Origin of the sequence: Pseudomonas sp. Irchel 3E13 (genome assembly GCF_900187455.1) — a bacterium.
In the GTDB taxonomy this organism is placed as follows: Bacteria; Pseudomonadota; Gammaproteobacteria; order Pseudomonadales; family Pseudomonadaceae; genus Aquipseudomonas.
In genome coordinates this window covers 1-57,671 of sequence record NZ_FYDX01000011.1, presented here as the reverse complement: position 1 = coordinate 57,671, position 57,671 = coordinate 1, and the positions used below count along the sequence as shown (strand labels likewise).

The following is a 57,671-nucleotide window of genomic DNA, read 5'->3' as shown; positions in this document are numbered from 1 at the left end:
GGGCGCGCTCATCTGCGCGCCTTCGGTGCTCAGCACCAGCGTGGACGGGAACAGCATGCTCGCCGCCACCGCGACCACCGCCGCGGCGAAGGTGCCGAACAGGTACAGCACGAGGATGGGCCGGATATGGGTCTGCTGGCCGTGCTTGTGGTTGGCGATGGACGCCATGACCAGGATGAACACCAGGATCGGCGCCACGGCCTTCAGCGCACTGACGAACACTTTGCCGATAAAGGCGAGGTTGCCCGCCACCTGCGGCGCGAGCAGCGCCAGGGCGATGCCGGCCACCAGACCGATGAGGATTTGCAGCACCAGGCTGGTGCGGTTGAGCAGGTTGAGAACAGGCAACATAACGAATCTGACTCGATCGTGTTCAGGGCCCGGGGATCGCCCGGGTACGGAATGCCTCGACGCGGCGGGTGGCGCCGGTCGAAAAAAGGGCGGAACTCTATCACAGAGCTCGCGACCTCACCCATTTCCCCCGGTCCGACGGTAGGTCGCCATGCCGGTGACTGTTACCATGCGCGACCTTTTTGAGCCGATGCGCTCATCGCTGGAGTCTGGATGTTCCTGCCAATCCTGTTGCTGGCCGCCGCCGGCTTCACCGTGTTGACCACTGAATTCCTCATTATCGGCCTGCTGCCGGGAATCGCTCGGGACCTGCACGTCAGCGTTTCCCAGGCCGGCCTGCTGGTGACCCTGTTCGCGTTCACTGTGGCCTGCTGCGGACCTTTTCTCACCGCCTGGTGCGCGCGTTTCGAGCGCAAGCGGCTGTTTGTCGGCGTGCTGTTACTGTTTGCCGCCTCCAACGGGCTGGCGGCGCTGGCCACCGACTACTACGTGATGGCCGTGGCGCGGCTGGTGCCGGCGCTGGGCCTGCCGGTGTTCTGGGCGCTGGCCAGCGAAACGGCGGTGGATATCGTCGGCCCGGCCTACGCCGGACGGGCGATCAGCAAGATCAGCTTTGGCGTGGTCTGCGCCACGGTTTTCGGCATTCCCCTCGGCACCTTGCTCGGCGATGCACTGGGCTGGCGGGTGGCCTTTGCCGCGCTGGCGCTGTTATCGCTGGCCAAGGCGCTGCTGCTGTGGCGCTACCTGCCGCACACCCCACGGCAGAGCGAAACCACCTCGCTGCGCGGGCAGTTCCGGGTGCTGCGCAGCCCGCTGCTGCAGGGGCATGTGCTGTTGTCGGTGCTGGTGTTCAGCGGCATGTTCACGGCCTACACCTACCTGGCGGACCTGCTGGAGCGCCTGGCCGGCTTCGACGGCGACCGGGTTGGCTGGTACCTGATGGGTTTCGGCGCGGTGGGTTTGATCGGCAACAGCCTGGGTGGGCGCGCGGTGGACCGTCATCCGCTGCTGGCTTCGGCGGGCTTCTGCGCCTTGCTGGTGGTGGGCTTGCTGGCGGTGGTGCCGGCGATCCAGTCCAGCGTCGGGCTGGTGCTGGCCCTGGCGTTCTGGGGCCTGGCCCAGGCGGCGCTGTTCCTGGTCAGCCATGTCCGGGTGATCAAGGCCGCGCCCGAAGCGCCGGCCTTCGGCGCCTCGCTGAATATCGCCGGAGGTAACCTGGGCATCGGCCTTGGGGCGCTGATCGGCGGCGCGGTGATCGACCGCCTGGGTCTGGCGGATGTCGGCTATGTCGCCGCGATACTGATTGCCCTCGCGTTGGCCCTGGCCCTGTGGCTGACGCGCTTCAAGCCAGTGGCCAGTTGAACAGCTCGCGGCGCGCGCCCTCGGTGATGGCGACGATGCCGGGGTGTTTGACCTTGCGCTCCACCGAAATGGCATAGAACGACTCGGTGACCGCGTCGGTCTGGCCGATCAGTTCGACGTCGTACTGCCGGCAGACCTCCTCGGCGATCACGCTGGGGGCAATGAAAATCCCGCTACCGGACTTGCCGAAAGCCTGCATCAACGCGCTGTCGTCGAACTCGCCGACGATCCGCGGCTGCAACTGCTGCTCGGCGAACCAGCGCAGCAAGCGGTTGCGCACCATGGTTTCCTGGCCGGGGATCAACAACGGCGCGTGTTGCAGGCAGGCGGGGAAGGGCAGCGGCAGACGCGCTGCCAGCTCCGGCGTGGCGAGGAAACTGATACCGCACTCACCGAGCTTCTGGCTGTAGCCCTTGATATCCAGGTGGCTGGGCATCGGGCTGTCGGAGATCACCAGGTCCAGGCGCTGGATCGCCAGGTCGGCCAGCAGTCGCTCCAGTTTGTCTTCACGGCAACTGATGCGCAGCGGCTCGGTCAGCTCCATGGTCGGCGCGATCAGCCGGTAGACGATCGACTTGGGCACCACATCCGCCACCCCAACCCGAAACAGCACCTGCTGCTCGTTGGGCTGCGCCCGCAGCATGGCTTCCAGCTCGCCGCCGATCTGGAACATCGGCTCGGCGTAGGACAGGGCCTGGCGACCGGTTTCGGTCAACTCCAACTGGCGCCCGACCCGCCGGAACAACTCGATGCCGTAGGTCTGTTCCAGCAGGCTGATCTGCCCGCTGATGGTCTGCGGGGTCAGGTTCAATTGTTCGCAGGCACGCACGATGCTGCCGGTCTTGGCCACGACCCAGAAGTAATGCAGTTGCCGGTAATTGAGCATGACAATCCCCGATTCGGAAAAACCGAAGTATAACCGTTGAAAATACGAATTTTCCTGATGTATCAAGATATTTAGAATCCCCTGCCATTGCGGTGCCATCTGTTGTGGCAGCGAAAACACTTCGGAGAAGACCCCATGCTTGACCTCAAATCCATCGGTACGCCCCTGGTCCTTGTAATGGCCCTGTTCGCCATGACCGGCTGCGAACAGGCCGAAAAGTCCGCCCAGCAGATGCTCAACCAGGCTGCCGAGTCGGCCAAACAGGCCATTGACGACACCAACAAGGCCGCCCAGCAGGCGCTTAACGACGCCACCGGTACACAGCCGGAAAAGAAAGAAGACACCAAGGACACTGACGGTCAGGAAATCTGATCTACCTTTTCTCAACAACGATTCAGGATCTGATCCATGGAATACCTGCTGGAACTCGCCGCAAGCCCGACCGCCTGGGTTGCCCTGGCCACTTTGGTGGCCATGGAAATCGTCCTCGGCATCGACAACCTGATCTTCATCTCGATCCTGACCAACAAGCTGCCTGAGGAATTCCGCTCCAAGGCGCGGCGTATCGGTATCAGCATGGCGTTGGTGATGCGCCTGGCGCTGCTCAGCACCGTGGCCTGGATCGTCCAGTTGACCGAGCCGGTCATCGACATCCTCGGCAAGAGCTTCTCGTGGAAGGACATGATCCTGATCGCCGGTGGTCTGTTCCTGCTCTGGAAAGCCACCAAGGAAATCCACGAAAGCGTTGATCCACGGGCCCAGGAAGAATCCAAGGCGTCGTCTACCATTACCCTGGGTTTTGCAGCGGCCATTGGCCAGATCCTGGTGCTGGACATCGTCTTCTCCGTGGACAGCATCATCACCGCCGTGGGCATGACCGAGCACTTGCCGATCATGATCATTGCCGTGGTCAGCGCCGTGATCGTGATGTTGGTAGCGGCCGATCCACTGGCCAAGTTCATCAATGACAACCCGACCGTGGTGATGCTGGCCCTGGGCTTCCTCATCATGATCGGCATGACCCTGATCGCCGAAGGCTTCGGCGCCCACGTTCCGAAAGGCTACGTGTATGCGGCGATGGCGTTCTCTACTGCGATCGAGGTGCTGAACATTCTCTCGCGCAAGGCTCGCCAGCGGCGTGAGGCCAGCGAGGGCTGATTTAACGAATCTGTTGCGTGCTGTAGTTGGGGCTCCTTTTCAGGGGCCCCTTTTTTATGGTTCTGGTTCTGGCTTGGCTTTGGCTTTGCGGACTTATCCGTTCGATGCGGCGAGGCTGCCGGCCCCTTTCGCCTCTACGGCGAGTCTATTTTGCCAAGACAAAATGGACTCGCCGTAGAGGCGAAAGGGGCCGGCAGCCTCGCCAAAAAGAATGGATAAGCTCAGAGCACTCAAGCCTAAAGCCCCCCAGTATTCCGTGAAGAACCTTTTTTATGCTCAGACGAGCGCGAGCAGCAGATTCAGTGGGCGCCAACGTGACGACGAGCCACTCGACGAGGTGCCGGCGCTGGTGCATTCACGGGCGGCTCGGGATTCTGATGGTGCAGGTGATGACGACGGGCAATACGCAACACGCCCCACAACATGGCAGCCGCGACACTCAGCCAGGCTGCGATCAACATGAAAATAACCATGGTCAGGCTCATGGGTGCCTCCTTCTTCAGTACAGGCAGGACCAGTAACTCAGACACCTCATTAGTCTAGACGCTCACTTATTTCAGGCTATTGACCGATGGTCTGAGGCCTTGGGCAGCTTTGTTCTAAGGCGGACGCGGGCTATACCGATGCCGCCTGTCGGCCTATGATCGCCGCTCAAGCCCGGGCGTTGCCTGCCTGGCATCCGCTCAAGCGAGGACCCATGCCGATCCTTTCCACAACGCCACGCCGTCTTTTTGCCGCCTGTCTGCTGGCCGCGACCCTGGCCGGCTGCGCCAGCCAGCCGTCTTCCGAACTCAAGCAACTGCCGCAACGGGTCGAACTCGGCACGGTGCCGTTTTTCCGCGGCAACGCCAACCAGAGCGCGCCGATGGCATTGGCGGCGATCCTCTCGCAGCAAGGCGTACGCATCACGCCGGGGCTGCTGGAAGATGCGCTGAAACTGCCCCAGGATCAGGCACGCCTGCAGGCGTCGATGCAGACCGTAGCCCGGCAATACGGGATGGTGGTTTATCCGCTGGACAGCAGGCTGCCGGCGCTGCTCACGCAGGTGGCGGCGGGCAATCCGGTGCTGTTGCGCTATCAGGAAGGCTCGGCGTTCTGGAGTGAGCCGCGTTACGCCCTATTGGTCGGCTACGACCGCTACAAGGAGCGTGTGCTGCTGCGGGCGGGGAATAGTCGGCGGATGCTGATGGACTTTGATTCGTTCGAATCGGCGTGGAAGAAGGAAGGGGGCTGGGCGGTGCTGGTGCAGCAACCGAAGCAACTGCCGGCCCAGGTGGACCGGCAACGCTGGCTCAAGGCGGCGAATGACCTGGCCCAGGCAGGCCAGGAGCAGGCCGCGCGGCAGGCCGTCAACGCCCTCGGGCGCTGACGGCCGCCAGGCTTATACGCCCAGGCGGTCGCGCAGCGTGTAATACCAGGCGCCGATGGCGCTGAACGGTACGCGCATCAGGTGACCGCCCGGGAACGGGTAGTGCGGCAGTTCGGCGAAGGCGTCGAAACGCTCGGCCTGGCCGCGCAGCGCCTCGGCCAGTACCTTGCCGGCGAGGTGGGTGTAGGTCACGCCGTGACCGCTGCAGCCCTGGGAGTAGTAGATGTTGTCGCCCAGACGACCCACTTGCGGCAGGCGCGAGAGGGTCAGCAGGAAGTTGCCGGTCCAGGCGTAGTCGATCTTCACGTCTTTCAGTTGTGGGAACGCCTTGAGCATCTTCGGACGGATGATCGCCTCGATGTTCGCCGGGTCACGGGCGCCGTAGACCACGCCGCCGCCGAAGATCAGGCGCTTGTCGCTGGTCAGGCGGTAGTAGTCGAGCAGGTAGTTGCAGTCTTCGACGCAGTAGTCCTGCGGCAGCAGGGTGCGGGCCAGTTCATCGCTCAGCGGTTCGGTGGTGATCACCTGGGTGCCGCACGGCATCGACTTGGCTTGCAGTTCCGGCACCAGGCCGCCGAGGTAGGCGTTACCGGCAACGATGATGAACTTGGCGCGAACGCGGCCGTTCGGGGTGTGCACCACCGGGTTGGCGCCACGGTCGATGCGGATGGCCGGGGACTGTTCGTAAATCTTGCCACCCAGGGATTCCACGGCAGCGGCTTCGCCCAGTGCCAGGTTCAGCGGGTGGATATGACCGCCGCTCATGTCGAGCATGCCGCCGACATAGCTGTCGCAGGCGACCACTTCGCGCAGGCGGTTCTTGTCCATCAGTTCCAGCTGGGTGTGGCCGAAGCGCTCCCAGAGGCGCTTCTGCGATTCCAGGTGGCCCATCTGCTTGTTGGTCACGGCGGCAAACACGCCACCGTCTTTCAGGTCGCACTGGATGTTGTACTTGGCCACGCGCTCGCGAATGATGCGGCCGCCTTCGAAGGCCATTTGCCCGAGCAGTTGTGCCTGGCGCGGGCCGACGGTGCGCTCGATGACATCGATGTCGCGGCTATAGCTGTTGACGATCTGGCCGCCGTTACGGCCCGACGCGCCGAAACCGACCTTGGCGGCTTCCAGCACGGTGACTTTGAAACCATTTTCCAGCAGGAACAGCGCGCTGGACAGACCGGTGTAACCGGCGCCGATCACGCAGACATCGGTCTCGACTTCTTCCTGCAGGGCAGGGCGCTGTGGCACGGGGTTGGCCGAAGCGGCGTAATAGGACTGTGGATAAGGAGTGGCGGCCATGGGGCGGTACCTCGAATCTGTGTGACTTTGTAGTTGTGTGTTTTGTATTTTTTACGAATGTGCAGATCCTATCAATAATAATAAACACCCGCCAGCCGGACGGTCGAAAACAGCGAAAACCGGGTTTATGCGTAAATAATTTTATTATTCAGTGGTTTAGCTTAAAAAAGCTGTTGACACACTTTGCCGAATGCGTAGAATGCCGCCTCACAGCAGGCACATAGCTCAGTTGGTTAGAGCACCACCTTGACATGGTGGGGGTCGTTGGTTCGAGTCCAATTGTGCCTACCAAACATCACCGCTCCTGTTGGCGGTCACGAGAGAGGCGATCCGAGAGGGTCGCCTTTTTCGTTTTCAGCGTTTATTGGCGGGGGATTAAAAGTCGCTGATTTTTTTGCAGATTTCCCGTAACCCGGTGTTGACACACTCTACCGTTTGCGTAGAATGCCGCCCCACAGCAGGCACATAGCTCAGTTGGTTAGAGCACCACCTTGACATGGTGGGGGTCGTTGGTTCGAGTCCAATTGTGCCTACCAAACATTACCGCTCCTGTTGGCGGTTAAACGAAAAGGGCGATCCGCGAGGGTCGCCCTTTTTGTTTGCGCCCGGAAAAACCGGGCGGTCAATAATGCTGCAACGGCCCGGACTTCCAGGCCGTATCCCGTGATGTCAAGGAATCCGGATAATCTCCACGCCGCTCTGCACCAGTTCGAAACGGTCCTCACCCAGATGATTGACCCGATCACCGATGGCGAGGCGGTACGTGGTAATCGGCAATGAGGCGGCATTTCCATCGGCCTGGAGAGTAGCTTCCTGAAACTCATGCACGGGATAGATGCGTCCTTCAGCGTCCCGTGCATGAAATTGCCCGACCAGTACTGCTGTCATTTTGCTTGCGACCTCTGAAAAAAATGATCTCTGTGGGCCATAGACCATGGCGCGCAGGGGGAAGTTTTGTGCGCCAGGAAAAAAACCTCACAGGCAGGGCTCATCATCTATAACTACCAATTCCCTTTATTCGTACAGGTGGAAGTGGTCATGAGCCAGGTTTATACGGTTGCTGTGCTGGTTGGCAGTCTGCGCAAGGCGTCTCTGAATCGCAAGGTCGCCCAGGCGCTTGGTGAACTGGCGCCGTCGAACCTTACGTTGAGAATCGTCGAAATCGGCGATCTGCCGCTCTACAACGAAGACATCGACACCGATCCACCCGCAGCCTACAAGGCGTTCCGCGAGCAGATCAAGAACAGCAATGCACTGCTGTTCGTCACCCCGGAGTACAACCGTTCGGTACCGGGTGCGTTGAAAAATGCCATTGACGTGGGGTCGCGTCCTTACGGACAGAGCGCCTTCAGCGGCAAGCCGGGCGCGGTGGTCAGTGTTTCGCCGGGGGCGGTGGGGGGCTTTGGCGCCAACCATCATCTGCGCCAGTCGCTAGTGTTCCTCGATGTACCGTGCATGCAGCAGCCAGAGGCGTATATCGGCGGCGCGGCGACCCTGTTCGATGAGCAGGGCAAGTTGTCGGAGAAGGCGCGGCCGTTTTTGCAGGGCTTTATCGACAGTTTCGCCAAGTGGGTGGCGCGGCATCAGGGTTGATGTCAGGGGCCGCAACGCGGCCCCGAATTGCATTGGCTTAAACCGACTGCGGCATTTCCCCCGCCGCCAGCCGGCGGTTGATATCCGCCACCACCGCCGGCAACTCGTTGAGGGTGTCGATCAGGTAATGCGGGCGTGAGCCCTCGAACAGTGCATTGATCCGCTGGCGCTCGCTGGCCAGCGTTTCCGCGTCCAGCGCCTTGTAACCCTCATAGGTCAGGCCCAGGGCGTTGCCCGAACACACCAGCGCCACGGTCCACATCCCGGCACGGCGACCTTCGAGAATGCCCGGTACGGTGTCGTCCACCTTCACGCACGCCGCGACATCATCGATACCCAGCGCGATCACGTTGGCCAGCGCCTGTGCCGGCCATGGGCGGCCATTGGGCGTTTCGTCGGTGGCCACGACGTGGTCGGCGACGTAGCCATTCTGCGCCGCAAGTTCCACCACCTTGTCCATCACCACTTTCGGGTAGCCCGAGCAGGAGCCGATCTTCAGCCCGTCGGCGCGCAATTGGCTGATGGTGTCCAGGGCGCCGGGGATCAGCGCCGAGTGCACGCCGATCTTTTCGATCTGTAGTGGCATGAAGCGGTTGTAGAGGGCAGTCACATCGTCGTCGCTCGGCGCGCGACCAAACACCTTGCGGTAACGCTCGGCGATCTGCGGCTGGTCGCACAAGGTGCGGATGTGGTCCCACTTGCCCATGCCCATCGGCCCGCGGGCCTCTTCGATGGAGACTTCGACGTCGAATTCGGCGAAGGCCTCGACAAAGATCTGCGTCGGCGCGAAGGAGCCGAAGTCCACCACGGTGCCGGCCCAGTCGAGGATCGCGGCTTGCAGGCGTTGCGGGTTGCTGTAGTTCATGTGAGTGAGTCCTTGATCGTTCAAACGGCAAATTTGGCGAGGGGATGAATCAGATATCCACGACTTCCATTTCCCGCAGCGCTGCGGCCACGGCGTTCACGGCGGCGCGCATGCCGTCCGGTCCGACGCAGCCGATGCAGCCGACGCGGAAGGTCTCGACCTCGGTCAGTTTGCCGGGGTAGAGGATGAAGCCCTTGGCCTTGACCCGTTCGTAGAAGTCCTTGAACTGGTAGCGGCTGTCGCGTGGAGCATGGAAGGTGACGATGATCGGCGCCTGGATCGCTGGCGGCAGGAAGCTGCGCAGGCCCAGCGTCGCCATGCCGTCGAGCAACGCGGCGCAATTGTCGGCGTAGCGCTGGTGACGGGCGGGCAGACCGCCTTCCTCGTGGTATTGCCGCAGCGCTTCGTGCAGCGCGGCGACCACATGGGTCGGCGGGGTGAAGCGCCATTGGCCGGTCTTGCTCAGGTAGGCGTGCTGGTCATGCAGGTCCATCGCCAGGGAAGGGCTGTTGCCTTCGGCGGCGGCCAGGGCGTTTTTCTCGGCGAAGACGAAGCCCATGCCCGGCACGCCTTCCAGGCATTTGCCCGAGGCGGCGATCAGGGCGGTGAACGGCACCTGCGCGGCGTCGATCGGCAGCGCGCCGAAGGAACTCATGGCGTCGATGATCAACTGCTTGCCGTGGCGGGCGACGACCTGGGCGATCTCCGCCAGCGGATTGAGGATGCCGGTACTGGTCTCGCAATGGATCAGCGCGACGTGGCTGATGCTGGCGTCTTCGCGCAGCAGGCGGTCGACGTCGGTGGCGGTGGTCGGTTGGTCTTCGGCTGTCTGGAAGGTGCTATACGCGCGGCCCAGCACTTTGCAGATCTTCGCCAGGCGCTGGCCGTAGGCGCCGTTGATCAGCACCAGCACCTTGCCGTCGCGAGGCACCAGGGTGCCGATCGCCGCTTCCACGGCAAACGTGCCGGAGCCTTGCAGCGGCACGCAATGGTGGCTGGCGTGGCCGTTGAGGATGCCCAGTAGCTGCTCGCAGAGGCTGGCGGTCAACTGGTTGAAATCGCGGTCCCAGGAACCCCAGTCCATCAGCATGGCCTGGCGGGTGCGGGCCGAGGTGGTCAGGGGGCCGGGGGTCAGCAGGACAGGGGCGTCGGACATGGGGGTTCTCGCTGGCGGTGGGCAGAATCTATGGGCGCTACGTTGCAATCCGGCGCGCCATCAATCAAATTGTTTGTCGTTATGCCAGCCATAAGTCAGGCCGATAGATATGAACCTGTTCCAGCTCCGCGCCTTCGATGCCGTCGCCCGCGAAGGCAGTTTTACCCGCGCCGCCAGCCGCCTGTTCATCAGCCAGCCGGCGGTCACCGGCCACGTCAAGGCGCTGGAGGAGCACTACCAGATCACCCTGTTGCGCCGCACCGCGCGGCGGGTCGAACTGACCGAGGAGGGCATCCGCCTGGCGGCGATCACCCGCGCCCTGTTCAGCCTCGCCGAGGAAGCCCAGGCCATGCTCGAAGCCAACCGACAGTTGCTCACCGGGCGCCTGGAAGTGGCTGCCGACGGTCCGCACCGGGTCATGCCGATGCTGGCGCTGCTGCGCGAGCGTTATCCGGGCATCACCGTCAATCTGCGCCTGGGCAATGCTCAGGAAACCCTCGCCGCGCTGCTGTCGGAACACGCCGATGTGGCGGTGCTGACCGAGGTCGAGCCCCGCAAGGGGGTCTACCTGCAAAGCCTCTCGGCGTCGCGAATCTGTGCCTTGCTGCCGGCCACCCACCCGTTGGCCGAAAGCGAACACGAACTGCCCCTGGCCGAGCTGGACCGGCAGATCATGGTGCTGCGCGAACCCAGCTCGATTACCCGGCGCACCTTCGACCAGGCGTGCGCCGCTGCCAGCGTGCAGCCGCGGGTGCTGCTGGAACTGGACAGCCGTGAGGCGGTGACCGAGGCGGTGGCGGCGCACCTGGGCATCGGCATCGTTTCCTCGGCGGAGCTGAGCCACGACCCACGGGTGGTGGCGCGCCCGATCGAGGGCGCCGGGCTGGTCAACCAGCACATGCTCGGTTGCCTGGAGCGGCGTCGGGAGTTGCGTCTGATCCGGGCGTTTCTCGAACTGGCCGGCCAGGACTGAACACTGGTTTTTTCCGCGTGCCGGCCTAAGATGCCGGTCAAACACGACTCAAGGCGAAACAGCGTTGAAAACGGAGAAAGACACCATCTCCATGCAACTGGTGCGCGAAGCGCTGTTGCAGAGTTGCCCCCCCGGCGCGGCCACCGTGGAAGTGCTGGGCCGTGTCGGGATCGATCCGGCGCGCCTGGCGTTGCCCGACGCCCGCGTGCCGTCCAGCGCCTATGCACGGCTTTGGCGGTTGCTGGCGCGGCGCTGCAACGACGAGTTCTTTTGCATGGACCCGCGCGGCCTGCGCAGCGGCAGCCTGGCCTTTCTCTGCCGCTCGTCCATGGCCCAGCCCACGGTGGGCACGGCGCTGGCCTCGGCGCTGGAATTCCTCACGCTGATGTTCGAACACCTGCACCCGGCGCTGGTGCGCCAGCAGAGCCTCGCTGAGATCGTCATCGGCGAGCCGCACCAGGACCCGCGCCGACCCTTCACCTATTTCACCTTCTGGATGATCGTCCACGGCGTGGCCTGCTGGCTCGCCGGGCGGCGGATCCCCATCCTCGCCATCGAGTTGCGCTGCGCCGAGCCGGATTTCTGCGACGACTACCGGGTGATGTTTTCCCAGAACCTGCAATTCGATCGCCCGCGCACGCGGATGATTTTCGCCGCCGATTGCCTGGACCTGCCGGTACGGCGCAGCGCCGAGGAATTGCAGCGCTTTCTTGCCGAGGCGCCGGGCAACATCCTGGTCAAGTACCGCGACCCGGCGAGCCTGGCGCGGCGGATCAAGGACGACCTGCGCCGGCTGCCCGCTGCCGAGTGGCCGGAAACCGAAGCCCTGGCGCAGCGCCTGTGCATCTCCGCCTCGACCCTGCGCCGGCGCTTGGCGGACGAAGGCCAGACTTACCAGGCGCTCAAGGACAGCGTGCGCAAGGAGCTGGCGATCGGCTGGTTGGCCCAGGCCGATATCAGCTTCGCCGAGATCGCCGAGCGCCTCGGTTTTGCCGACACCAGTTCGTTCTACAAGGCTTTTCGCAAATGGTCGGGGAGCAATCCGGGGCACTACCGCAGTCTGGTGTTGGCCAGCGGCTGAGGTGTTTGCCTGGGAGGACGCGCTGCACCGCCGTGCGCTGTTTCCCGCTGATGGCGGGCGGAAGGGATTCATAGGCTGCCGGCTCTCATCGAGGAGCCGGACCCCATGTCACCTTCATCCACGCGTTCCCCCGATTCATCTGCCGACGTGGCACTGGACGACAACTCGGCGATTGACCGTTTCATCGCCTCCCAAGCCCCGCAGTGGCTCAAGTCCGCCTCCGTTGACCGGCTCGATCAGTTGCAGGCCAGCCTTGCTGCCCACCAGGCGTTGCAGGGGCGGGTGGCGCGGCTGCTGGAGTCGATCCGGCCGGTCGAGGATTTCGTCATCCCCTTGCTCCAGAACGCGCTGGCCCAGGAGGGTGAGGTTGCCCTGGATATCCGTGAGGCGCTGTGGCGCGATGTCCGGTTGCGGGTCACGCGCCCGTTGTTTCCGATCACTGACGTCGACCTGCCCACGTTCAAGCTCTATTCCCGCGACAGCAGCCTGTTCCATCGCGTGCTGCAAAATTTTACCGGAGCGCAGGCCAAGGCCAGCAATTACTACCCGGGCGCCGGCATCGTCCAGGCGGGCAAGATGCTGGACCTGCCACCGGAGCGCCTGGCCGAAATCTGTCGCCGCCTGGACCTCGGCAGCCAATACCAGCAGCACCTGGAAACGCTTCTGCAACCGGCCGACACCCAGGCGCTGCAACAGGTGTTGCACGTGCTGGCCGAAGACATGCGCTGCGCGCTGGCCGCGCATGCCCACAGCGCCAGCCTGAGGGGCCAGATCGATGATCAGGCCCTGCAGGGTTTGCTGAAACTGGCCACGGCCGATGCCCATGCGAACCCGGGCCAGTTGCCCGTCTGCTGCCGCTTCCTGGAAGTGTTGGGTTTTGCCGTGCCGGGCGTGTTGATCTTCGAGGCGCGCGACAAGGGCCTGCCGGGCGCCGTTCGCGAGCAGGCCGGCGCAGCGCCGCGGCAACTGGTTTTCTATTGGCCCAATGATCCCCGCCAGCCGTTGCGCCAATATTCGTCGTGGTACGCACTCGCCACCGACCTGGGCAATGACCTCAAGAACAGCACCTACCGCGACCGCTTCACCCACCTGCTCGCCCAGGATGATCGGCTGGGTTTCGTCATCAAGCTCGCGTCGCGGCTGGAAGCCCCTCGTCCGGACCTGGAGGTGGTCGGGCTGACGGCTCAGGACGTCGAGTTCTCTCGCCTGGTGCAGCATCGGATCAGCCGGCTCAAGGCCGATGCCGCCGCCTTGGTCGTGCCGACCTCGGCGGCTGACCTGGAGGTGTACCAACAGCGCATCGCCGCGCTGGAGTCGGCGGGGGTATCGGTGCTTATGTTGACCGCGTCGTTCTTGCCGGTGGTCGGCGAATTGATGCTGGTGAACCTGGTCTGGGAAATGCTCGGCGAGGTGTATGAGGGGGTGCAGGAGTGGCGCCGGGGCCAGCACGAAGAAGCGCTCGACCACATGTTGGGAGTGGTGCGCGACCTGGCGCTGACCACGATCGGCTCGGTGGCCGCGATCACGGTAGTGCGGACCTTGCAACGCAGTGAGTTCATTGGCCGCCTGCTACCGGTGCTGCGTGCCGACGGAACCCTGCGCCTGTGGCTCGCGGACCTGTCCGCCTATGCCTTGCCGCTGCTGTCGTTGCCGTTCCCGCACCGGCTCGACGCCGACGGTCTGATCCGCAAGCAAGGCCGTCAGTGGTGGCGGCAGGGCGACCGGGTATTCGAAGTCCGGCAGGATCCGCGCAGTGGTCGCTGGCTGATTCTTCATCCGACCCGCGCGGAGGGCTACACACCGATATTGAGCGGAAATGGTCGCGGTGCCTGGTGGCTGCCCGGCGAGCACCCTCTGCAATGGCAGGGCACGGCCAATCTGTTGCGCCGCCTGCTACCCGGTAGTGAAGACGTGAGCGACCTCGCGTGTGAACGGGCGGTCGCCGTGGCCGGGGGCGACGAGGCGATGTTGCGCGGCCTGTTGGTGGAGCGGCGCGCGGTGCCGGCAACCTTGCGCCATACGCTGGCGCAGTTTGCCCTGGATGCGCGGATCGATCGTTTCTTCGAGCAACTGCAACAGGGGCAGCCGATGAGTGCGCTGGACCCCGAGTTGGCCGGCTACACCAAGGCGTTGCTCAACCGTCCGCACGCCTTGCCGGTGGACGAGCGGGCCACTTGGCAATCGGGTTCGCCGTCGCTTCGGGCGTTGCTGTTCGACAACACCGCGGCCCGGCAGTCGTCGAAGCTTGATAGCCGGGGCGCCTTGCTGCGGCGTGATTTCCCCGGCTTGCCCGCCGTGCATATCCGCGCCTTGATTGACGAGGCGGGGGAGGCCGCGCTTCGCTCCATCGACGAGCGCGGGCGAATTCCCCTGGCCATGGCCGAGCAGGCGCGCCTGGCGTTGAGCGAGGTGCGCGTCAGCCAGGCGCTGCAGGGCCTGTGTTTGCACAACGTGTGCCCCGACCTCAGCGTGCGCCTGGCCTTCGGCTTGTTGCGTCATCTGCCCGAGTGGCCCGAGGGCTTCAGTTTCGAGTTGCGCGACGGATCGGTGCACGGCCGGGTGATCGAGCGCCTGTTGCCGCTCTCCGACACACGGCAGGTGCGGATCCTGCTGCGCGCCGGCGCGCAGTTCGACGTGTTCGGTGAGCTGGACCCGGTGGGCAACCAGGCGGAACCAGGCAATCTGTTCCACGCCATCCTGGAGGGGCTTGGCCCGGTCAACGCTCAAGCCTTGGGTCTGGAGGGCGAGCAGGCTGATGAACAATTGCGACAACTGCTGCTCGATCGCGCCATCGCCGACCGCCAGCGCGTGCCGGTGCTGATCGGCATGGCCAGCCGGCCGGGCGTGTTCAATCCCTTGCGGCGTACCGCCGAGGGTCGTCCGGGCTATCCGCTGAGTGGGCGCGGGGCCACGGGGCGAACCTCGTTGACCAGCATGGTCAGGTCATTGTTTCCGGGGTTCGATGACCAGGAAGTGAGCCGCTTTCTCGAGGGCATCAGCGCTGCGCACGATGACCCGATGAGCGAGCTGTTGCGCTACCAGCGATCACTTCATCATCTCGAGGAAACCCTGTACCGCTGGCAACTCCAGGCCACCACGCAACAGGCCAATGGTCGCCGCCGGGTGGTCGAGGAAATACGTCGTTGCTGGTGTCGCCTGACCGCGCCGATGCACGGCACTGACGGCGCCTTGCTGGGCTATCGCTTGAACCTCGGCTATGTAGCGACAGGGGATTTCCCGGAATTGTCGGCGGACATCGATTTTTCCCACGTGGTCGAGTTGACCTTGCCTGACGCGCAGCAGTCGCAGCGCATCAGCGGGTTCCTGCAAAGCTTCACTCGCCTGCGCTGGCTCGATATGAGCGGCAACGCCCTCACCGACATTCCACAGGCCGTTGGCAATATGCGGGAGCTGCGCCACCTGGTGCTGGAGAGCAACCTGATCCGCATCAGCACCATGGGCCAGCAGATCCTGTCGTCGTTGAGCCGTCTGGAGATACTTTCCCTCGATCACAACCCGTTGGATGTGGCGCCGGACGTCAGCCGCTTGCCGCGCCTGCAACGCCTGGGCCTGCGCCAGACACGCTTGCGCAGCCTCCCGCCGGGCGTGCTGAGCCTGCCGTTCGTGGAGTTCGCCGATTTGCGGGGCAACCAATTGGCGACCTTGCCGGACGGCTTTTTCGAATCGCCCCAGCACGTCCGCAGTGCCTTGTTGTTGCAGGGCAATCCGCTCTCGCCGGCGGTCCGCGCGCGGCTCTGGGACATGACCGAGGACGTGCCGATATCGAGCGAGTTGTTGCGTGAACGCTGGCTCGACGATGCCCAGGGCGAGGTGCTGGTCGAGCGCGGTGAACGGTGGGATCGCCTGCATGCCGAGCCCAATTCCGGCGACTTCTTCGCGTTGCTGGGGCGCTTGCTGACGACGGCCGAGTTCCGCCTGGCGGGGGTCGATCTGCGGGTGCGGGTATGGCGCATGCTGAACGGCTGCGTGGAGAGCACCGAGCTGCGGGAAACCTTGTTCGACCTCGCGGCGGGACCGACGACCTGCGCCGACAGTGTGGAATCCAACTTCAGTGTGCTGGAGGTCCGTTTCCTGCTCCACCAGGCCCGCCGACAAGCCAATTGGGGGCTGTCGCATAGCGTGCTGCTGCGGTTTTGCCGACGGCTGTTCCGCCTGGAGCGGCTTGAACTGCACGTTCGCCAGGTGATCACCGAGCGTTACGCCCAAGGGCGTGGCGTGGATGAGGTGGAAGTCAGCCTGGCCTATCGCACGGGGCTGGCGCGTGAGCTGGAGTTGCCGGGGCAGCCGAGCCATATGGATTTCAGCCAGATCGCCGGCGTGACGCCGCAGGACCTGCGCGAGGCGGTGCGTGTCGTGCGTGCCGACGAGCAGGGCAATGAACTGCCGCGGTTCATTGCCAGCCGCGATTACTGGGTGGAATACCTGCGCGAACAGCACCCGGCCGCGTTCGCTGAACTTGAAGACCGGTTCTGGCACCGTCTGGACGAACTCGGCGCGCAGCACGCCAGCCTGCCCGAGGGCGAATACCTCGCGCGCATGAACAGCCTCGCCGCTGAGCGTAGCGCGGCCTTTCAGGACCTGGCGCTGCGCCTGACCGGCGAGGCGATGAGGCAAGACCCGCCGGTTTGAGCGGCCCGCCGTGGGGCGACGCGGGTCGTCCCATGGCCAAACCAGTCATCCAGATTGACAGCTTTGACCATTGCCCCAAGTCGGCCCCAGCGCGACTATCTCCGGACCTTTCGTTATTCCAACAATAAAAACGAGGAGTTCGGCGATGCGTGATTACAGCGCGGCGGCACGTACCTTCAATTACCCGCAAGCGGCCGGGGCGGCGCTGGCCGGCAGTCTCGAGGCGCTCAACGCCTGTGTCGAATGCTGCGACCGACACGCTGCGGACGACCGCATCGCCCTTCACTGGGAAGGCCGCGACGGACAAAGCGCCAGTTACCGTTTCAGCGAGCTGCAGGCCCGCGCCGCGCGCTTTGCCAATGTGCTCAAGGCCCAGGGCGTCGCCCCCGGCGACCGGGTCGCCGGCCTGCTGCCGCGTACCGTAGAGCTGCTGGTGACGGTCCTCGCCACCTGGCGCCTTGGCGCGGTCTATCAACCGTTGTTCACTGCGTTCGGACCGAAAGCCATCGAGCACCGGCTGCACGCTTCGGGTGCCAAGGTGGTGGTCACCGACCCGAACAACCGCGGCAAGCTCGACGATGTCGAAGACTGCCCGACGATCATCTGCGTCAAGGCCGACGCCGCCCGTGGCGACCTGGATTTCCAGGGCGAACTCGAGGCCGCCGACCCGTACTGCGAGCCGGTCCTGCTGTCGGGCGAGGCGCCGTTCCTGCTGATGTTCACCTCCGGCACCACCGGCCCCGCCAAACCCCTGGAAGTCCCGCTGCGCGCGATCGTCGCGTTCCAGGGCTACATGCGTGACGCCATCGACCTGCGCCCCGAAGACAACTTCTGGAACCTCGCCGATCCGGGCTGGGCCTACGGCCTCTATTACGCGGTCACCGGGCCTTTGTCCCTGGGCCACGCGACGACCTTTTTCGACGGCCCGTTCAGCGTCGAGAGCACCTGCCGGATCATCGACAAATTTGCCATCACCAACCTGGCCGGCTCGCCGACCGCCTACCGTATGCTGATTGCCGCCGGCGATGCGTTCTCGGCGCCGATCAAGGGCCGCCTGCGGGTGGTGAGCAGCGCCGGCGAGCCGCTCAACCCGGAAGTGATCCGCTGGTTCCGCGATCAACTGGACGTGACCATCCACGACCACTACGGCCAGACCGAACTGGGCATGGTGCTGTGCAACCATCACGGCCTTGAGCACCCGGTGCACCTGGGTTCCGCCGGCTACGCCATTCCCGGCCACCGCATCGTCGTGCTCGACGAGCACCACCAGGAACTGCCGGCCGGACAGCCGGGCATCCTCGCCGTCGACCGCGAACAATCGCCGCTGTGCTGGTTCGGCGGCTACCACGGCTTGCCGACCAAAGCCTTCGTCGGCAAGTACTACCTCAGCGGCGATACCGTCGAGCTGAACCCGGACGGCAGCATCAGCTTCGTCGGCCGCAGCGACGACGTGATCACCACCTCCGGCTACCGCGTCGGCCCGTTCGACGTGGAAAGCGCGCTGATCGAGCACCCGGCGGTGATCGAGGCGGCGGTGATCGGCAAGCCCGACCCGGAGCGCACCGAACTGATCAAAGCCTTCGTCGTGCTCGGCAGCGGCCACGCGGCCAACGATGAGCTGGCCGAAACCCTGCGCCAGCACGTACGCCAGCGCTTGTACGCCCACGCCTATCCCCGTGAAATCGAATTCGTCAGCGAGCTGCCCAAGACCCCGAGCGGCAAGCTGCAGCGTTTCATCCTGCGCAATCAGGAAATCGCCCTTCAACAAGCAGCGCAGGCCCACAAGGCCAGCGCGTGAGGACAGCACCATGCAAATAGCCAACAAGAACTTCATCGTCAGCGGCGCGGCCTCGGGCCTCGGCGCCGCGACCGCGGAAATGCTCATCCAGGCCGGTGCCCGGGTGATGCTGGTCGACCTCAATGCCGAAGCGGTCGCCGCCAAGGCCGCAGCGCTGGGCGAGAACGCCCGCCATGCCGTCGCCGACATCAGCCAGGAGGCCGCCGCCAAGGCCGCGGTCGATGCCGCCGTGGAGGCGTTCGGCAGCCTGCACGGGCTGGTCAACTGCGCCGGTATCGTCGGCGCCGAGAAAGTCCTGGGCAGAAATGGCCCGCACGGTCTGGACAGCTTCAGCCGGGTGATCAACGTCAACCTGATCGGCAGCTTCAACCTGCTGCGCCTGGTCGCCGCGGCCATGGCCGAAGGCGAGGCCGGTGCCGATGGCGAGCGCGGGGTGATCATCAACACCGCCTCGATCGCCGCCTATGACGGCCAGATCGGCCAGGCCGCCTACGCCGCGTCGAAAGGCGCCATCGCCAGCCTGACCTTGCCCGCCGCCCGCGAACTGGCGCGCTTCGGCATCCGCGTGATGACCATCGCCCCCGGCATTTTCGAAACCCCGATGATGGCCGGCATGACCCAGGACGTGCGTGACTCGCTGGCCGCCGGCGTGCCGTTCCCGCCGCGCCTGGGCCGCCCGGTGGAATACGCCGCGCTGGCTCGCCACATCATTGAAAACAGCATGCTCAACGGCGAGGTGATCCGTCTCGACGGCGCCTTGCGCATGGCTGCCAAATAATCGCAGGAGAACACCATGACCCTCGCCAATGACCCAATCGTAATCGTCAGCGCCGTGCGCACCCCCATGGGTGGCCTGCAAGGCGACCTCAAGAGCCTGACCGCGCCGCAACTGGGCGCCGCCGCCATCCGTGGCGCGGTGGAGCGCGCCGGCATCGCCGCCGACAGCGTCGAGCAAGTGCTGTTCGGCTGCGTGCTGCCCGCCGGCCTCGGCCAGGCCCCGGCCCGGCAGGCCGCGCTGGGTGCCGGCCTGGACAAAGGCACCACCTGCACCACCCTGAACAAGATGTGCGGTTCCGGCATGCAGGCCGCGATCATGGCCCATGACCTGCTGCTGGCCGGCAGCGCCGAAGTGGTGGTCGCCGGTGGCATGGAAAGCATGTCCAACGCGCCATACCTGCTGGACAAGGCCCGCAGCGGTTATCGCATGGGCCACGGCAAGATCATCGACCACATGTTCTTCGACGGCCTGGAAGACGCCTACGACAAGGGCCGCCTGATGGGCACCTTCGCCGAAGACTGCGCCGAGGCCAACGGCTTCAGCCGCCAGGCCCAGGACGATTTCGCCATTGCCTCGCTGACCCGCGCGCAGCAGGCGATCAAGGACGGCAGTTTCGCCGCCGAGATCGTTCCGGTGGAGGTCACCGTGGGCAAGGAGAAGGTGCTCATCAGTGATGACGAACAACCGCCGAAGGCCCGTCTCGACAAGATCCCGCAACTCAAGCCGGCCTTCCGCGACGGCGGCACGGTGACCGCGGCCAACTCCAGTTCGATCTCCGACGGCGCCGCCGCGCTGGTGCTGATGCGCCGCTCCCGCGCCGAACGCCTGGGGCTCAAGCCACTGGCGGTGATCCACGGCCACTCGGCGTTCGCCGACGCGCCGGCGCTGTTCCCCACCGCGCCAATCGGCGCCATCGAAAAACTCATGCAGCGCACCGGCTGGACCCTGGCCGATGTCGACCTGTTCGAGATCAACGAAGCCTTCGCCGTGGTTACCCTGGCGGCGATGCATTCGCTGGACCTGTCCCACGACAAGGTCAACATCCATGGCGGCGCCTGCGCCCTGGGCCACCCGATCGGTGCGTCCGGCGCGCGCATCCTGGTCACGCTGCTGTCGGCCCTTCGCCAGAAAGGCCTGCGCCGTGGCGTGGCGGCAATCTGCATTGGCGGCGGCGAAGCCACGGCCATGGCCGTCGAGATCCTGAACTGAGGTGCACCATGCTGGTTAACGACGAGCAACAACAGATCGCCGACGCGGCGCGGCAGTTCTCCCAGGAACGCCTGCGGCCGTTCGCCGAAGAATGGAGTCGCGAGCACCGCTTCCCGAAAGAGGCGATGGCGGAAATGGCCGACATGGGCTTCTTCGGCATGCTGGTGCCGGAGCAGTGGGGCGGGTGCGACACCGGCTACCTGGCCTACGCCATGGCCCTGGAAGAAGTCGCCGCCGGCGACGGCGCCTGCTCCACCATCATGAGCGTGCACAACTCGGTGGGTTGCGTGCCCATCCTCAAGTTTGGCAACGACGACCAGAAGCAGCGCTTCCTCACTCCGCTGGCCAGCGGCGCCATGCTCGGCGCCTTCGCCCTGACCGAGCCGCAGGCCGGCTCCGACGCCAGCAGCCTGAAGACCCGGGCCCGCCGCGACGGTGATCACTACGTCCTGAACGGTTGCAAGCAGTTCATCACTTCCGGCCGCAATGCCGGGGTGGTGATCGTCTTTGCCGTGACCGATCCGGCGGCGGGCAAGCGCGGCATCAGCGCCTTTATCGTGCCCACCGACAGCCCCGGTTATCAGGTAGCGCGGGTCGAGGACAAACTCGGCCAGCACGCCTCCGACACCTGCCAGATCGTTTTCGAAGACGTGCGCGTGCCGGTGGCCAACCGCCTGGGCGAGGAGGGCGAGGGCTACAAGATCGCCCTGGCCAACCTCGAAGGCGGGCGTATCGGTATCGCCGCGCAATCGGTGGGCATGGCCCGTGCCGCGTTCGAAGTGGCCCGCGACTATGCGCGCGAGCGCGAGAGCTTCGGCAAGCCGCTGATCGAGCACCAGGCCGTTGCGTTCCGCCTCGCCGACATGGCCACGCGCATCGCCGTGGCCCGGCAGATGGTGCATCATGCCGCGGCCCTGCGTGACGCCGGGCGGGCGGCGCTGGTGGAAGCCTCGATGGCCAAGCTTTTCGCCTCGGAAATGGCCGAAAAGGTCTGTTCGGATGCCTTGCAGACCCTCGGCGGTTATGGCTATCTGAGCGACTTCCCGCTGGAGCGGATCTACCGCGACGTGCGGGTCTGCCAGATCTACGAAGGCACCAGCGACATTCAGCGCATGGTCATTGCGCGCAATCTTTGAAGGGAGCAGCTCATGACATTCGAAACCATCCTCGTCGAAACCCGCGGCAAGGTCGGCCTGATCACCCTCAACCGGCCGCAGGCGCTCAATGCCCTGAACCGCCAGATCATCGGCGAGCTGAACCAGGCGCTGGACGCCTATGAAGCCGACGCCAACATCGGCTGCATCGTGCTCACCGGCTCCGCCAAGGCCTTCGCCGCCGGCGCCGACATCAAGGAAATGGCCGAGCTGAGCTACCCGCAGATCTACGTCGATGACCTGTTCAGCGACTGCGACCGCGTCGCCAACCGGCGCAAGCCGATCATCGCCGCGGTGTCCGGCTTCGCCCTCGGCGGTGGCTGCGAGCTGGCGCTGATGTGCGACTTCATCCTCGCCGCCGACAACGCCAAGTTCGGCCAGCCGGAAATCAACCTCGGCGTGCTGCCGGGCATGGGCGGCACCCAGCGCCTGACCCGCGCGGTGGGCAAGGCCAAGGCCATGGAACTGTGCCTGACCGGCCGCCTGATGGGCGCCGAGGAAGCCGAGCGTGCCGGCGTGGTGGCGCGCATCGTGCCCCAGGCCGAACTGCTCGACGAAGCGCTGAAAGTGGCGGCGGTGATCGCCAGCAAGTCGATCCCGATTTCGATGATGGTCAAGGAGTCGGTCAACCGCGCCTTCGAAGTCACCCTGTCCGAAGGCGTGCGCTTCGAACGTCGGGTGTTCCACGCGGCGTTCGCCACCGAAGACCAGAAAGAAGGCATGGCGGCGTTCATCGCCAAGCGCGAGGCGCAGTTCAAGGATCGCTGATCCCAGCTAGATATACCGCCAGGGCCTGCGGGGCCGGGGTTGAAATGCTGCTTCCATCCAGAACAAGGAAGCTTGAGCATGACCCCGACCCTGTCGCCCTACGGGCAACTGGCCCTGAACGCAACGCTTTGCGGCCCGATTGCCCGGTACTTCGCCTCGCGTCCCTCCTTCCGCGAGGTGGCCCACCAGATCATCGAGCAACAATGGCGGCAACGCCGGATTGCCGGTCCTGGCCCAGCGCTGCTCAGGCTCTATCGCTGGGTGGAGGGTTACGGTTACTACGTCGATACATTGGCCGATGCGCTGATCGAGCGCTTTTGCAAGGGCGAGCCCATCTGGCTTGTCGAAGGCCAGGACTTTCTCAGCCGCTACCCCGGCGCCGAGTTTCCCCAAGCGTCCATGACGGACTTGCAGGCGGTGCAGGTCCTGCTCAACGAGTGCGGGCCGTTCCTGCTGGAAGAATACAAACGGCAGTTGGTGGCCTACTGGGTGCGCGGACCGCAAGGCGGGCCGAGCCCTTGGAGCTGGCTGGCGAACTACCTGCAGGAACAGTGCAGAACCGCTGTCGGCTTCGAGCGCAGCAACGGAACGCTCGACGCGCAGGAAGCCGCTACCGCGATGCTCCTGGCCCTGTACCCGGACCCCAGCCAGCGTGCCGCGTTCGGGAACCTCGACAACACCGAGGCAGGGCTGTTGAGCCTGGACGTCAACCCCCGGCGCTGGCTGGATGCCGACATGGCCAGCACGCTGTTGGTCGAGCGTGTCATACCCGAGCAGAATCGCACCCTGTTGATGCTCTATACCTTGTCCGGCCGGTGGTACCGCTTCGAGTCGCGCCAGGCGTTGGCGCGCATGCTGGCGTATGGCGGCGAGCGCCGCGGTCTGGTGCCGTTCACCCTGCACGTGTACGCCACCCGCGAATCGGTGTTCCTGAGCCAGGTGCGGCTGCTGCTCGAACAGCAACTGACGCTGATCGATACCATCGCCCGTTCGATTGCTGACGTGGAGGAAGACCCTGTCAGAGGCCTGGTCTGGCGTCTGGATGAAGCCACCTCGCTGCTGCAGATCTGCGAACAAAGCCAGCGCCAGAGCTGGCTGCTGTATTTCAGCGTGCTCCCGGCCTGGTTGAAGGAGGGGAGTGTCGAGGACCAGAGAATCTATGGCGATGCCCTGCTTGAGCTGACCCTCCTGCAACAACGCAGTGGCGGCCAGTCGTTTCTGTACGCCATCCCGCCGATCCTGGAATATGCCCGGGACCAGGTGCGGGCGGCGATCCTGCTCGATCATCCGCAGGCGACCGCACTCGACGTCGAGGCGGTTGAGGTGGTCAATCGCCGGGTGATCGCCAGTGGCATCGCCGTCGGTGGCGATTTTTTCCCCAGCGGCACGATCGAGACCGTGCGATTCACCTTGCCACAGTTCGCGTTGGAGAACCTGTCGGCGCTGCGCTCCGGAACGGTGACCCTGGGCATGAGCGATGGCAGCGCGCTGCCTGGCTGGCTGACCCTGGACTATGCGAAGGCGCTGGTGACCCGGTTGGACCTGGGCAAGGTTTATCCCGAACTGCTGCGTCGTGAGCTGATCGATGACTCGCAGGTGTTGCTGCGGCGTCAGGCGTTGTTCATCGACCAGGTTCGCCTGCAACTGCCGCTCCTGGCGCTGGAAAAAAAACTGCGCGGGCAGGACGGTTTCACTGCCGCGGGCGTGCGCCTGGTCAATGGGGTGTTCCGCCCGATCCGCGGCGAGCCGGATGTGGCGCGTTTGCGGCCCTTGTCGTTTATCCGGCGCAAGGGCGCCATACCCGACACCGCGCTCAATGCCTATCTGATCGAGCGCTTCGACATCCGTAGCGGGCCCACGGTGTTGTACCGTCCGCTGCACCGTCAGCCGCTTCGCGAGTTCGCCAGTCGTGAGGCGTTTTTCAACGCGGTGTGCCAGGAGCCCGAATTGCAGGAAGACGTGCTGGCACGTCTGAACGAGCACGCCAGGGCAATCTACGCCAACGGCGGCTTCCGGCAGCCGCACGTCGTGCGCTACACGCCGGGCGCCGAGTTTGGCGTATTCGAGCAGCCGCCACCTGCCGACGTAGGGACGGACGCACTCAGCGGCGAAGTGCTGGAGCACCTCTACAGTGCCTGCGCACAAGAGCTGCTCAGCCGGGCCGAAGCGCAGTCGCTGTCCAATAGCGAGAACCGCTGGATCGGCTACCAGGAGCTGGGCTGGGTGATGTTGAACACCTTGCTGCCGCTGCTCAACGGCCCTGTTGCCGTCTCCGCCTGGATGCTGCAGGTCTTCGCCGACCTGCAGAATGATCTGCGGCAACCACAGCCGCAGGAGGCACAACTGGTCCTCCACCTGTTCAATTTCGCTTCGCTGTTGATCAGCATTCCGCACGGGCGCAGCGTTCTGGCGCCGGCTTCCGGCATGCCGGAAGTGGAAGCGGCGTTGCCGGTAATTGCACAACTTGTGCACGAACCGGCCAGCTCGCCGTCGGGGCTTGCGTTGTCCCAGCTCGACTTCAGCTGGGCGACCGCCACCCAACGCCTGAGCAATGCCCAGCGCGAGTCGCTGGTGCGCTTTCAGGTGGGCCTGACCCCCGGCCAACTGGGATCGGAGGTATCTGACGGCCCCTGGGCAGGGTTGTTCTACTACGACCAGCGTTGGTGGATACGCCTTGAGGGCCAGGTGTATGAGGTACAGGTCAACAGCGATGAGGTGCAGATGGTTGACGCGTTGGGCCGGCCGGGGCCCTGGTTGTACCGGGATGCCGCCGGCGACTGGCGAATCGACGCGCGTGTGCGGCTGCGCGGCGGCATGCCACTTAACCAGCGCATCGAGCGGATGCACGCGGCCAATCGGCAGCGCATTCCCGAGCTGGAGGCGCGGCAGGTTGAGCTTCTGAGTGAGCGTCTGGCATTGAACCTGACCATCGAACAGGACGCCAGGCTCGTCGGAGACCGTAACCCGCCGTCTGCACAGTCACTCAGGGCCTATGCCGATCACCTGCGCACCCACAGTGAGTTGATGAAGCGGGTCGATGAAAACTACGTCGAATTGAACGCGCTGGAAGCCCAGGCCGATTTCAGCCAGGAGCATGGCCGTTACTTGTCCGAGCGGGTGACCAGCCTTGCGCAACTGGTTCAGGTCTTGCGCTGGCAACTGGTTGGAAGCATGGACGTTTCCCGTGTCTTGCAGGCGCGCAGTGCTGACGTCCATGCCACGGTGGAACTGCGCGACCAGCACTATGACGCGCTGATGGCGGAGTGCGAGAAAGCCAGGGTGATTGTCGGCGAGGCGATTTCCACGTTCGGTGAGGCTCACGGGATTTGCCAGCAACTGGGCAAGATCCTGCCAAGGGGGCCGGAATGGGTCGCCGACTATAAACGGCTCAGGGGTGCCGAGTCCTCGCTCTGGGCCTGGAAGGCCAGCGAGTTCAGCATCACGGCCGCGCTCATTATCGGCACGGAAAGGCGCAATGACCTGGAGCTCTTCGAGTCGATCAAACGGGTCCGGCTCGCCCTGCAGATGCAGCACGAGCTGGAAAGCGACGCCGTGTTTACCACGGAGGAGCGCATCGAGATCCTGGATAGCTGCACGCAAAACTACGTGATGGCGCGGGAGAGCATGGCTCCTCTGGGCGGCGATTTTGCCAGCGAGCAGGCCAGGCGCTGGCTCGTGGGTCTGGTCGAGGCCCTGCGTTCGCTTGAGCATAGGGTCGAAGAAGAACTGGCGGCCCTGATTCGTGCGCAGGCGGGTAACAGTGAGGAGCCTGTGCCGCCGGCCGATCGTCAGCAGGTGGTGATCAAGACCCGCAGCCGCGGTGTAGTGGTGGCGCGTAAGCACAAGACCAAGGCCGGCAAAGCGGAAGCGGTGGTGCCCGAGCCGCTGGTCAGCGGTGAACTGGCCCGTTTTGAAGAAACCGCCGAGCCGGGGGTATGGAAAATCATCGAGCCCGTGACGCCGCTGCGAAACACGCCGGAGAGCCCGCAGCAGAAAGGCGTCCTCGCCAGCTTGCTCAAACGCAGTGCCAAGATGCTGTCGGAGGCTGATCGAAAAATGCAGAAGGCCCGGGTGCAGGCGCGCACCGCCACCATCGCCGTAGAAATAGAGGAAATCCTGATCAACCAGGCGAGCCCGCTGGAGCAACTGGCCCGGCAGGTCGAGAATTCCCTGAGCGTTTCCAACACGGTAGAGGACCAGTCCGGCAGGCATGACGCGGCACTGCAGTCCAAGGCCTTGTACCGGAAGGCGGCGGCGATGCGCGAAGAGGGCCGGCAACTGCGTATCTCGATCATCAAGACACAGCCGCCGACCAGCAGTCGCGTGGCGTACCTGAAATCGCAGCACGAGATCAAGATCACCCGGCCCAAGGGCCGCGAACCCACTGCGGGGCGCAAAGGCCAGGATCGGGGTTATCTGCAGGAGTATGTGATCAGTGATATGGCGGGGCAGCTGTTGTGGTACGCCCACTTCCACTACGCCAGCCTGGACGCGGGGCCAGCCGACTTTATCGTCGGCCACCTGAAGACCCGCGAGCAGCGTTTCGACCGGGGGCAGTACCGGGTGAAGATGGAGAAAAACAGCCGGAAGGTGATTCAGATCTACCGCAGCATGATCGACAAGGCTGCTGCTGCGGAGTTGTTCCTGAGCCTCTAGTGGCCGGTATGGCTGTTTCGTTTCGGCGCTGTGCGTTGTCTTCCTCGCTGTAGCGCAGGGCACGGCTCAGGGTGAGTCGGGCCCAGCACAATGTACCGCCAGAAGCACCGGGCTCGGGGTTGAAATGCGCTCTCATCCAGAACAAGGACGCTTGAGCATGACCCCGACCCTGTCGCCCTACGGTCAACTGGCCCTGAGCGCAACGCTCTGTGGGCCGATTGCCCAACACTTCGCCTGGCGCCCCTGCTTCAGCGATGTGGCCCTCCAGATCATCGAACAACAGTGGCACCAGCGCCGGATCGCCGGCCCGCATCCGGCGCAGCTCAGGCTTTATCGCTGGGTGGAGGGCTACGGTTACCGCGCCGACACACTGGCCGATGTGCTGATCGAGCGCTTTTGCCGTCCAGGCATCCTCAAGCTGGTCAGCGGCCAGGACTTTCTCAGTTTCCAGCACGGCGCGGAGTTTCCCCAGGCGGTCACGACTGACGTGCAGGCGGTGGCGACCCTGCTCAACGAGTGCGGGCCGTTCCTGCTGGAGGAATACAAACGGCGGATCGTGGCTTATTGGGTGCGCGGTTCAGACGACCAGCCCAGCCCATGGAACTGGCTGGCGGGTTACCTGCAACAGCAGTGCAAGAGCGTCATCGGGCTCGAGCGCGGCAGCGGTCTGCTCGACCCGCAGGAAGCGGCGACCGCGTTGATGCTGGCGGTGCGCCCGGAGGCCCACCAGCGTGCCGAGTTCGATAACCTCAAGGACACCCAAGTCTGGCTGGTGAGCCTGGATGTCAATCCCCGGCAATGGCTGGATGCCGACCTGGCCAGTGCGCTGTGGATCGAGCGTGTGATGCCCGAGCAACAACGCACCCTGGTGATGCTCTATACCTTGTCCGGCAGGTGGTATCGCTTTGAGTCGCGCGCGGCGTTGGCGCGCATGTTGGCGTATGGCGGCGAGCGGCGCGGCGTGACGCCGTTCATCCTGCACCTGTACACCAGCAGTGAATCGGTGTTCATGAGCCAGGTGCGGTTGCTGCTCGAACAGCAACTGATGCTGATCGATACGATCGCGGGTTCGATGGCTGAAACCGACGAGGACCCGGTCGGAGCGTTGGTCCGAGACCTGGACGAGGCCACCTCGTTGCTGCAGATCTGCGAGCACAGTCAGCACCAGAGTTGGCTGCTGTATTTCGGTTTGCTCCCGGCCTGGTTGAAGCAGGGCAGCGTCGAGGACCGAAAAACCTATGGCGAAGCCCTGCTCGAACTGGCGATCCTGCAGCGCCGCAGTGACGGCCAATCGTTTCTCTACGATGTCCCGCCGATCCTCGAATACGCCCGGGACCAGGTGCGGGCGGCCCTTCTGCTCGATCATCCGCAGGCGACCGGGCTCGACGTCGAGGCGGTCGAAGTGGTCAATCAGCGGGTGATCGCCAGCGGCGTGGCCATCGGCGGCGATTTTGTCGCCAGCGGCACACGCGAGACCGTGTGCTTCAGCCTGCCGCAATTCGCCCTGGAAAACCTCTCGGTACTGCGCGCCGGAAACGTCTCCGTGCGCATGCGCGACGGCAGCGCGGTGCCGCCGTGGCTGACCCTGGACTATGCGAAGGCGCTGGTGACCCGGCTGGACCTGGGCAATGCCTATCCCGGCCTGCTGCGGCATGCGCTGTTCGATGACCCGCAGGCGTTGGCGCGTCGTCAGACCCTGTTCATCGACCAGGTTCGCCTGCAACTGCCGTTGCTCGCGCTGGAGAAGAAACTGCGCGGGCAGGACGGCCTCACTGCCGCCGGTGTGCGCCTGGTCAACGGTGTGTTTCGCCCGGTGCTTGGCGCGCCGGATGTTGCGCGCTTGCGGCCTTTGACCTTTATCCGCCAGGAGGGCGCCACGCCGGATAGCGCACTCAACGCCTACCTGATCGAACGCTTCGATATCCATAGCGGGCCCAGCGTGCTGTACCGCCCGTTGCACCGTCAGTCGCTGCGCGAGTTCGCCAGCCGCGAGGCGTTCTTCCACGCGGTGACCCATGAGCCTGAGTTGCAGCAAGACCTGCTGGCGCGGATGGATGAGCACGCCAGGCCGATCTACGCCAAAGGCGGGTTCGAGCAGCCGCATGTGGTGCGTTTCGCTGCTGGCGCCGAGTTTGCGGCGTTCGACGTGCCGGCGCCTGCCGACGTGGGAGAGCAGGCGCTGAGCGGCAAGGTGCTGGAGCAGCTTTACCTGTCGTGCGCGCAAGAACTGCTCGGCCGCGCCGAAGCGCAGTCGGTGTCCAACAGCGAGAACCGCTGGATCGGCTATCAAGAGCTGGGCTGGTTGATGTTCAACGCCTTGCTGCCGCTGCTCAACGGTCCGGTTGCCGTGTCGACCTGGATGCTGCAGGTCTTCGCCGACCTGCAAAATGATCTGCGGCAACCACAGCCGCCGGAATCGCAACTGGCTATCCAGCTCCTCAACTTCGCCTTTCTGCTGGTTACCCTGCCCAATGGCCACAGCACCCTGGAGTCCGCCTCCGACATGCCGAAGGTCGATATGGGACTGCCGGTGTCTCCGCTAGTGGTGCGAGAACCGACCAGCTCACCCTCGGGTGTCGCCTTGTCCCAGCTCGATTTCAGTTGGACGAGCGCGACCCAGCGCCTGAGCAAGGTCCAGCGTGAATCCCTGGTGCATTTCCAGGTACACCTGACGCCCGGCCAACTGGGCACAGCGGTGGCCGAAGGGCCCTGGGCGGGGCTGTTTCTCTACGACAAACGCTGGTGGGTTCGTCTTGAGGGCCGCGTGTATGAGGTGGGTATCAACGACGGTGAGGTTCGGGTGGTTGACGCGTCAGGCCGGCCGGGGCCCTGGTTGCATCGCGAAAGCCCCGGCGACTGGCGAATCGACGCGCATGTGCGGCTGCGCGGTGGCATGCCGCTCAATCGCCGCATCGAGCAGTTGCGCGCCGCCAATCGGCAGCGGGTTAAAGAGCTGGGAAACCGGCATGTCGAACTCCTGAGTGAGCGTCTGGCGCTGAGCCTGGTGATTGAACAAGACCTCAAGGACGTGGGAGAGAGAAAACCGCCGCCTGCACCGGCACTCAGCCGCTATGCCGATCACCTGCGCGCCCATAGTCAATTGATGAAGCGGATCGATGAAAACTACGTCGCCTTGAACCAGTTGGAGAGCCTGGTCAATTTCAACCACGAGCACGCCCGCTACTTGTTCGAGCGGGCGACCAACCTCGCGCAAATGGTGAAGGTCCTGCAGGCGCAACTGGTCGACAGCAAGGGCGCTTCCCGCGTCCTGCGGGCGCGGGTTGCCGACCCTCAGATCAGCACGGAAGTGCGGAACCAGCACTATGACGCGCTGATGGCGGAGTGCGAAAAAGCCAAGGCGATCATCGACGAGGCGATTTTCACGTTCCACGAGACCCGCGAGATTTGCCAGCAACTGAGCAAAGTGCTGCCGATGGGGCCGGAACTGGTCGCCGATGTTCATCGGCTCAGGGACGTCGAGTCCTCGCTGTTGGCTTGGAGGTCCGCCGAATTCAGCATTACCGGCGTGCTCATTCTCGGGCTGGAGAGGCGGAGTGGCGTCGAGGTCTACGAGATGGTCGACCTGGTACGGTTTGGGCTGCAGATGCAACTGGAACTGAGCACCGAAGGTGCTTTTACCGAAGTGGAGCGCATCGCGATTCTTGACGGCAGCGTGCGCAATTACACGATGGCGCGCGAGCAGATGCGCATGGTGGACGAGCTCCTGCTCAACGACCAGGCAAAGCGCTGGCTCGCGGAGCTTGCCGAGTCGCTGCAATTACTGGAACAGCAGGCCGAAGAGGAACTGGCGACGCTGATTCGCACGCAGGCCGGTGACAGTGAAGAACATGTGCCCCCGGTCGATCGCAAGCAGGTCGTGATCAATACCCGCAGCCGCGGTGTGGTGGTGGCGCGGCAGCGCAAGACCAAGGCCGGCAAGACGGAAACGGTGGTGGTCGAGCCGCTGGAGAACAATGAATTGGCCCGCTTCGAAGAAACCGCCGAGCCGGGCATGTGGCAGATCGTCGAGCCCGAATCGCCGCCGCTGACGCCGCCGGAGCGCCCGCAGCCGACGGTGGGCCTCGCCAACTTGCTCAAACGCAGCACCAGTCTGCTGGCCGAAGCTGACCGACAGATGCAGAAGGCCCGCGCGCAGGCGCGTACCGCCACCATCGCCATCGAGATGGAGGAAATCCTCGCCAACCAGGCGCGTCCGCTGGAGCAACTGGCTCGGCAGATCGAAACCCTGCTGACCGGTAACAACGAGGTGGACCACCCGTCCGGCGGGCGTGGCGCGACGGCGCAGGTCAAGGCCTTGAAGGACAAGGCCGCCGCGATGCACGAGGAAGGCCGGCAACTGCGCATCTCGATCATCAAGACCCAGCCGCCGACCATCAGTCGCGTGGCGTACCTCAAATCGCAGAACGAGATCGACATCACCCGGCCCAAGGGCCGCGAACCGACTGCCCGGCGCAAAGGCCAGGACCGGGATTACCTGCAGGAATACGTGATCAGCGACAAGGCCGGGCAGCCGTTGTGGTATGCCCATTTCCACTACGCCAGCCTGGAGGCGGCGGCAGCCGACTTCCTCGTGGCCCACCTGAAAACCCGCGAGCAGCGCTTCGACAGCGGGCAGTGCCGGCTGAAAATGGAGCAGAGCAGCCAGAAGGTGATCCAGATCTACCGGAGCCAGATTGACAGGCCGGCGGCTGCCGGGCTGTTCCTGGGTATTTAGAGGCAGGGCGGGGGGGAATGGGCGCCGCCCGCGCGGCGCCCGATCTCCAGGGCGCTAAAGATCCGTCAGGCGGCTCGCGGCCCGTGCAGTACTACCAAATGAGTAGCCGATCCCTGCCAAGGGCCGATTCGTCATGCCCGCCGGGCTGACTAAGATCGAATCACTGCCTGTCATCAGCGACAGGCGCCGCTCAGCAGAGGCCCTACCCCATGATCTACGCAGCTCCTGGCACTCCGGATGCCATCGTCACGTTCAAACCGCGCTACGGCAATTACATCGGCGGTGAATTCGTCCAGCCGCTGAGTGGCCAATACTTCAGCAACACCTCGCCGGTCAACGGCCAACTGATCGCCGAATTCCCGCGCTCCAATGCCCAGGACATCGAAAAAGCCCTGGACGCCGCCCACGCCGCCGCCGATGCCTGGGGCCGCACCTCGGTCCAGGATCGTTCGAACGTCCTGCTGAAAATTGCCGACCGCATCGAGCAGAACCTGGAAGTCCTGGCCCTGGCCGAGACCTGGGACAACGGCAAGGCCATCCGCGAAACCCTGAATGCCGACGTGCCACTGGCCGCCGACCACTTCCGCTACTTCGCTGGCTGCATCCGTGCCCAGGAAGGCAGCGCCGCGGAAATCAATGACACCACCGCCGCCTATCACTTCCACGAGCCGCTGGGCGTGGTCGGGCAGATCATCCCGTGGAACTTCCCGCTGCTGATGGCCGCCTGGAAACTCGCCCCGGCCCTGGCCGCCGGTAACTGCATCGTGCTCAAGCCGGCCGAGCAGACCCCGCTGTCCATCACGGTGTTCATCGAGCTGGTCGGCGACCTGCTGCCGCCGGGCGTGCTGAACATCGTCCAGGGCTTCGGCCGCGAAGCCGGTGAAGCCCTGGCCACCAGCAAACGCATCGCCAAGATCGCCTTCACCGGTTCCACGCCGGTCGGTTCGCACATCATGAAGTGCGCCGCCGAGAACATCATTCCGTCCACCGTGGAGCTGGGCGGCAAGTCGCCGAACATCTTCTTCGAAGACATCATGCAGGCCGAGCCATCCTTCATCGAGAAGGCCGCCGAAGGCCTGGTGCTGGCGTTCTTCAACCAGGGCGAAGTCTGCACCTGCCCGTCCCGCGCGCTGGTCCAGGAATCGATCTACCCGCAGTTCATGGAAGAGGTGCTGAAGAAGATCAAGCTGATCAAGCGCGGCGACCCGCTGGACACCGAAACCATGGTCGGCGCGCAGGCGTCCGAGCAGCAGTACGACAAGATCCTCTCGTACCTGCAGATCGCCCGCGACGAAGGCGCCGAGATCCTCGCCGGCGGTGCCAGCGAGCAACTGGCCGGTGATCTGTCGACCGGTTACTACATCCAGCCGACCCTGCTCAAGGGCCACAACGGCATGCGCGTGTTCCAGGAAGAGATCTTCGGCCCTGTAGTCGGTGTCACCACCTTCAAGGACGAAGCCGAAGCCCTGGCGATCGCCAACGACACCGAATTCGGTCTCGGTGCCGGCGTCTGGACCCGCGATATCAACCGCGCCTACCGCATGGGCCGCGGAATCAAGGCCGGTCGTGTGTGGACCAACTGCTATCACCTGTACCCGGCGCACGCCGCGTTCGGTGGCTACAAGAAGTCCGGTGTCGGTCGCGAGACCCACAAAATGATGCTCGACCACTACCAGCAGACCAAGAACCTGCTGATCAGCTACGACATCAACCCGCTGGGCTTCTTCTGATCGCCCGGATAACTGTGGCAAAAACGCTTCCAAAGTAGCATTCGAACCCCACCGGAAACGGTGTATCAATAGAAGCGCCGCAATCCTGTGGTGCGAGAAGAGGATGGACCTATGTGGAAAAAGCCAGCGTTCACTGATCTGCGTATTGGTTTTGAAGTGACGATGTACTTCGCCAACCGTTGATCCCTCTTGCGTCGGCCGGTACTCCAGCGGCCGACGCAGCTGCTCCGATGATCGCATTGCATTCCCCCATCTTTGCTTTAGGCTGGCGCAATCCCAAAAAGAACAAGAAGGCGTTGCATGAGCCCGAACCTGAGCCAGTTGCGTAAGTTCGTCTCCCCCGAAATCATCTTTGGCGCCGGCTGCCGCCACCACGTCGCCAACTACGCCCGCACCTTCGGTGCACGCAAGGTCCTGCTGGTCAGCGACCCTGGCGTGATCGCCGCCGGCTGGGTCGCTGATATCGAAGCCAGCCTGCAGGGCCAGGGCATTGACTACACCCTCTACAGCGACGTCTCGCCCAACCCGCGTATCGAAGAAGTGATGAACGGCGCCGAGCGCTACCGCAGCGAACAGTGCGACGTGATCGTCGCCGTCGGCGGCGGCAGCCCGATGGACTGCGCCAAGGGCATCGGCATCGTGGTCGCCCACGGCCGGCACATTCTCGAATTCGAAGGGGTCGACACCATCCGCGTGCCGAGCCCGCCGCTGATCCTGATTCCGACCACCGCCGGCACCTCGGCGGACGTCTCGCAGTTCGTGATCATCTCCAACCAGCAAGAACGCATGAAGTTCTCCATCGTCAGCAAGGCGGTGGTGCCGGACGTGTCGTTGATCGACCCGGAAACCACCCTGAGCATGGACCCGTTTCTCTCGGCCTGTACCGGCATCGACGCGCTGGTGCACGCCATCGAAGCCTTCGTTTCCACCGGCCACGGGCCACTGACCGACACCCATGCGCTGGAAGCCATGCGCCTGATCAACGGCAACCTGGTGCAGATGATCGCCACCCCCAGCGACATCAAACTGCGCGAGTCGATCATGCTCGGCAGCATGCAGGCCGGGCTGGCGTTCTCCAACGCGATCCTCGGCGCGGTGCACGCCATGTCCCACAGCCTCGGCGGCTTCCTCGACCTGCCGCACGGGCTGTGCAACGCGGTGCTGGTGGAGCATGTGGTGGCGTTCAACTACAGCGCCGCGCCGGACCGCTTCAAACTGATCGCCGAGACCCTCGGCATCGACTGCCGCGGGCTCAGCCACAACCAGATCCGCACGCGTCTGGTCGAACACCTGATCGCCTTCAAGCACGCCGTGGGCTTCCACGAAACCCTCGGTTTGCACGGGGTCAACGGCAGCGATATTCCGTTCCTGTCCCAGCATGCGATGGACGACCCGTGCATCCTCACCAACCCCCGAACCTCAAGCCAGCGTGATGTCGAGGTGGTCTATGGCGAGGCCCTCTGACCCTCGCGACGAAGCCCTCGCCGGGCTGCTGGGCCTGAGCAACCACACCGTTCGCAAGAGTCACTACCCGGAACTGGCCGCGCGCCTCGACGAGCTGGAAACCGAGCGCAACCGCTACACCTGGCTGTTCGAGCACGCCGTGCACGGGATCTTCCAGGCCAGCCTCGAAGACGGCCTGCGCGCGGCCAACCCGGCGATGGCGCGGATGCTCGGCTATGCCGATCCGCAACAATTGCTGCTGGCGCGCACCGACCTGGCCGGGCACCTGTTCGTCGGCGGCCAGGAAGAACTCATGGCCATCGCCCAGGAACTGCAGCGCGAGCGGGCGCTGCTGGGCTACGAAACCCAGTTGCAGCGCAAGGACGGCAGCAGCATCGACGTGCTGATGAACCTGTTGCTGCGGCCGGACGAGGAGGGTGTGGTCGAAGGCTTCGTCGCCGACATCACCGAGCGCAAGCAGCACCACGCCCGTTTGCAGCAGCTCAACGACGAACTGGAACAGCGCGTCGCCGAGCGCACCAACCAACTGATGGAAGCCCGCGATGCCGCCCAGGCCGCCAACCGCAGCAAGGACAAATACCTCGCCGCCGCCAGCCACGACTTGCTGCAACCGCTCAACGCCGCGCGGCTGCTGATCTCGACCTTGCGCGAGCGCCGCCTGCCGGACGCCGAGCAACTGCTGGTGGAGCGCGCCCATCAGGCGCTGGAAGGCGCCGAAGACCTGCTCACCGACCTGCTGGACATTTCCCGCCTCGACCAGGCGGCGATCAAGCCGGACCTTGACCTCTACCACCTGGACGAACTGCTGGTGCCATTGGCCTCGGAGTTCCAGCCAGCGGCGGAAGCTGCCGGGCTGAGCCTGCGGGTGCGCAGCGGCGGCTGGTTGATCCGCACCGATATCCGCCTGTTGACACGGATCCTGCGCAACTTCGTCAGCAATGCCTGCCGCTACACCGGACAGGGCCGCATTCTTCTTGGCGCGCGGCGGCGCGGACAGATGCTGCGCCTGGAAGTCTGGGACACCGGCCGCGGCATCGCCGCCGATCGCCTGGACTCGATCTTCCTCGAATTCAACCAACTGGATGTCGGCCGCGCCGCCGACCGCAAGGGTGTCGGTCTGGGGCTGGCGATCGTCGACCGCATTGCGCGGATCCTCGAATGCCAGGTGCGGGTCCGTTCCTGGCCGGGACGCGGTTCGGTCTTCAGCATCGACGTGCCGCTATCCAGCGAAGCCCCGCGTCCGGTGGTCGCACCCAGCGCGCCGCTGCCGGCCCTCGGCGATCCGCTGCCGGGTCGGCGCCTGCTGGTGCTGGACAACGAGACCAGCATCCTGCAAAGCATGGCCGCGTTGCTCGGCCAATGGGGTTGCGAAGTGCTGACCGCCACCGACCGCGAAGCGGCCTTGCAGGTGCTGGAGGGCAGGGCGCCAGAGCTGGTGCTGGCAGACTTCCATCTCGATCATGGTGTTACCGGATGTGAAGTCGTGCGCGACCTGCGCAGACACTTCGGCACGGCGATTCCGGCGGTGATGATCACCGCTGATCGCAGTGATCAGAGCCGCCGGGCGATGCAGCGACTGGGCGCGCCCTTGCTCAATAAACCGGTGAAACCCGGCAAGTTGCGTGCGGTTTTAAGCCAATTGCTCGGATAAGCGGGCACTGCCGTGCTTCACGCGGCGACGGGTTATTTGCTATAAACGCTGCCCCCGGCGCCAGAGTTGTCCGGGGCGGGGGCTTTTCGGACAAAACCACAGTCATTTCTGTTGCCCGTCACGAGGCTCGGCCTTAGACTGCCGCCCCCTGTAAATTGAGTACCAATTGGTGCTTGAAGAATTCCGCTGCGGTGGCACGGCCACCACGGCACCCGATTCGTCTAAATGCACGTAATTTTTTATTAGAGAAATCAATGACAAAGGAAAAGTTGCTGGCCATGCCGGCCGATGACTACATGAATGCCGAGCAACAGGCGTTCTTCACCGAGCTGCTGCAGACGATGAAGGTTGAGACCCACGAGCGCATCGAGCAAAGCCGTGTAACCATCGAAAGCCTGGACTCGCCTGCCGATCCTGCCGATGCCGCCTCGGTCGAAGAAGAGCGCCACTGGCTGGTCAACGCCATCGAGCGTGATCAGCGTCTGCTGCCACAACTGGAAATGGCCCTGGGCCGCATCGCCGACGACAGCTTTGGCTGGTGCGATGACAGCGGTGAGCCGATTGGCCTCAAGCGGCTGTTGATCAGCCCCACCACCAAGTACTGCATCGAGGCGCAGGAGCGCCACGAGCAACTGGACAAGCACCAGCGTCAGGTCTGATTCCGCGCTGTTGTTAGCTGAAACCCCGGGCCATGTGTCCGGGGTTTTTGTTTGGGGGCCCTGCGCTGTGAGCTCCCACAACAGACTTCGCCCCTCAGAACAGAAATTGTCCTGCATCAAGGCCGGGTCGGCTTACGCCCAAGGAAGCATGGCTAATGGCGTTGTAGTGGCGTTTAATGACTCCACAATAACAAGCGGAGCCAGAGTCATGATGCGAGAAGGATCTCTGCCAGCCAGCCTGGCACAACCAGACCCGTCAACGAAGGTGGCGCGCGGCTGGTCCGGCACGTTGCTGCAAAGCCTGGTATTGGTGGTGGTGCTGGCGGCCATGGCCTTTGCCGGTATTTCATTCTGGTTCTGCCTGCCGTTGGCCTTGTTGGCCCTGTGGCTGCCACACCTGCGCAGCCGCCCGCGCCCGGCGCCGGTTGCGGTGAGCGATCCGCTCGCCGACCTGACCCGCGACCTGGCCCAGAGCACCAGCCACAACGCCTTGTCCGCCGCGGGCGTGGCCTATTCGGTCAAGCAACTGGCCGAGAAACTGCAATCGCAACTGGCCTCGGCGGCGCGCATCGTCAGCAGCGCCGAGGTCATGATCGGCACCGAGAAAGTCACGTCGAAGCTCAGCCGCGAGGCGCTGGTCGCCGCGCAACAGGCTCACGAGAGCAGCGCCGCCGGCCGTACCGTGCTGGCCGAGTCGATCCAGTTGATGCACCAACTCAGCGCCCGGGCCAACCAGAGCCGTGAGTTGATCGAGGCGCTGCACCAGCGCAGCGAAGACATCGCCCGCGTCACTCTGGTGATCCAGGCCATCGCCAGCCAGACCAACCTGCTGGCGCTCAATGCCGCAATCGAAGCTGCCCGTGCCGGTGAGCATGGCCGCGGTTTCGCCGTGGTCGCCGACGAAGTACGCGGTCTCGCCGGACGCACCGCCACGGCCACCGAGGAAGTCGGTCTGATGGTCGCCGAGATCCAGCAGCGCACCGCCCAGGTGGTGGAGCAGATTCGCCAGCTCTCCGACGACCTGCACAGCGGCGTCGGCCAGGTCGAACACACCGGTGAGCAACTGGACTCCATCGCCGGGCTGGCGGCGGGCGTCGAAGACCAGATCACCGAGATCGCCGGCGGCACCGAATCGACCCGCACCCAACTGGACAGCCTGTTCCAGGCTGTCGAGCAGATGCGCAGCGACCTGGCCGCCAGCGACCAGCAAACCCAGCGCCTGGCCCAGGCGGCGGTGCAGATGGAAGGGCAGGCCGAAAGCATCAGCGAGCGCCTGGCCGAGGTGGGCCTGGACGAGTACCACCAGCGGGTGTTCGACCTCGCCCTGCGTGGCGCGCAGCAGATTGGCGAGCGCTTCGAGGCGGATGTCCGCGAAGGCCGCATCACCCACGACGATCTGTTCGACCGCCAGTACCAGATGTTGCCCGGCACCCGCCCGGCGCGTTACCGCACCCGCTTCGATCACTACACCGATCAGATCTTGCCGGGTATCCAGGAACCGCTGCTGCGCGAGCACGAAGGCCTGATCTATGCGATCGCCTGTACCCAGCAGGGCTATGTGCCGACCCACAACAACGCCTTCAACCAGCCGCTGACCGGCGACGAAGCCACGGACACCGCGCATAACCGCAGTAAACGCAAGTTCGATGACCGCACCGGCATTCGCTGCGGCAGCCATCAGCAGCGGGTGTTGTTGCAGACCTACACCCGCGATACCGGCGAGCTGATGCACGACCTGTCGGTGCCGATCAAGGTCGATGGCCGCCATTGGGGTGGACTGCGGCTGGGCTACCGGCCGGAGAAGATGCCTTAACCGCGACAAGCTTCAAGCGACAAGCCACAAGAGGAAGCCTCGGCGCACGAGGCGTTCTCTTGTGGCTTGTCGCGTGTTGCTTGTCGCTCAAAAAGCCTCGACGGATTTCCGTGTTTTCGGGCATATTCCCTTCCCTGTTCTTACAGTCACCGCATTTCTTTCCTTAGTGGCTGTCAGAAAGTGTGTTCCGGCCCAGAGGAAAATTCCCTGGTTAGTTCGTCGCCGGGCAATAGCTGGCATGGAATAGTGCGTTTTCCCGCAGTGCGAAACGCCAAAAAGCCGCTACTTTTTTGTTCCAAATCACTAGTCTTTCCGACTTCGAATTGAAGAACGGCGTACCCGTGGGAGTCTTTTACCCGTGCGCCTGTGTGATACCGGTTTTTGAGGAGTTTTCATTGGCAGTCAGCAATCTCGATATGCATGCCCTGTTCGTGCTGGGCGACCTTCGCGGCAAACTGGTCAAGCTGTTCCAGTCGCGTTACGTCTATGTCACCGAGCAGAGCCCCGAAGGCCTTTACATGGCCGAGATCGACACCGAAGAGTCGCTGGTGGTGGACGACAAGCAGCGCCTGGAGCTGAAAGTCGGCGACCACTTCCGCGCTGCCGTGCTGCCGAGCCGTGAGGGCGGCAAGTTCGAAATCCGTTTCCGTGAAATCAAGCTGACCATCTATGGCCTGGGCGAGTACGCCTTTGTCAGCGTGCCGGAAGGCAACGGCATCGTCTTTCGCGAGGGCAAGGGCGTGGTGATGGTGTTCGCCGCTAACGAGCGCATTGAAGAAGGTCTGTCGAAGGTGCTCAAGGCCGCCACCGCCAAGGCCGCCAAGTGGCGCAAGGGCGAGCTGACCTTCAAGGCCAGCGAGTGAGCGGACGGCGTGAATTCCACGCCAGCCATCAACCGCGCGCCGAAGCGCAGGCACGCCAGTGGCTGGCGCGCCGCGATGAGTTGAAAGGGCAGTGGCTGAGCTGGGTCGCCGGGCAGCTTTACCAGCTTGAGCCGGCGGAGTACGCGGCCATGGTCAGGCGCGAGCTGCAACGCCTGAGCGAGCAGTCGCCTCAATAATCCTTTTCGGGGCTGCCGCTGACTTCATCAGGTACGTCCTCGCCGGCCATGCGCTTGCGAAACAGCGCGGTGCGGGCCAGCAGCAGGGTGGTCACCGGCACGGTGATCGACAGCAGGATCGGGATCAGCCAGGCATGCAGCACCGGCGTTTCCTTGAGCCCCGAGAAATACAGGATCGACGCCAGCGACACGCACCAGGCGCCCAGGGTCGAGGCCAGCGCCGGCGGATGCATGCGCTGGAAAAAGTCCTTCAGGCGCAACAGCCCGATGGCACCGGTCAGGGCGAACAGGGCGCTGGTCAGGATCAGCGCGGCGGTCACTACTTCCAGCCAGAACGGCAATACCGGAGCGGTCATTCGATCACCTCGCCACGCAACAGGAACTTGGCCAGGGCGAACGAGCCGACAAAGCCGAACAGGGCAATCAGCAGCGCCCCCTCGAAGTAGGTATCGCTGCCGTAGCGGATACCCAGCACCAGCATCGTCAGCATCCCCAGCATGTACAGGTAGTCCAGCGCCAATACCCGGTCCTGCGCCGAGGGCCCGCGGAACACGCGGACCAGGGTCAGCGCCATGGCAATGGCGAAGATGAACAGGCTGGCGATGATGGCGTTGGCAAGCAGGCCAGTCATTCGAAGATCTCCATCAGCGGACGTTCATACGTGGTCTTGAAGTGTTCGATGAAGCTCGCCTCATCGTCCAGGTCGAAGACGTGCAACAACAGGATGCTGCGGTTGAGCGCCAGCTCCGACCACACCGTGCCGGGAATCACCGTGGTGATCATCGACAGCGCGGCCAGGCCGTGGGCGTCGCGCAGGTCCAGCGGAATGTGCACGAACTGCGAGCGCGGCGGCCGGCGCCCGGCTTGCCAGACACTGCGAAACACCTGCAGATTGGACACCACCACATCCGCGCCGACCCGCAGGATCAGGCGCAGGATGGTGCCCGGATGGCGGATGCGTGCTTGCAGCGGGCGCAGCGGCGCCATCAGTTGCGGCGCGACGATGCCGAGCAGGATCGCCAGCAGCAGGTTGCCGGGGCTTACCGAGAGGTTGAGCACCAGCCAGAGGACGGCCAGCGAGAGCGATAGCAGCGGCGCGGGGAAGAGTTTTTTCATGGTTGCACCTGCCCGACGCTGTTCAAGGTGGTAGGGCCGGGGATTGGCTGGGTGCCCAGCACGGCTTCGATGTAGACGCCGGGGTCCCTCAGGCTGGCGGCGGTGTCCTGGGCGTAGCGCATCAGCGGCTCGGCCCACAGGCTGAGCACCACGCACAGGCTCAGCAAGGCGACGATGGGCACGCATTCATACAGGCGCAGCAGCGGCGAGGGGCGCTCCTGCGGCGTCCAGAAGCGCTGGATGCCGACCCGCACCAGGGCGATCAGCGAAGCCATTCCCGACAGCACCAGCAACGCCACCAGCACCCAGCCAGTGACCGGCACCGGCTGCTCCGGCTCGATACCCAGGCCCAGCGGGTTGAACAGCGCGGTGATCAGGCTGAACTTGCCGACGAAACCCGACAGCGGCGGCATGCCGATCACCAGCAGGGCGCAGGCGATAAAGCTGAAGCCGAGGAACGCCATGGTCCACGGGATGACCTGGCCGACCACGGCTTTCTGTTCGTCGTCGAGGTTGATGCCCTTGGGCGGCTGCAGCGATTCCAGCGGCGAGGGCATTGCGTCTTCTTCTTCGTCCTCGGGGATCTCGTTGGCCGAGCGCGAGCGCTCGATCAGTTCCGCCAGGAGGAACAGCGCGCACAGCGCCAGGGTCGAGCTGACCAGGTAGAACAGCGCGGCGGAGGTCACCGCGGTCTGGCCGAAGCCGATGGCCGCCACCAGGGTGCCGGCCGACACCAGGATGCTCAGGCTGGCCAGGCGCTCCAGGCGTTGCGCGGCGAGGATCGACAGCGCGGCGCAGGCCAGGGTCGCCAGGCCGCCGTACACCAGCCACTCGCCACCGAAGTACGCCGAGGCACCGGCCTGCCCGGAAAACAGCAGGGTCCACAGGCGCAGCAGGGTGTAGATGCCGACCTTGGTCATGATCGCGAACAGCGCGGCCACCGGCGCGCTGGCCGAGGAGTAGGCCGGCACCAGCCAGAAGTTCAGCGGCCAGATTCCGGCCTTGGCCAGGAAGGCGATCGCCAGGATCGCCGCACCGGCGTGCAGCAGGCCGCGGTCGGCTTCCGGCACCAACGGGATTTTCATCGCCAGGTCGGCCATGTTCAGGGTGCCGGTGACGCCATAGAGCATCGCCGCGCCAATCAGGAACAGCGACGAAGCGAACAGGTTGATGGCGATGTAATGCAGACCGGCCTTGACCCGCGAGCGCCCCGAACCATGCAGCAGCAAACCGTAGGACGCGGCCAGCAGCACCTCGAAGAACACGAACAGGTTGAACAGGTCGCCGGTCAGGAAGGCGCCGTACAGGCCCATCAACTGGATCTGGAATAACGCGTGGAAGCTGGCGCCGGCCCGGTCCCAGCGGGCCAGGGCGAAGAGCAGGGCGCTGATGCCGACTATGCCGGTCAGCACCAGCATCAGCGCGGAGAGGCGGTCGAGCACCAGCACGATGCCGAATGGCGCGGCCCAGTTGCCTGGCAGGTAAACGCCGATGGACGTCGCCTGGCCCTGGTCGCGAACCCACAGCAGCAGGGCGATGGCGATGCACAACCCGGTGAGGGTGGACAGCAGGTTGATCCGGGCCTTGAGCGGCCGGCGCTTTTCGCCGAGCAGCAGCATCAGCGCCGCGGTCAGCAGCGGCAGCAGGATCGGGGCGACAATCAGTTGTTGCATCCCACTCATTCCTTGGGCTCCCGTCCATCGACATGGTCAGTGCCGGTAAAGCCGCGGGACGCCAGCAGCACCACGAGGAACAGCGCGGTCATGGCGAAGCTGATGACAATTGCCGTCAGCACCAGCGCCTGCGGCAGCGGGTCGGTGTAGTTGAGCAGGTCCTGCGGGACGCCGTCCTTGATGATCGGCTCCTTGCCGATGAACAGGCTGCCCATGCTGAAGATGAACAGGTTGACGCCGTAGGACAGCAGGCACAGGCCCATGATCACCTGGTAGGTCCGCGGCCGCAGGATCAGCCAGACACCCGACGCGGCGAGCACACCGATGGCTATTGCGATGACTTCTTCCATCAGGCGGCGGCTCCTTGAGCAGTGGGTTTGGGCTGGCTCGGGCGGTGGGCACGCACCGACTGGTGGGCGAGGGCGGTGAGGATCAGCAGCGTCGAGCCGACCACCACGGTGAACACCCCGATATCGAAGAACAGCGCGCTGGCCACGTGCAGGTCACCCAGCACCGGCAGGTGCAGGTGCGCGGTGTGCGTGGTCAGGAACGGGTAGCCGAACAACAACGCGCCGACCCCGGTGAGGGTCGCGCAGAGCAGTCCGGTGCCCATCCAGCGCAGCGGCCGCAGGCTCATCTGCGCCTCGACCCATTGGGTGCCGGCCACCATGTACTGGAGGATGAACGCCACCGACATCACCAGGCCGGCAACGAAGCCACCGCCCGGCTGGTTGTGGCCGCGCATGAACAGGTACATCGACACCAGCAGCGCCATCGGCAGCAGCAGGCGCACCAGCACCGCCGGGACCATCATGAAGCCCAGCGCGGTATCGGTGGCGTTGCGCGGGTTGACCAGGTCGGTGACCACGTCCGGAGCCAGCGAACGCTGTTGGGCCGGCAACTGGATGCTTTCCCGCGGCGGACGGAAGCGTCGCAGCAGGGCAAACACCGCCAGCGCCACGGCCACCAGCACGGTGATCTCGCCGAGGGTATCGAAGCCACGGAAGTCCACCAGCATGACGTTGACCACGTTGGTCCCGCCGCCTTCCGGCAGGGCGCGGCTGAGGTAGAAGGACGAGATGAAGTTCGGCGTCGGACGGGTCAGCATGGCGTAGGACAGCAGCGCCATGCCACCGCCCACCAGCACCGCCAGCACCAGGTCGCGCAGACGACGCAGGCGCGCCCGTTCCTGCGAGCCGGCCGCGGGCGAGACACCTTCGATCCGCCGCGGCAGCCAGCGCAGGCCCAGCAGGATCAGCACGGTGGTGACCACTTCCACCACCAGCTGGGTCAGGGCCAGGTCCGGCGCGGAGAACCAGACGAAGGTGATGCAGGTCATCAGGCCGCAGACGCTGACCATGATCAATGCCGCCAGACGGTGGTACTTGGCTTGCCAGGCGGCGCCGATGGCGCAGGCGATGGCGATCAGCCAGAGCATCACGAACACCCCGGAGCCCGGGATCTTCGGCCGGTGGCCCCAGCTCAGGCCGTGGTGCAGCAGCGGCAGCATGCCGGCCAGCAGCGCGGCCGTCACCAGCATGAACAGTTGCTTCTGCAGGCGGCGGGTGGTGAGGACGCGTTCGACCCAGCGAGCCGTGCGCATCAGCAGCACCTGGCCTTTCTCGAACAGGCGCTTGCCGTTGAAACGCTCGATCAGCGGTGGATGGCGGAAGCGCCCCTGCTGGAGCTGGGTACGCAGCGCCAGATACAACAGGATGCCGCCGCACATGGCGATCAGGCTCATGATCAGCGGCGCATTCCAGCCGTGCCAGACCGCCAGGCTGTACTCGGGGAGCGTGCCGCCAACCACCGGCAACGCGGCGGCGGCCAGCAGCGGGCCGACCGACTGCGCGGGGAAGATCCCCACCACCAGGCAGGTCAGCACCAGCAGCTCTACCGGTGCGCGCATCCAGCGTGGCGGTTCGTGCGGGGTGTGCGGCAGGTCAGTGGCGGTCGGGCCGAAGAACACGTCGACGGTGAAGCGCAGGGCGTAGGCGACGCTGAAGGTGCCGGCCAGGGTGGCGATTACCGGCAGGGCCATCTCGACCCAGGCGGTGGAGGTGATGAACACGGTTTCGGCGAAGAACATTTCCTTGGACAGGAAGCCGTTCATCAACGGCACGCCGGCCATGGATGCGCTGGCCACCATGGCCAGGGTGGCGGTGAACGGGATCAGCCGGAACAGGCCGCTGAGTTTACGAATGTCACGGGTGCCACTTTCGTGGTCGATGATGCCCGCGGCCATGAACAGCGACGCCTTGAACGTGGCGTGGTTGAGAATGTGGAACACCGCCGCCACTGCCGCCAGCGGGCTGTTGAGGCCCAGGAGCAAGGTGATCAGGCCGAGGTGGCTGATGGTGGAATAGGCCAGCAGGCCCTTGAGGTCGTTCTGGAACATCGCCGCATAGGCGCCCAGCAACAGGGTGCAGGCGCCGGCGCCGCCGACGATCCAGAACCATTCATCGGTACCGGACAGCACCGGCCACAGCCGCGCCAGCAGGAAGACCCCGGCCTTGACCATGGTCGCCGAGTGCAGATAAGCCGAAACCGGGGTGGGCGCCGCCATTGCGTGGGGCAGCCAGAAGTGGAAGGGGAATTGCGCACTCTTGGTCAGTGCGCCGAGCAGGATCAGTGGCAGCAGGACCGGGTACAGGGCGTGGTTGCGGATGGCGTCACCGGACGCCAGCACCCTGTCCAGATCGTAGCTGCCGACGACATGGCCGAGCAGGATCACCCCCGCCAGCAGGCATAAACCGCCGGCCCCGGTGACCATCAACGCCATGTAGGCGCCGCGGCGGGCGTCGGCGCGGTGGTGCCAGTAACCGATCAGCAGGAAGGAAAACAGGCTGGTCAGTTCCCAGAAGAACACGATCTGGATCAGGTTGCCGGACATCACCAGGCCGAGCATGGCGCCCATGAATGCCAGGAAGAAGGCGAAGAAGCGTGGCACCGGGTCTTGCGGTGACATGTAGTAACGCGCGTACAGCGCCACCAGGGTGCCAATGCCCAACACCAGCAGCGAGAACAGCCAGGCGAAGCCGTCCATACGCAGGACCACGTTCAGGCCCATGCTCGGCAGCCAGAGGATTTCTTCGCGGATCACCCCGCCATCGGCGATCTGCGGATAGAGCATGGCAACCTGCACCGTGCCCACCAGGGCAACGATGCCGGCGAGCATGGATTCGGCGTTACGCGCGTTGTGCGGCAGGACACCTGCCAGACAGCTCCCAACAAATGGCAGAAGCAGCAGAACTATCAAGGACATAGATATCTAATCTGCGGAAATTTGTAAGGGATCATACGGAACAGCCATGGGATCACCAACCATGAAGCTGTCGCAGAACCTTACAAGAATTGTAAGAAAAATCTTTTTTCTTATAACAGTTTCCGCAGGACAAGCACCCGGTTGGCTAGAGACCCGGGTCGGCTTCCTTCTCATCCGCGGCGCATTCAGCCGGCTTTTCTTCCCGGCGTTTGATCTTCAGTTCGCTCACCACCACGGCGATCACGATCAGTAATCCGCCGAGCAGGGCCAGGCCTGGCAGGCGATCACCGGCAATACGTCCGACAATCCCGGCCCAGACCGGTTCACCTGCGTAGATCAGCGTAGCGCGGGTTGGCGAAACCGACTTCTGCGCCCAGTTCATTGCCACCTGGATCACCGCGCTCATGGCGCCAAGGCCGATGGCGCTGGTCAGCAGCAGCCAGGAGAAGTCCGGCAGGCGTTCCTGGGTCGGCACCACCATCATGAAGGCCAGCGCCGAGGCAGTGGCCAGTTGCACCACGGTGACCCGGCGCACATCCACCTTGCCGGCATAGTTGCTGATCAGAATGATCTCCGCGGCGATGGCCACGGCGCTGACCAGTGTGGCGATTTCCCCAGGGCTGAATTGCACCGCGCCACCGCTGGGGCCGGCCAGCAGCATCAGGCCGGCAAAGGCCAGGCCGATGCCCAGGCTTGGCATCAAGCCGGGGCGGCGCCCCAGCACCAGCCACTGCAACAGCGGCACGAAGGGCACGTAGAGCGCGGTAATGAAGGCTGACTGGCTGCTGCTGATGGTTTGCAGGCCGACGGTCTGCAGGCCATAGCCGAGCATGATCGACACGCCGATCAGCACCCCGGCTTTCAGTTCCAGCATGGTCAGGCCGGACAACGAACGGGCGCAGAAGACACCGACGAACAACGCGGCGGCGGCGAAGCGCAGGCCGACGAAGAACATCGGGCCGCTGACAGTCATGACGTTGTGCACGATCAGGAAGGTGCCGCCCCAGAGCATGGTGATGAACACCAGCACCAGTTCCGCCTTGCTCAGGCGGAAAGTGAAGGACGCACGCGAGGGGGTATTGGTAGTCATGACCTTGCACACAGAAGAGGGGGCGACGCACAATGCGCGGCAAAGTTGGGCAGTATACTGCGCAAACCCTTTCGAGTGAGCACCCACGTGGACAAAGATTCCAATTCACGCGCCTCGGTCTTGCAGCACGTCAGTCAGAACGTGCGCCGCCTGCGTCACGACGCGGGTCTGAGCCAGAGCGCCCTGGCGCAGAACTCCGGTGTCAGCCGACGCATGCTGGTGGCCATCGAGGCGGGAGAGAAAAATGTCAGCCTGTCGACCCTCGACCTGATCGCCGAAGCGCTGGGCGTGGCTTTCAGCGACCTGATCAAAGCTGCGGACAACCGCGACTCCAGCCGTATCAACGAGCTGGCCTGGGCCGGCGAGCACCCCGGCAGCAAGGCGGTGCTGCTGGCCAGCACCCCCGCCCGCCGCGAGGTGGAACTGTGGGAGTGGCGCCTGGAACCGGGCGAGCTGTACACCACCAGCGCCGACCCTGAAGGCTTCAGCGAGCAGGTCTTCGTCTTCGAAGGCTGTCTGACGCTGCTGATCGATAACCAGCAGTACCAACTGGTTGCCGGCGAGTTCCTCAGCTACGCCAGCAACCGTAACCACTGCTACCGCAACGACGGCGAGGTGGCGACTCGTTTCGTGCGCAACGTGGTGATCTGATTCAGGCCGCGAGCCATTCTTCGGTAGAAATCACTTTGGCGTAGCCGAACGCCAGCGCAGCCATGTACGCCGCATGCACCTGGGCGGCCGGGACGTTCACGCCGTTGAACTCCACGTCGAGGGTGGCGCAGGCGTCGTGCAGCACGCTGACGTTGTAGCCGAGGTCCGCGGCGGCGCGGGTCGCGGCATCGATGCAGACATGGCTCATGCTGCCGACCACCGTCAGGTCGGTGATGTGCTGCGCTTCCAGCAGGCTCAGCAGTGGCGTGTCGAGGAAGGCGTTGACCTTGTGCTTGAGCACCACGGCCTCGCCGTCGCGGGCAGCCACTTTCGAATGGATCCGCGCCCCTTCCGAACCGGGCGTGAAGAATGGCGCATCAGCGGATTCGAATTCATGCCGTACATGCACTACGAAGTCGCCGCGCTCACGGGCTGCGGCCAGCGCCTTGGCGGCGTTGTCGGCGGCCGCGTCGGCGCCGGCCAGGGTCCATTTACCGCCGGGGAAATAATCGTTCTGGATGTCGATGATGATCAGGGCGTGCTTGCTCATGCTGCTTCCTCAGGAGGATGGTGATGGTGTGGCGGATAGTTATAGGCTTGCGCGGCGCTGTTGAAGATTGGCGCGACCGACAATTTGACGGGAAAAACTGACAATGACCTGTGTGGGCGACGCAACCGAGATCGGCATCTTGATGTACCCGGGGGCGCAGATGGCCGCGGTGTATGGCATGACCGACCTGTTCAGCGTGGCCAATCGCCTGGCCGCCGATCTTGGTGTGCGCCAACAGGCGCCGCTGCGGGTCTGTCACTGGCAGGACGTGGATGGCGCGCTGAGCGTGACCTTCGACAGCCAGCCGCAGCCACGCCACCAGCCGCGGGTGATGATCGTGCCGCCGAGCCTGGGCTCGGAGTTGTCCAGCGAAGTGCTGGAGCGCTATCGCGGGCAGTTGCGCGAATGGCACGCCGACGGTGTGTTGCTGGCATCGGTCTGCGTCGGGGTGTTTTTCATTGCCGCCAGTGGCGTGCTCGATGGTCGTTCGGCGTCCACCCACTGGACCTTCGCCCAGTCGCTGGCCGAGCGTTTTCCCCAGGTCAAAGTGGAGGCCAACCTGCCGCTGCTGGACGACGGCGATGTGATCACCAGCGCCGGCCTGATGGCCTGGACCGAAGTCGGCCTGAACCTGGTGGAGCGCTTCCTGGGCCATACCCTTGCGAGCGAAACCGCGCGCTTCCTGGCGGTGCAGCCGGTCCAGCTCAAGCCCGCGGGCAGCACCTTCAGTCCTCGCCTGGACCACGGCGACGAAGCGGTGTTGAAGGTTCAGCACTGGTTGCAGAGCACCGGCGCGCGGGACGTCAGCGTCGCGGTCATGGCCGAATGCGCGGGCCTTGAAGAGCGCACCTTTCTCCGGCGTTTTCGCGGCGCCACCGGGCTCAAACCCACTGAGTACTGCCAGCAGGTGCGGGTCGGACGCGCCTGCCGGATGCTCGAATTCACCCGCCGCAGCATCGACCAGATCGCCTGGGGTGTCGGCTACCAGGACCCCGGCGCGTTCCGCAAGGTCTTCCACAAAGTCACCGGCCTGGCGCCTGGCGAGTACCGTAAACAGGTGACCGGCCAGGCCTGACCTCAGTGTTCCTCGGCGGGCTCCGGCAAGTGCGGGCCGGGGCCCTGCTCGGCCAACTGGTCATGGTGGTTGCGCAGTGGGCAACTCTGCATCGACATGCAGCCACAGCCGATACAGCCGTCGAGCTGATCGCGCAGCAGCATCAGTTTGTCTATTCGCTCGGTCAGGTCGTCCCGCCATTGTGCTGACAGGCGCCGCCAGTCCGCGGCGCTGGGCGCGCGATGGCTGGGCAGGCTCTGCAGCGCGGTGTGGATGCTGGAGAGCGGCAGGCCGAGGCGCTGCGCCATCTTGATTACCGCGACCCGGCGCAGGGTTTCCCGTGGAAAGCGCCGTTGGTTGCCGGCGTTGCGGGTACTGAAAATCAGCCCCTTACTCTCGTAGAAGTGCAGCGCGGTGACCGCGACGCCGCTGCGCGTGGCCAGTTGGCCGACGCTCAGGCTTTTGTCTTGCATAAAAAGATTCTCTTGACCTTGAGCTAACTGGAGGTTTTACCGTGCCCGGGCCATGCACCACAAGTGCATACCTGCCGTGCATTGTTTAGGCGGGAGACCTGTAGGAGCGAGCTTGCTCGCGAAAGGCCGCCCCCAAGCGCAACGCGTTACTCGCTGATCCGGCCAACCCGACAACGGAGAGATTTTTCATGATGGCGGTAGCAAACAGCCTCTGTTTCACCCAACTGATCGAATTCGAAGTGGCCCCGTTACGTCAGCACGCCCTGGCCCACGCCCTGGCGGCACGCAGCGAGCGGCTCGCGTTCGAACATGCCGGGCTGCTGGGAATCAGCGTGCAGGCCAGCGACGACGGCAGCCGGGTGCTGCAATACCTGCAATGGCAGTCGCGCTCCGACTGGGAGGCGGCCATTGGCAGTTTCGACCAGGAGCCCTTCCTCGACCTGCTGCGCGAGCACCTGGCCCGGGGCGTGAATTTTTCCGCCTTCCAGACCCTCAGCAGCTTGGCACGCACCGCCGAGGGCGGGCTGCACTGCCAGGTGGCGCCACACCAGACGCTATGAGTACCAGGGTGAATGGTGCGGATAGCGATCGAGCCGGGCGCCGATCACCATCTCGCTGATCCAGGCGGTGAGCAGGGCGCTGTAGGCTTTCTGACTGCGGTCGCTGGACAACGCGTGATCGGCGCCATCGACGATCCGGTGGGTCAGCGAATGGGCGCAGACGAAGGCCGAGCGATAGCTCATCAAGGTGCTGTGGGGCACATAGTCGTCCTGCTCCGACTCCACCAACAGGACGTCGCCGGAGAATTCGGCGCAAGCCGCCAGCGCCCGGTTGTCGCCGGGGCCGAGGGTCATCAGGCGGTATTGCGACAGGCGCTGGCGGTCGAGGCCCTGTTTGGGCGCGCTCCACTCGTCGTCCCAATACAGCGCCGGCACTCGCAGTGCCAGCCATTTCACCGGGCGCTGGCGAGTGAGCAGGGTGGCCAGGTAGCCGCCGTAGCTGCTGCCGATCACCGCGATGGAACTGGTGTCCACCGCCGGGTGGCCGACCAGCTTGTCGTAGGCCGCCAGCACATCGGCGAAATTTTGCTCGCGGGTGACGCTGCGGCGCTGGCTTTCGGTTTTCTCATGGCCGCGCAGGTCGAAGGTCATGCACACGCAACCCAGGCCGGTGATGTGCTTGGCCCGGGCCAGGTCGCGTTGTTGGCTACCGCCCCAGCCGTGGACGAAAAGGATGCCCGGGACTTTCGCGCTGGGGCTGAGCAGCGTTCCGGCGATATTTTCGCCGTCGACAAGGATGTCGAGGGTTTCGCTATGGATGGTCATAGGCGCGGATCCTCGCGTATTTACAGATGCGTCCGACTTCAGAGTCGTCCCCTTGGTAGAAAAGCGTCGCGTCCGCGGGCAATTGCACCTCGTCGAACACCTCGTGGGTCGAGGCGCGGATGCGTTGCAGGGCCGGGTCCTCGGAAAATGCCCGCAGCGCCAGCAACTCCGCGCTGCTGGCGCCGCCGATGCGCCAGGATTGCTCCAGTACGCCGCTGCGCACGCTGCCGTGGGGTGTCAAGCCGCGGGCTACGTCGTAATTGCGCCGGGACGCGAGAAAGCCGGGAAAGGCCTGCATGGCCGCCTGCTCGTAGGTTCGGGCCTGGGTGATTGCCAGACGCAACGGATCTTCCAGCTCCAGTTGCAGCAGTTCGTCGTAGCCGCCGCGCACCAGCACCAGGTCCGAGCCGCCGTAAACCGAAACGCCTTGGTGATCGTTGGTCAGGCTCTGCACGCCGTAGTAGCTGCAGGTGATACCGGCTACCAGTGCCTGGCCGACACTGAATGTTTCAACCTGCTCAAGGTTCTCCTCCAGCACCAGGCCCCAGAGGGCCAATTCGTCTTCATCCATTTGCTGCAGCTCGGCTTCCAGGGCGTTGAGGTTTTCGATCACCGTTTGGCCGCGACCGGCGGTAGCCCGCACCGGCTTCAGCCGCAGCGGCCCGTCCTGGAACAAAAGCGCTGCGGCGCGCCGGGCATCATCGATGCTGAACACCGTGTAGCCCTTGAGCAGGGCATCACAGGCGCGGCGGGCGAAGTCGTCGGTCCAGCCCAGCGGAAAGGTGGCGCTGGCGGGCAAGGGGTGGGAGATGGCTTTGGTCGCCATGTAGGGATGAGTGACCATGCCGCCGAAGAAATCGGCGATCGAAGTGATGCCCAGTTCCCGATAGCGCGCAGGCTCGATCAGCGTCGAGGTGGGGAGGTAGTAGAAGTCACCGCTGTCATCGGCCTCGGTGTCCACCACCTCGGTGTGCAGCAGCGCCGCGAGGTGTTCGGCCAGCTTGCGGTGGACGGCGCGTTCGTGGTCGGGCGTGCTCTCGCGGGTATCGAGCAACAACACGCCGTGCTTGCGGTCTGTCCGGCGGGGCATGGTAGGCGCTCCAGCAGCAAGGGATATCTGTTCTGAAGCGCGCGACCAAGCGGAAGTTCAGCGCTAATCGGGCTTTTCTACTAAAAGTTATATAAATATGAAAATTGATAATTATTAGTTCTATGCTGGCTTGAGGCACTATGGCATCAGGATTCGGGAAGCGCGCTGCGTTCCTGGGCGACAACTGCCAGAGAGCCTTGAACCATGGAAAATCTACCGCTGTATTTCGACTATGCCGCCACGACGCCCGTCGACGAGCGAGTCATTGACGTGATGGTCAAGTGCCTGGGCGCAGCCGGCAATTTCGGCAACCCGGCGTCCAGTTCGCACCGCTATGGCCAGCAGGCGCGGCAAGCCGTTGAACTGGCCCGGGAACAGGTTGCGTCATTGGTGGGCGCGCGTGCGGATCAACTGGTCTGGACCTCCGGCGCCACCGAGTCGAACAACCTCGCGCTGAAGGGCCTGGCCCAGGGCCGCAGCGGCGGGCACATCATCACCAGCCGGGTCGAACACAAAGCCGTGCTCGACACCGCCCGGCAGTTGCAGGACGCCGGCTTCGAGGTGACTTACCTCACCCCGGATACGAACGGGCTGATTACCCCGCGCGCCGTATTGGCGGCCTTGCGTCCGGACACGTTCCTGGTCTCGCTGATGCTGGTGAACAATGAGCTGGGCACGCTGAATGATGTTCGCGCCATCGGTGACATCGTTCGGCGTCATGGCGCGCTGTTGCATGTGGATGCGGCGCAGGCGGCCGGCAAAGTGGCAATCGATCTGAGCGAGTGGCCGCTGGATGTGGTGTCGTTCTCTGCGCACAAGGTCTACGGACCCAAGGGCATCGGTGCACTGTATGTTGGCGAACGCGCCCGACCCCTGTTGCAGGCGCAGATCCACGGCGGCGGTCACGAAGGCGGCTTGCGCTCCGGCACCCTCGCAACGCACCAGATTGCTGCGATGGGTGCGGCGTTCGCCCTGGCCGGCGAGGTGCAGGACGAGGAGGTGGCACGCATCCGATGTTTGCGTGATCGCCTGCTGGAACAGTTGCGTGATATTTCCGGATTGCAGCTCAACGGTAACCCCCAACACGCCATTCCCCACACCCTCAGTCTGACCTTCAGCGGCGATTCGCTGGACCTCTCCGCACTCGGTGCAACACTGGCATTTTCCTCCACCTCGGCCTGTAACTCCGGTAGCAGTGCGCCTTCCCACGTGTTGCTGGCGCTGGGGCATGACGAATACCTGGCGAGTCAGACCATCCGTCTGAGCCTCGGACGTTTCACCCACGAGGCGGATATCGACCAGGCGGCCCGCGCGATAAGGGCTGCGCTGCGTCCGGCGCCGTTCTGGGGTGTTGCCCGAGGCTGATGCCTGCTCCATTATCAGCGGCCAGAATGAATGGCCGTGGTAGTGACAGGAGTAAGCATGAACAGTCAGCCGACAGCGCAGGATGCGATCAGTACACGAGTGGCGCGCCTGCGTCAGGTGATGCGCAACGAAGGGGTCGATGCGTTGTTCGTGCCTTCCGCCGACCCCCATCTTTCCGAATACCTGCCGGGCTACTGGCAGGCACGCCGGTGGCTCTCGGGCTTCCACGGCTCGGTCGGCACCTTGGTGCTGACCGCGGACTTTGCCGGCCTCTGGGCCGACAGTCGTTATTGGGAGCAGGCCGAGCGGGAATTGGCCGGCAGCGGGATAGAACTGGTCAAGCTGCAACCGGGTCGCCCCGGTCCGTTGGATTGGCTGGCCGATAATGCGCCCGCCGATGGCACGGTGGCAGTGGATGGCGCGGTCATGGCCCTGGCCTCGGCCCGGCAATTGGGTGATCGGTTGAAGGCGCGCAATGTCCGCCTGTTGATGCACAAGGACCTGCTCACAGAGGTCTGGGATGATCGTCCGGCGCTGCCAACCAATCCGGTCTACGAGCATTTGCCGCCGCAGGCCACGGTCAGTCGGGTGGAGAAGTTGCACGCCCTGGGCCAGAGTCTCGCAGAGCGCGGCGCGGACTGGCATTTCATTGCCACCGTCGATGACATTGCCTGGTTGTTCAACCTGCGTGGCAGTGATGTTTCCTACAACCCGGTCTTTGTCTCCTTTGCGCTGGTCAGTCGCGATGCGGCGCTGCTGTTTGTCGGTGAAGGCAAGGTCGATGCTCAACTGCGCAAGGTTCTGGCTGCCGATGGCGTAGAGGTGCGGGATTACCCTGCGATTTCCGCCAGTCTCGCCGCGATTCCGGCGGGCAGCAGCCTGTTGGTCGATCCGGCCAAGGTCACCAGTGGCCTGCTGGCGAACCTTAATGAAGGCGTGCGGCTGGTGGAGGGCATCAACCCGACTACCCTGGCCAAGTCGCGCAAGAGCGAGGCGGACCTTGCGCACATCCGCCAGGTCATGGAACAGGACGGTGCGGCGCTGTGTGAGTTCTTCTCTTGGTTCGAGGTCGCCCAGACTCGCGAGACGGTTACCGAAGTAACCGTCGATGAACGCCTGAGCGCCGAGAGGGCGCGGCGTCCCGGTTTCGTTTCACTCAGCTTCGCGACCATCGCCGCCTTCAATGCCAACGGTGCGATGCCGCACTATCGGGCCACGGAAGCTTCCCACGCGCGGATCGAAGGCGATGGCCTGCTGTTGATCGATTCTGGCGGGCAATATCTGGGCGGAACCACCGATATCACCCGTATGGTGCCGATTGGGACGCCTAGTCAGGCACAGAAAGAAGATTGCACGCGGGTGCTCAAGGGCATGATCGCGTTGTCGCGAGTGAAGTTTCCGCGGGGCATTCTGTCGCCGCTACTCGATGCCATCGCCCGGGCGCCACTGTGGGCAGAGCATGTCGATTATGGCCATGGCACCGGTCATGGGGTGGGCTACTTCATGAATGTCCATGAAGGACCGCAGGTGATTGCCTATCAGGCCGCCGCCGCGCCACAGACGGCCATGCAGACGGGGATGATCACCTCTATTGAACCGGGCACTTATCGTCCGGGGCAGTGGGGCGTTCGGATCGAAAACCTGGTGTTCAATCGCGAGTCGGCAAAGAGTGCGTTCGGCGACTTCCTTGAGTTCGAAACCTTGACCCTGTGCCCGATCGATACACGTTGCCTGCTGATCGAAAGGCTCGGTAGCGAGGATGTCGAGTGGCTGAACGGCTATCACGCACAGGTACGGCGTCGGCTCGAGCCATTGCTGAGCGGTGCAGCGCTTGCGTGGCTGCAGGAGAGAACGGCGGCAATCAGCGCTTAGGTCGGCAAAATGTCGCATTAATAAAGAAGGGCAACCCACGGGTTGCCCTTTCTTATTTGCAGATGACGATCATGCTGCGGCTTGTGTAGCCCGCTGGATTGATGCCGAACGGGTAGTCGCCGGGCTCTTCATCGCCGTCGCCGGATTTTGCGATGACCTTGTAGCCTTTGGTGCCGCAAGAGCTTTCAGCTTTGCTATAGCACTTGTTCCAGGAGGAGGACAGGCCAGAGCAGTTGATGTGCAGCCCTTTCTTGCCACGCTTGACTTCGTCCTTGGCGGTCGCAGCACAACCGGCAATGGCCAGAATGGCGAGGATGAGCAAAATTCGTTTCATTCCTGTCCTTAACGCATTCGCGGGTCTGTGCCCGTGTTTGTGTACTTGGCATCGTCCTGATGCTTATTCGTCCCTGCTCCGATTTGAAAGGTTCAACATATTAGATACCGTCCACAGCTTAAACAGGGTTGGCGGGCCGACACAATCACTCATATCGCTTTAAATGAAAATATTTCTCAATCAGTCGGCTGCAACCAGCGGTGGGGCGCCCTTGCGCATGGACATCGTGGCGCCGACGGAGGCCGTAATGATGGCGGCAATCGCCAGCCATTGGGTGAGGCTCAGCACTTCGTTGAGGAACAGTTGCCCGGAAAGAGCGCCGAATGCCGGCTCGATACTCATCAGCGTGCCGAACGTGCGTGCCGGCAGGCGCGTGAGGGCGACCATCTCCAGGCTGTAGGGCAGGGCGGTAGAAAGGATCGCAACACCGAGGGCTACCGGGATCAGTGCCGGGTTCAACAGCGCAGTACCGGCATGAACGATGCCGATCGGGGCAACGACTATCGCGGCAATCACCACGCCAAGGGCGGCGGTCTGGATGCCGTTCTCGGCACCGGCTTTCTGTCCATAAAGGATATACAGCGCCCAGCAAACCCCCGCGCCCAGGGCGAAGCACGCGCCTTTCGGATCGATTCCCGAACTGGTCGCACCGATAGGGACCAGCAACAGCAGGCCGGCGATGGCCATGCCGATCCAGAGAAAGTCCACCGGGCGGCGGGACGCATACAGCGCGACTGCCAGCGGGCCGGTGAACTCCAGCGCCACCGCGATGCCCAGCGGAACAGTTTGCAGCGACATATAGAAGAGAAGGTTCATACCACCCAAAGCGGCGCCGTAAACCACCACAGTCTTCAGCGTGCTGGCGGTAAGCCGTGCACGCCAGGGGCGCAGCAGAAGCAACATGATCACGCTCGCGATCAGCAAGCGCAGCGTCGTGGTGCCCTCCGGGCCAACCAGCGGGAACAGGCTTTTGGCGAGCGACGCTCCAGACTGAATCGACGCCATTGCAATAAGCAGCACGCCGACAGGAAACAGCGTGGCGGCCAGGCTGCGGGGTTGGATGTTCATTGCGGTTGGGTGTTCCTTTATATAGGAGGGCAGGGCGGTAGTTACGCCGATGGGCCTATGATGCTCAACTGCGGGGTAAATGAGCAATATAGTGCGCATATTTCTTTGTTGACCCATATTTCAAATAAACCCTTGACGCCCCGTTTTATCTGTCTATAATTCGCCCCACTTCCGGCGCAGTCGGAACGGAAAACTCCTTGAGATTCAAAGAGTTAGAAGTTTCAGGTAGCGTAGGAAGTGTTTCGGTCTCCACCGAAAGCGGTGAAAAAAGGCAGTTGACAGCAGGTTGTAACGCTGTAGAATTCGCCTCCCGCTGACGAGAGATCGCAGCGAGTCAAGTGTTTGAAGTTGAAAGAGAAATTCTGAAAAACTTCAAAATAAACGCTTGACAGGCTGAGAGGAAAGCGTAGAATGCGCGCCTCGGTTGAGACGAAAAGCTCTTAACCAACCGCTCTTTAACAATTGAATCAAGCAATTCGTGTGGGTGCTTGTGAATTCGGACTGATAGTCAGCAAGATTATCAGCATCAC

48 protein-coding genes and 2 tRNA genes (1 of these 50 running past the window's edge) are annotated in these 57,671 nt (G+C 64.1%); 30 read left to right on the top strand and 20 right to left on the bottom strand.

Annotated features, from left to right (window positions below):
• Positions 1–351, bottom strand: the start of a protein-coding gene (sstT, locus tag CKW37_RS20005; RefSeq protein WP_095157660.1) for a serine/threonine transporter SstT. Its footprint begins 858 nt before the window's first position; the window shows 351 of its 1,209 coding nt (coding positions 1–351); its start codon is at positions 349–351; its stop codon lies beyond the left edge, outside the window.
• A gap of 213 nt (positions 352–564) precedes the next feature.
• Between sstT and CKW37_RS20000 the strand changes: the two genes are divergently transcribed.
• The gene (locus tag CKW37_RS20000; RefSeq protein ID WP_095157658.1) at positions 565–1,713 is read left to right on the top strand and encodes an MFS transporter; all 1,149 of its coding nucleotides are present in this window, start codon (positions 565–567) and stop codon (positions 1,711–1,713) included.
• On the opposite strand, the gene nhaR is transcribed toward CKW37_RS20000, so the two are convergent.
• A complete protein-coding gene (gene nhaR / locus CKW37_RS19995) occupies positions 1,694–2,599 on the bottom strand; it encodes a transcriptional activator NhaR (RefSeq protein ID WP_095157656.1) in 906 nt (301 codons plus the stop codon). The genes CKW37_RS20000 and nhaR overlap by 20 nt on opposite strands.
• Positions 2,600–2,734: 135 nt before the next feature.
• Between nhaR and CKW37_RS19990 the strand changes: the two genes are divergently transcribed.
• Together CKW37_RS19990 and CKW37_RS19985 are read left to right on the top strand one after the other, a co-directional pair.
• Positions 2,735–2,971, top strand: coding sequence for a hypothetical protein (locus CKW37_RS19990; RefSeq protein ID WP_095157654.1), 237 nt, complete (start codon positions 2,735–2,737; stop codon positions 2,969–2,971).
• Positions 2,972–3,007: 36 nt separating this feature from the next.
• Complete coding sequence (locus CKW37_RS19985) at positions 3,008–3,757, top strand: TerC family protein (protein WP_095157652.1); 750 nt, start codon at positions 3,008–3,010, stop codon at positions 3,755–3,757.
• Between the two features lie 299 nt (positions 3,758–4,056).
• On the opposite strand, the gene CKW37_RS19980 is transcribed toward CKW37_RS19985, so the two are convergent.
• Complete coding sequence (locus tag CKW37_RS19980) at positions 4,057–4,242, bottom strand: hypothetical protein (RefSeq protein ID WP_095157646.1); 186 nt, start codon at positions 4,240–4,242, stop codon at positions 4,057–4,059.
• A gap of 155 nt (positions 4,243–4,397) precedes the next feature.
• Here CKW37_RS19980 and CKW37_RS19975 point away from each other — a divergent pair, with 155 nt between their 5' ends.
• Positions 4,398–5,126, top strand: coding sequence for a PA2778 family cysteine peptidase (locus CKW37_RS19975; RefSeq protein WP_095157644.1), 729 nt, complete (start codon positions 4,398–4,400; stop codon positions 5,124–5,126).
• Positions 5,127–5,138: 12 nt separating this feature from the next.
• Here the strand turns inward: CKW37_RS19975 and CKW37_RS19970 are convergent, their stop codons facing one another.
• Entirely contained in the window at positions 5,139–6,422 is a 1,284-nt protein-coding gene (locus CKW37_RS19970) for an FAD-binding oxidoreductase (protein ID WP_095157642.1), read from the bottom strand.
• A 214-nt stretch (positions 6,423–6,636) separates the two neighbouring features.
• Here CKW37_RS19970 and CKW37_RS19965 point away from each other — a divergent pair.
• Positions 6,637–6,713: transfer RNA gene (locus CKW37_RS19965), tRNA-Val, on the top strand.
• Between the two features lie 168 nt (positions 6,714–6,881).
• Positions 6,882–6,958: transfer RNA gene (locus CKW37_RS19960), tRNA-Val, on the top strand.
• Between the two features lie 133 nt (positions 6,959–7,091).
• Here the strand turns inward: CKW37_RS19960 and CKW37_RS19955 are convergent.
• A complete protein-coding gene (locus CKW37_RS19955; RefSeq protein ID WP_095157640.1) occupies positions 7,092–7,310 on the bottom strand; it encodes a hypothetical protein in 219 nt (72 codons plus the stop codon).
• A 150-nt stretch (positions 7,311–7,460) separates the two neighbouring features.
• Between CKW37_RS19955 and CKW37_RS19950 the strand changes: the two genes are divergently transcribed.
• Positions 7,461–8,015 (top strand): NADPH-dependent FMN reductase, encoded by a 555-nt coding sequence (locus CKW37_RS19950; protein WP_095157638.1) that lies wholly within the window; start codon positions 7,461–7,463, stop codon positions 8,013–8,015.
• Between the two features lie 37 nt (positions 8,016–8,052).
• Here the strand turns inward: CKW37_RS19950 and phnX are convergent, their stop codons facing one another.
• On the bottom strand, positions 8,053–8,880 hold the full coding sequence (gene phnX / locus CKW37_RS19945; protein WP_095157636.1) for a phosphonoacetaldehyde hydrolase: 828 nt from the start codon (positions 8,878–8,880) through the stop codon (positions 8,053–8,055).
• Positions 8,881–8,929: 49 nt separating this feature from the next.
• Positions 8,930–10,036: a 2-aminoethylphosphonate--pyruvate transaminase gene (locus CKW37_RS19940; RefSeq protein ID WP_095157634.1), complete on the bottom strand. Its 1,107-nt coding sequence runs from the start codon at positions 10,034–10,036 to the stop codon at positions 8,930–8,932.
• A 109-nt stretch (positions 10,037–10,145) separates the two neighbouring features.
• Between CKW37_RS19940 and CKW37_RS19935 the strand changes: the two genes are divergently transcribed.
• From CKW37_RS19935 to CKW37_RS19850, 18 genes are all read left to right on the top strand, one after another.
• On the top strand, positions 10,146–11,009 hold the full coding sequence (locus CKW37_RS19935; protein WP_095157632.1) for a LysR substrate-binding domain-containing protein: 864 nt from the start codon (positions 10,146–10,148) through the stop codon (positions 11,007–11,009).
• A gap of 91 nt (positions 11,010–11,100) precedes the next feature.
• A complete protein-coding gene (locus CKW37_RS19930) occupies positions 11,101–12,090 on the top strand; it encodes an AraC family transcriptional regulator (protein WP_095158025.1) in 990 nt (329 codons plus the stop codon).
• 105 nt (positions 12,091–12,195) lie between these two features.
• Positions 12,196–16,740: an NEL-type E3 ubiquitin ligase domain-containing protein gene (locus CKW37_RS19925; protein WP_095157630.1), complete on the top strand. Its 4,545-nt coding sequence runs from the start codon at positions 12,196–12,198 to the stop codon at positions 16,738–16,740.
• 145 nt (positions 16,741–16,885) lie between these two features.
• Positions 16,886–18,538, top strand: coding sequence for an AMP-binding protein (locus CKW37_RS19920; protein WP_095157628.1), 1,653 nt, complete (start codon positions 16,886–16,888; stop codon positions 18,536–18,538).
• 10 nt (positions 18,539–18,548) lie between these two features.
• On the top strand, positions 18,549–19,316 hold the full coding sequence (locus tag CKW37_RS19915; protein ID WP_095157626.1) for an SDR family NAD(P)-dependent oxidoreductase: 768 nt from the start codon (positions 18,549–18,551) through the stop codon (positions 19,314–19,316).
• A 15-nt stretch (positions 19,317–19,331) separates the two neighbouring features.
• Positions 19,332–20,525, top strand: a complete 1,194-nt coding sequence (locus tag CKW37_RS19910; RefSeq protein ID WP_095157624.1) for an acetyl-CoA C-acyltransferase — start codon at positions 19,332–19,334, stop codon at positions 20,523–20,525.
• A gap of 8 nt (positions 20,526–20,533) precedes the next feature.
• Positions 20,534–21,661, top strand: coding sequence for an acyl-CoA dehydrogenase (locus CKW37_RS19905; protein WP_095157622.1), 1,128 nt, complete (start codon positions 20,534–20,536; stop codon positions 21,659–21,661).
• Between the two features lie 12 nt (positions 21,662–21,673).
• A complete protein-coding gene (locus CKW37_RS19900; protein WP_095157620.1) occupies positions 21,674–22,447 on the top strand; it encodes an enoyl-CoA hydratase in 774 nt (257 codons plus the stop codon).
• A 78-nt stretch (positions 22,448–22,525) separates the two neighbouring features.
• Positions 22,526–27,103 (top strand): dermonecrotic toxin domain-containing protein, encoded by a 4,578-nt coding sequence (locus CKW37_RS19895; RefSeq protein WP_095157618.1) that lies wholly within the window; start codon positions 22,526–22,528, stop codon positions 27,101–27,103.
• A 157-nt stretch (positions 27,104–27,260) separates the two neighbouring features.
• Positions 27,261–31,838, top strand: a complete 4,578-nt coding sequence (locus CKW37_RS19890) for a dermonecrotic toxin domain-containing protein (protein ID WP_095157605.1) — start codon at positions 27,261–27,263, stop codon at positions 31,836–31,838.
• A 209-nt stretch (positions 31,839–32,047) separates the two neighbouring features.
• Positions 32,048–33,568 (top strand): aldehyde dehydrogenase family protein, encoded by a 1,521-nt coding sequence (locus tag CKW37_RS19885; protein WP_095157603.1) that lies wholly within the window; start codon positions 32,048–32,050, stop codon positions 33,566–33,568.
• Between the two features lie 111 nt (positions 33,569–33,679).
• Complete coding sequence (gene pqqA / locus CKW37_RS19880; protein ID WP_009394664.1) at positions 33,680–33,751, top strand: pyrroloquinoline quinone precursor peptide PqqA; 72 nt, start codon at positions 33,680–33,682, stop codon at positions 33,749–33,751.
• Between the two features lie 117 nt (positions 33,752–33,868).
• Positions 33,869–35,032 carry an alcohol dehydrogenase-like regulatory protein ErcA gene (ercA, locus tag CKW37_RS19875; protein ID WP_095157601.1) on the top strand — a complete coding sequence of 388 codons (1,164 nt, stop codon included), beginning with the start codon at positions 33,869–33,871 and terminating at the stop codon, positions 35,030–35,032.
• Positions 35,016–36,683, top strand: a complete 1,668-nt coding sequence (locus CKW37_RS19870; protein WP_095157599.1) for a NahK/ErcS family hybrid sensor histidine kinase/response regulator — start codon at positions 35,016–35,018, stop codon at positions 36,681–36,683. The genes ercA and CKW37_RS19870 overlap by 17 nt, the downstream gene beginning before the upstream one ends.
• 254 nt (positions 36,684–36,937) lie before the next feature.
• Complete coding sequence (locus CKW37_RS19865; protein ID WP_095157597.1) at positions 36,938–37,342, top strand: TraR/DksA C4-type zinc finger protein; 405 nt, start codon at positions 36,938–36,940, stop codon at positions 37,340–37,342.
• Between the two features lie 148 nt (positions 37,343–37,490).
• Complete coding sequence (locus CKW37_RS19860; protein ID WP_371864313.1) at positions 37,491–39,155, top strand: methyl-accepting chemotaxis protein; 1,665 nt, start codon at positions 37,491–37,493, stop codon at positions 39,153–39,155.
• Positions 39,156–39,550: 395 nt separating this feature from the next.
• Positions 39,551–40,018, top strand: a complete 468-nt coding sequence (locus CKW37_RS19855; RefSeq protein ID WP_095157593.1) for a hypothetical protein — start codon at positions 39,551–39,553, stop codon at positions 40,016–40,018.
• A complete protein-coding gene (locus CKW37_RS19850) occupies positions 40,015–40,215 on the top strand; it encodes a hypothetical protein (protein WP_177454451.1) in 201 nt (66 codons plus the stop codon). The genes CKW37_RS19855 and CKW37_RS19850 overlap by 4 nt, the downstream gene beginning before the upstream one ends.
• Here CKW37_RS19850 and CKW37_RS19845 read toward each other — a convergent pair.
• The 7 genes from CKW37_RS19845 to CKW37_RS19815 form a co-directional block, all read right to left on the bottom strand.
• A complete protein-coding gene (locus CKW37_RS19845) occupies positions 40,209–40,571 on the bottom strand; it encodes a Na+/H+ antiporter subunit G (RefSeq protein WP_095157589.1) in 363 nt (120 codons plus the stop codon). The two genes, CKW37_RS19850 and CKW37_RS19845, sit on opposite strands and share 7 nt — an antisense overlap.
• Complete coding sequence (locus CKW37_RS19840; protein ID WP_095157587.1) at positions 40,568–40,846, bottom strand: K+/H+ antiporter subunit F; 279 nt, start codon at positions 40,844–40,846, stop codon at positions 40,568–40,570. The genes CKW37_RS19845 and CKW37_RS19840 overlap by 4 nt, the downstream gene beginning before the upstream one ends.
• Entirely contained in the window at positions 40,843–41,331 is a 489-nt protein-coding gene (locus CKW37_RS19835; protein WP_095157585.1) for a Na+/H+ antiporter subunit E, read from the bottom strand. The genes CKW37_RS19840 and CKW37_RS19835 overlap by 4 nt, the downstream gene beginning before the upstream one ends.
• The gene (locus CKW37_RS19830; protein ID WP_095157583.1) at positions 41,328–43,013 is read right to left on the bottom strand and encodes a monovalent cation/H+ antiporter subunit D; all 1,686 of its coding nucleotides are present in this window, start codon (positions 43,011–43,013) and stop codon (positions 41,328–41,330) included. The genes CKW37_RS19835 and CKW37_RS19830 overlap by 4 nt, the downstream gene beginning before the upstream one ends.
• Complete coding sequence (locus tag CKW37_RS19825; RefSeq protein WP_009394682.1) at positions 43,010–43,354, bottom strand: Na+/H+ antiporter subunit C; 345 nt, start codon at positions 43,352–43,354, stop codon at positions 43,010–43,012. Before CKW37_RS19825 ends, CKW37_RS19830 begins: the two co-directional genes overlap by 4 nt.
• Positions 43,354–46,269, bottom strand: a complete 2,916-nt coding sequence (locus CKW37_RS19820; RefSeq protein WP_095157581.1) for a monovalent cation/H+ antiporter subunit A — start codon at positions 46,267–46,269, stop codon at positions 43,354–43,356. Before CKW37_RS19820 ends, CKW37_RS19825 begins: the two co-directional genes overlap by 1 nt.
• A 145-nt stretch (positions 46,270–46,414) precedes the next feature.
• The gene (locus CKW37_RS19815) at positions 46,415–47,359 is read right to left on the bottom strand and encodes a DMT family transporter (protein ID WP_095157579.1); all 945 of its coding nucleotides are present in this window, start codon (positions 47,357–47,359) and stop codon (positions 46,415–46,417) included.
• Between the two features lie 87 nt (positions 47,360–47,446).
• Here CKW37_RS19815 and CKW37_RS19810 point away from each other — a divergent pair, with 87 nt between their 5' ends.
• The gene (locus CKW37_RS19810; RefSeq protein WP_095157577.1) at positions 47,447–48,010 is read left to right on the top strand and encodes a helix-turn-helix domain-containing protein; all 564 of its coding nucleotides are present in this window, start codon (positions 47,447–47,449) and stop codon (positions 48,008–48,010) included.
• A 1-nt stretch (position 48,011) separates the two neighbouring features.
• Here the strand turns inward: CKW37_RS19810 and CKW37_RS19805 are convergent, their stop codons facing one another.
• Complete coding sequence (locus CKW37_RS19805; RefSeq protein WP_095157575.1) at positions 48,012–48,560, bottom strand: cysteine hydrolase family protein; 549 nt, start codon at positions 48,558–48,560, stop codon at positions 48,012–48,014.
• A gap of 103 nt (positions 48,561–48,663) precedes the next feature.
• Between CKW37_RS19805 and CKW37_RS19800 the strand changes: the two genes are divergently transcribed.
• A complete protein-coding gene (locus CKW37_RS19800) occupies positions 48,664–49,635 on the top strand; it encodes a GlxA family transcriptional regulator (protein WP_095157573.1) in 972 nt (323 codons plus the stop codon).
• A gap of 2 nt (positions 49,636–49,637) precedes the next feature.
• Here CKW37_RS19800 and soxR read toward each other — a convergent pair whose 3' ends face one another.
• Positions 49,638–50,087, bottom strand: a complete 450-nt coding sequence (gene soxR / locus CKW37_RS19795) for a redox-sensitive transcriptional activator SoxR (protein WP_095157571.1) — start codon at positions 50,085–50,087, stop codon at positions 49,638–49,640.
• Positions 50,088–50,275: 188 nt separating this feature from the next.
• Between soxR and CKW37_RS19790 the strand changes: the two genes are divergently transcribed.
• Positions 50,276–50,647, top strand: a complete 372-nt coding sequence (locus CKW37_RS19790; RefSeq protein WP_095157569.1) for an antibiotic biosynthesis monooxygenase — start codon at positions 50,276–50,278, stop codon at positions 50,645–50,647.
• Here the strand turns inward: CKW37_RS19790 and CKW37_RS19785 are convergent.
• Together CKW37_RS19785 and CKW37_RS19780 are read right to left on the bottom strand one after the other, a co-directional pair.
• Positions 50,642–51,412: a S9 family peptidase gene (locus CKW37_RS19785; protein ID WP_095157567.1), complete on the bottom strand. Its 771-nt coding sequence runs from the start codon at positions 51,410–51,412 to the stop codon at positions 50,642–50,644. The genes CKW37_RS19790 and CKW37_RS19785 overlap by 6 nt on opposite strands.
• A complete protein-coding gene (locus tag CKW37_RS19780; protein WP_095157565.1) occupies positions 51,399–52,502 on the bottom strand; it encodes a DUF3182 family protein in 1,104 nt (367 codons plus the stop codon). The genes CKW37_RS19785 and CKW37_RS19780 overlap by 14 nt, the downstream gene beginning before the upstream one ends.
• Before the next feature lie 204 nt (positions 52,503–52,706).
• Between CKW37_RS19780 and CKW37_RS19775 the strand changes: the two genes are divergently transcribed.
• Together CKW37_RS19775 and CKW37_RS19770 are read left to right on the top strand one after the other, a co-directional pair.
• On the top strand, positions 52,707–53,867 hold the full coding sequence (locus CKW37_RS19775) for a cysteine desulfurase family protein (RefSeq protein WP_095157563.1): 1,161 nt from the start codon (positions 52,707–52,709) through the stop codon (positions 53,865–53,867).
• 57 nt (positions 53,868–53,924) lie between these two features.
• Positions 53,925–55,739 carry an aminopeptidase P family protein gene (locus tag CKW37_RS19770; protein WP_095157561.1) on the top strand — a complete coding sequence of 605 codons (1,815 nt, stop codon included), beginning with the start codon at positions 53,925–53,927 and terminating at the stop codon, positions 55,737–55,739.
• 52 nt (positions 55,740–55,791) lie between these two features.
• On the opposite strand, the gene CKW37_RS19765 is transcribed toward CKW37_RS19770, so the two are convergent.
• Positions 55,792–56,073: a hypothetical protein gene (locus CKW37_RS19765; protein ID WP_095157559.1), complete on the bottom strand. Its 282-nt coding sequence runs from the start codon at positions 56,071–56,073 to the stop codon at positions 55,792–55,794.
• Between the two features lie 180 nt (positions 56,074–56,253).
• Positions 56,254–57,141, bottom strand: a complete 888-nt coding sequence (gene rhtA, locus CKW37_RS19760) for a threonine/homoserine exporter RhtA (protein ID WP_095157557.1) — start codon at positions 57,139–57,141, stop codon at positions 56,254–56,256.
• Between the last annotated feature and the right edge of the window lie 530 nt (positions 57,142–57,671).

Bases quoted from the DNA above. Each gene is read 5' to 3' on its own strand.
- CKW37_RS19955 (WP_095157640.1), bottom strand. From the start codon at position 7,310: ATGACAGCAGTACTGGTCGGGCAATTTCATGCACGGGACGCTGAAGGA.
- CKW37_RS19825 (WP_009394682.1), bottom strand. From the start codon at position 43,354: ATGGAAGAAGTCATCGCAATAGCCATCGGTGTGCTCGCCGCGTCGGGT.
- CKW37_RS19935 (WP_095157632.1), top strand. From the start codon at position 10,146: ATGAACCTGTTCCAGCTCCGCGCCTTCGATGCCGTCGCCCGCGAAGGC.
- CKW37_RS19920 (WP_095157628.1), top strand. From the start codon at position 16,886: ATGCGTGATTACAGCGCGGCGGCACGTACCTTCAATTACCCGCAAGCG.
- CKW37_RS19780 (WP_095157565.1), bottom strand. From the start codon at position 52,502: ATGCCCCGCCGGACAGACCGCAAGCACGGCGTGTTGTTGCTCGATACC.
- CKW37_RS19790 (WP_095157569.1), top strand. From the start codon at position 50,276: ATGATGGCGGTAGCAAACAGCCTCTGTTTCACCCAACTGATCGAATTC.
- ercA (WP_095157601.1), top strand. From the start codon at position 33,869: ATGAGCCCGAACCTGAGCCAGTTGCGTAAGTTCGTCTCCCCCGAAATC.
- CKW37_RS19885 (WP_095157603.1), top strand. From the start codon at position 32,048: ATGATCTACGCAGCTCCTGGCACTCCGGATGCCATCGTCACGTTCAAA.
- CKW37_RS19845 (WP_095157589.1), bottom strand. From the start codon at position 40,571: ATGACCGCTCCGGTATTGCCGTTCTGGCTGGAAGTAGTGACCGCCGCG.
- CKW37_RS19980 (WP_095157646.1), bottom strand. From the start codon at position 4,242: ATGAGCCTGACCATGGTTATTTTCATGTTGATCGCAGCCTGGCTGAGT.
- CKW37_RS19830 (WP_095157583.1), bottom strand. From the start codon at position 43,013: ATGAGTGGGATGCAACAACTGATTGTCGCCCCGATCCTGCTGCCGCTG.
- CKW37_RS19940 (WP_095157634.1), bottom strand. From the start codon at position 10,036: ATGTCCGACGCCCCTGTCCTGCTGACCCCCGGCCCCCTGACCACCTCG.
- CKW37_RS19785 (WP_095157567.1), bottom strand. From the start codon at position 51,412: ATGACCATCCATAGCGAAACCCTCGACATCCTTGTCGACGGCGAAAAT.
- CKW37_RS19930 (WP_095158025.1), top strand. From the start codon at position 11,101: ATGCAACTGGTGCGCGAAGCGCTGTTGCAGAGTTGCCCCCCCGGCGCG.
- CKW37_RS19905 (WP_095157622.1), top strand. From the start codon at position 20,534: ATGCTGGTTAACGACGAGCAACAACAGATCGCCGACGCGGCGCGGCAG.
- CKW37_RS19970 (WP_095157642.1), bottom strand. From the start codon at position 6,422: ATGGCCGCCACTCCTTATCCACAGTCCTATTACGCCGCTTCGGCCAAC.
- CKW37_RS19800 (WP_095157573.1), top strand. From the start codon at position 48,664: ATGACCTGTGTGGGCGACGCAACCGAGATCGGCATCTTGATGTACCCG.
- CKW37_RS19840 (WP_095157587.1), bottom strand. From the start codon at position 40,846: ATGACTGGCCTGCTTGCCAACGCCATCATCGCCAGCCTGTTCATCTTC.
- CKW37_RS19765 (WP_095157559.1), bottom strand. From the start codon at position 56,073: ATGAAACGAATTTTGCTCATCCTCGCCATTCTGGCCATTGCCGGTTGT.
- nhaR (WP_095157656.1), bottom strand. From the start codon at position 2,599: ATGCTCAATTACCGGCAACTGCATTACTTCTGGGTCGTGGCCAAGACC.
- CKW37_RS19990 (WP_095157654.1), top strand. From the start codon at position 2,735: ATGCTTGACCTCAAATCCATCGGTACGCCCCTGGTCCTTGTAATGGCC.
- CKW37_RS19985 (WP_095157652.1), top strand. From the start codon at position 3,008: ATGGAATACCTGCTGGAACTCGCCGCAAGCCCGACCGCCTGGGTTGCC.
- CKW37_RS19915 (WP_095157626.1), top strand. From the start codon at position 18,549: ATGCAAATAGCCAACAAGAACTTCATCGTCAGCGGCGCGGCCTCGGGC.
- soxR (WP_095157571.1), bottom strand. From the start codon at position 50,087: ATGCAAGACAAAAGCCTGAGCGTCGGCCAACTGGCCACGCGCAGCGGC.
- phnX (WP_095157636.1), bottom strand. From the start codon at position 8,880: ATGAACTACAGCAACCCGCAACGCCTGCAAGCCGCGATCCTCGACTGG.
- CKW37_RS19925 (WP_095157630.1), top strand. From the start codon at position 12,196: ATGTCACCTTCATCCACGCGTTCCCCCGATTCATCTGCCGACGTGGCA.
- CKW37_RS19770 (WP_095157561.1), top strand. From the start codon at position 53,925: ATGAACAGTCAGCCGACAGCGCAGGATGCGATCAGTACACGAGTGGCG.
- CKW37_RS19860 (WP_371864313.1), top strand. From the start codon at position 37,491: ATGGCTAATGGCGTTGTAGTGGCGTTTAATGACTCCACAATAACAAGC.
- CKW37_RS19900 (WP_095157620.1), top strand. From the start codon at position 21,674: ATGACATTCGAAACCATCCTCGTCGAAACCCGCGGCAAGGTCGGCCTG.
- CKW37_RS19820 (WP_095157581.1), bottom strand. From the start codon at position 46,269: ATGTCCTTGATAGTTCTGCTGCTTCTGCCATTTGTTGGGAGCTGTCTG.
- CKW37_RS19975 (WP_095157644.1), top strand. From the start codon at position 4,398: ATGATCGCCGCTCAAGCCCGGGCGTTGCCTGCCTGGCATCCGCTCAAG.
- CKW37_RS19870 (WP_095157599.1), top strand. From the start codon at position 35,016: ATGGCGAGGCCCTCTGACCCTCGCGACGAAGCCCTCGCCGGGCTGCTG.
- CKW37_RS19865 (WP_095157597.1), top strand. From the start codon at position 36,938: ATGACAAAGGAAAAGTTGCTGGCCATGCCGGCCGATGACTACATGAAT.
- CKW37_RS19895 (WP_095157618.1), top strand. From the start codon at position 22,526: ATGACCCCGACCCTGTCGCCCTACGGGCAACTGGCCCTGAACGCAACG.
- CKW37_RS19950 (WP_095157638.1), top strand. From the start codon at position 7,461: ATGAGCCAGGTTTATACGGTTGCTGTGCTGGTTGGCAGTCTGCGCAAG.
- CKW37_RS20000 (WP_095157658.1), top strand. From the start codon at position 565: ATGTTCCTGCCAATCCTGTTGCTGGCCGCCGCCGGCTTCACCGTGTTG.
- rhtA (WP_095157557.1), bottom strand. From the start codon at position 57,141: ATGAACATCCAACCCCGCAGCCTGGCCGCCACGCTGTTTCCTGTCGGC.
- CKW37_RS19910 (WP_095157624.1), top strand. From the start codon at position 19,332: ATGACCCTCGCCAATGACCCAATCGTAATCGTCAGCGCCGTGCGCACC.
- CKW37_RS19775 (WP_095157563.1), top strand. From the start codon at position 52,707: ATGGAAAATCTACCGCTGTATTTCGACTATGCCGCCACGACGCCCGTC.
- CKW37_RS19835 (WP_095157585.1), bottom strand. From the start codon at position 41,331: ATGAAAAAACTCTTCCCCGCGCCGCTGCTATCGCTCTCGCTGGCCGTC.
- CKW37_RS19805 (WP_095157575.1), bottom strand. From the start codon at position 48,560: ATGAGCAAGCACGCCCTGATCATCATCGACATCCAGAACGATTATTTC.
- CKW37_RS19815 (WP_095157579.1), bottom strand. From the start codon at position 47,359: ATGACTACCAATACCCCCTCGCGTGCGTCCTTCACTTTCCGCCTGAGC.
- CKW37_RS19890 (WP_095157605.1), top strand. From the start codon at position 27,261: ATGACCCCGACCCTGTCGCCCTACGGTCAACTGGCCCTGAGCGCAACG.